Raw genomic sequence first — 41205 nt, 5'->3', positions numbered from 1 at the left:
ACCGGCCCCCCCCCCCCCCCCCCCGGGCCCCGGGGGCCCCCCCCGGGCGCGCCCCGCGGCCAGCGGTCCCGGTAGCGCCGGGCCATGCCCGGCGGGCCCTTCGGCCCGGTAGGTGCCGACCGTTGGTCGGCACGCATTTGCGCCCCCCGGCCGGTAGAATGGCCACCGCTGTCCACCGCCCGCTCCCGGAGCCCCCATGCCCGTTGAAGCCCAGCCGGAAGCCGCCGTCGTCGATGCGAACGGTGCGCCCGGCTATCTCTCCATTCGTGACCTGCGCAAGGAATTCGATGGCTTCGTCGCCGTCGACGACGTCAACCTGGACGTGCGCAAGGGCGAGATCTTCGCCCTGCTCGGTGGCTCGGGCAGCGGCAAATCGACCCTGCTGCGCTGCCTGGGCGGCTTCGAGACGCCCACCAAGGGCAGCATCACCCTCGATGGCCAGCGCCTGGACGCGCTGCCGCCGTACCAGCGGCCGGTCAACATGATGTTCCAGTCCTACGCCCTGTTCCCGCACATGACGGTCGAGCAGAACATCGCCTTCGGCTTGAAGCAGGACGGCCTGGCCAAGGACGCGATCAGCCGGCGCGTGGGCGAGATGCTCGACCTGGTGCAGATGGCCCACCTGGGCAAGCGCAAGCCGCACCAGCTCTCCGGCGGCCAGCAGCAGCGCGTGGCGCTGGCGCGGTCGCTGGCCAAGGGGCCCAAGCTGCTGCTGCTGGACGAACCGATGGGCGCGCTGGACAAGAAGCTGCGCTCGCAGATGCAGCTGGAACTGGTCAGCATCATCGAATCGTCGGGCGTGACCTGCGTGATGGTCACCCACGACCAGGAAGAGGCCATGACCATGGCCACCCGCATCGCGGTGATGGATGCCGGCTGGATCCAGCAGGTCGGCAAGCCGGATGAGGTCTACGAGCAGCCGGCCAACCGCTTCGTCGCCGGCTTCATCGGCTCGGTCAACCTGTTTGAAGGTGTCATCGACGAGGACCTGCCGGAGTACGTGACCGTGCGCTCGCCGCTGTTCCCCGCACCGGTCTACATCGCCCACGGCATCACCTGCTACGAAGGGCAGCCGGTCGCGTTCGCGCTGCGCCCGGAAAAGGTGATGATCGGCAAGGACGAACCGGAAGCGCCGACCAACAAGGCGCAGGGCGTGATCGAGGACATCGCCTACTTTGGCAGCCATTCGGTCTACCACGTGCGCCTGCCCAGCGGCGCCAAGGTGCTGGCCAACTTCGCCAACTCGCAGCGCTGGGCCAGCGATGGCCTGACCTGGGGCGACCAGGTGTGGGTGCACTGGCGCGACAACGACGGCGTGGTGCTGACCTCATGAGCGCGGCAGGCCTGAAGCGCTGGCTGCCGGGCGCGCGCGCCACGGTCATCGGCATTCCGTACCTGTGGCTGCTGCTGTTCTTCGCGGTGCCGTTCCTGATCGTGCTGATGATCAGCTTCTCGCACAGCCGGGTCGGCTCGCCGCCGTACACCTGGCTGCTGCAGTACGTCGATGGCGCGTTCTCGCTCAAGCTCAACCTCGAGAATTACCTGGCGCTGTTCCGCGATTCGATCTACGCCCAGGCCTTCCTGAGCTCGATCAAGATCGCGGCCATCTCCACCTTCCTCACCCTGCTGATCGCCTACCCGATGGCCTATGCCATCGCGCGCCTGTCGCCGGCCGCGCGCAACGTGGCGATGATGCTGGTGGTGCTGCCGTCATGGACCTCGTTCCTGATCCGCGTCTATGCGTGGAAGGCGATCCTGGACCGCAACGGCCTGCTCGACCAGTTCCTGCAGTTCACCGGCCTGCAGTCGCTGATGACCAGCATGGGCCTGCCCAAGCTGCAGCTGATCGACACTCCCACGGCGGCCTACATCGGCATCGTCTACTGCTACCTGCCGTTCATGGTGCTGCCGCTGTACGCCAACCTGGTCAAGCATGACAACCGCCTGCTGGAAGCGGCCTACGACCTCGGCGCCAAGCCGTGGCAGGCGTTCCTGCGCATCACCCTGCCGTTGTCCAAGGCCGGCATCGTCGCCGGCTGCATGCTGGTGATGATCCCGGCGGTGGGTGAATTCGTGATCCCGGAAATGCTCGGCGGCTCGGAAACACTGATGGTCGGCCGCCAGCTGTGGAACGAGTTCTTCAACAACCGCAACTGGCCGGGTGCCTCGGCGATGGCGGTGGCGATGATCCTGCTGCTGCTGGTGCCCATCCTGTGGTTCAACCGGTCCCAGCAGCGCCTGCTGGAAGGGAAGCAGGCATGAGCCCGCGTAGCGCAAAGGGCCTGGGCCTGGGCGTGCTGCTGCTCGGCTTCGCCTTCCTGTACCTGCCGATCCTGCTGCTGATGTTCTATTCGTTCAACAGCTCGCGGCTGGCGATGGTCTGGGCCGGGTTCTCCACCCGCGCCTACAGCGACCTGTTCGCCGACCGCGCGCTGATGGATGCGATGTGGACCAGCCTGGTGGTGGCGTTCTGGACCGCCTGCACCGCCACCGTGCTGGGTACGCTGGCGGCGATGGTGATGACCCGCTTCCGCCGCTTCCGCGGCAAGCAGGTGTTCGGTGCGCTGGTCACCGCGCCGCTGGTGATGCCCGATGTGATCCTCGGCTTCTCGCTGATGGCGCTGCTGGCCTCGATGGGCGCCATTCCCGGCTTCCCGGCGCGCGGCCTGGCCACCATCTGGATCGCCCATGTCACCTTCACCCTGTGCTTCGTCACCGTGGTGGTGTCCTCGCGCCTGCAGGAAATGGATCTCTCGCTGGAAGAAGCTGCGATGGATCTCGGCGCCAGCCGGCTGACCGTGTTCGGCCGCATCACCCTGCCGATCATCGCTCCGGCGCTGGTGGCGGGCTGGCTGCTGGCCTTCACCCTGTCGCTGGATGACGTGGTGGTGGCCAGCTTCGTTGCCACGCCGGGCTCGACCACGCTGCCGATGAAGGTGTTCGCCTCGGTGCGCATGGGCATCAGCCCGAAGATCAACGCGCTGGCGACCCTGCTGGTGTCGGCGGTATCGGTGGCCGCGGTGATCGGCTGGTACATCAACGCGCGTGCCGAGAAGCGGCGCCAGCGCGACCTGCAGCTGGCCCGCCAGGACAACGGCTGACGCCCGCACGCCGCCGCCATGCGGCGGCAACACCCGGCTCACGGGTGCCGGCGCAGAATGCGGATCTGCCTGATGGAGATCCCCCATGACCGTCGAAATCGTCAACCCGGCCACCGGCCAGGTCACCTACCGCCATGAACTGCTCGGCGCGGCCGGCATCGAACAGCGCCTGCAGGCCGCCGCCGAGGCGTTCCCCGTGTGGGCCGAGCGATCCCTGCAGGATCGCGGCGCCATCCTCAAGAGCATCGCCGCCCAGCTGCGCGCACGCCGCGATGACCTGCAGCAGGCAATGACCGGCGAGATGGGCAAACTGAAGGCCGAGGCCTTGGCCGAGGTCGAAAAATGCGCGGCCGCCTGCGAGTTCTACGCCGACCACGCCGCGGATTACCTGAAGCCGCAGATCATCGACACCGAGGCGCAGCGCAGCTACGTTCGCTACGAGCCGATCGGCTGCGTGTTCGCGGTGATGCCGTGGAATTTCCCGATCTGGCAGGTGTTCCGTTTCCTCGCCCCGGCCTTCATGGCCGGCAACGTGGCCCTGCTCAAGCACGCCAGCAACGTGCCGCAGTGCGCCGACCTGATCCTGGCGGTGTGTCGTGACGGTGGCCTGCCGGCGGGTGTGTTCGACGTGCTGCACATCGACAACGACCAGGCCGCCGAGGTGCTGCGCGACGCGCGGGTAAAGGCGGTGACCCTGACCGGCAGCGAGCGGGCAGGGCGCTCGATTGCCTCCAATGCCGGCAGCCAGCTGAAGAAATCGGTGATGGAGCTGGGCGGCAGCGATGCCTTCGTGGTGCTCGACGATGCCGACCTGGACAAGACCGTCGCCGCGGCGGTGAAGTCGCGCTTCGACAACAGCGGGCAGACCTGTATCGCGGCCAAGCGCTTCATCGTGGTCGAGGCGGTGGCCGATGCATTCACCCAGCGCTTCGTCGACGCCGCCGGCCAGCGCCAGTACGGTGATCCCAACGACGGTGCCACCACGCTGGCACCGATGGCCCGTGCCGACCTGCGCGACGAGCTGCACAAGCAGGTGCAGGCCAGCGTGGCCAAGGGCGCACAGGTCCTGGCAGGCGGCGAGCCGATTGCGGGAACCCACGCGGGCTATCCGGCCACCGTGCTCGACCAGGTGGGCCCGGGCATGCCGGCCTACGACGAGGAACTGTTCGGGCCGGTCGCGGCGGTGATCCGGGTCAAGGACGAAGCCGAGGCGCTGCGCGTGGCCAATGACACCCGCTTCGGGCTGGGCGGCAGCGTGTGGACCGGCGACGTGGTGCGCGGCGAGCGCTTCGCCCAGCGCATGGAATGCGGCGCGGCCTTCGTCAACGCCATCGTCAAGAGCGATGCGCGGCTGCCGTTCGGTGGCAGCAAGGAGTCGGGCTTCGGCCGCGAACTGGCCGACCACGGCATCCATGAGTTCATGAACATCAAGACCGTCTACGTGGCCTGATCTCCGCTTCTGTAGAGTCGAGCCATGCTCGACTGCTCTGCGCTCTCGTAGAGTCGAGCTTGCTCGACTGCTTTGGCAGCCATCAGTCGAGCAAGCTCGACTCTACGCAACGCCTCGTACAGCAGTCGAGCATGGCTCGACGCTACAAAAAACGCCCTACAGCCACTTCGCGCGCTTGAACAAGCGGTACAGCCCCACGCACACCGCGGCCACGCCGACGATCATCAACGGGTAGGACCACGGCTGGTTGAGCTCGGGCATGTGGCTGAAATTCATGCCGTACCAGCTGGTGATCAGGGTCGGCGCGGCCAGCAGCGCCGCCCACGCACCCAGGCGCTTCACCGTCTCACCCTGCGCCAGCGTCACCAGCGACAGGTTCACGCTCAGCGCCGTGCCCAGCATCTCGCGCAGGGTGTCGATCACATCGCTGATGCGCGCGGCATGGTCGTGCACGTCGCGCACGTACAGCTTCACTTCGTCGGGAATCAGGTCGCCCTGGTAGCGGCGCAGCTGCGCCAGCACATCCTGCAGCGGCGCCACCGCCATGCGCATCTTGTTCAGTTCGCGCTTGAGCTCGTACAGGCGCGTCACCGTGCTGCGCTTGTAGGTCTCGGCGAAGATGTCCTTCTCCAGCAGGTCCAGCGTGTCGCGGAAGCGGGTAGTGATCGGCAGGTAGTTGTCCACCACGAAATCGGCCACCGCGTACAGGCAGTACGACGCCCCCATCTTCAGCAGCTGCGGCTCGCGTTCCACCCGCGCGCGTACCGGCGCGTAGGACAGCGATGCGCCGTGGCGCACGGTCACCAGGAAACGCGGGCCGAGGAAGGCGTGGGTTTCACCGTACTGGATGCGCTCGTCGACCATCTGCGCGGTGGTCATCACCACGAACAGCGAATTGCCGTAGGCCTCGGCCTTCGGGCGCTGGTGCGCGTTGCGCGCATCCTCGATGGCCAGGTCGTGCAGGCAGAACTCTTCCTGCAGTTTCAGCAGCACGTCGTCGTTGGGGTCGAACAGGCCCACCCAGACGAAGCCGTTGCCACTGGCGATCACATCGCTGATGGCGTCCAGGCTGATGTCGTGGCGCTTGCCCTGGTCATCGTAGTGGACGCAGTTGATGACGCAGGCGGGGTTGTTCGACGCGGGTGCGGAAGCGGAGGCGGGCAATGACATGCCCGCCATCCTGCGTCAGCGGGGTGTTTCGGACAAGTGAGGACGACGGGCCAGCACCCAGGCCAGCGCGACGTGCACCGGCAGCAGCAGCACGATCCACTGCACGTTGTACTGCGCCTGCAGGCTCAGCCAGTGCAGCACCAGCGCCGCCACGGACTGTGCGGCCAGCAGCCACAGCACGATGCTGAACATGCGTCCCGGCACGCGCCGGCGCAGCAGCGCGATGGCGCCCGGCAGCAGCAGCACCGCCAGCGGCGAGAGCAGCAGCAGGTTGCGGTTGGCCCACGCGGCGTAGTGGATGCTGAAGCCCCACAGGAACACCAGCACGCCACCGAACAGGGCGCACAGCAGCCAGAACGGCAGGGCGATGCCGGCCAGCAGGCGCGGGCGGCTGCGCAGGGCCAGCACGCCGGCGGCGATCACCAGGCCGCACAGCAGCCACGGCCACCAGCGCCGCGCGAATTCCTTCGGCTCGGGGTCGATGCGGTGCGGCAGCAGTTCCTGCTCGCTCTGCACCAGCGGCCGGCCATCGCTGTTGCGCACCTGGCGCAGCGCATCGGCCAGGCGCATCGGCACGAAGGCTTCCTGCCAGCGCGACAGCGGCTGGTCGGCGAACGGACCGAGGCCGACGTCGAAGCCCAGCCACATCCACGGTGCCGGTGATGCCAGGCGCACCGATTCGCTGCGGTAGGTGTTGCCACGCGAACGTCCGGACAGCTGCGCATGCAGGCCGCCATCCAGTGCCTTGTCGAGGGTGTCGCGCACCATCGTGGCGCAGTTGGCGGTGTAGTAGTCGTAGTGGTAGCGCGCGTTCTCAGGTTTGGCCCGTTCGGCCAGGCCGGCGGCCAGGGCACGCGCCTGGTCCGGGCGCAGGTCCAGCCACTGCACGCTGGCACCGCGGCCGGTCTCGTCGTAGTACGACAGGTCCTGCTGCAGCGGCAGCGCTACCAGGTAATACATCATGTCGCCGCGTGCGAAGCGGCTGATGAAGTCATCCTCGGACGGATCGAAGTAACCGAAGTTGTACGAGATCGCCTCGCCGCTGACCGGGTCGAGCACCACGATGGCGTCGTGGCCGAAGCGTTCGAAGAACACCTTGCCCGGCTGCATGGTCACCACGCCGATGCGCGGCGCCGGCGCTTCCTGCGGGGCGGCGGCATCGGTGGCCGGCGCGGCGGCCATCGCCTGCGCGAAGGCCGCCTGCGGCAGGGCCATGGCCAGCACGCACAGTGCCAGCCACACACTCAGGATCAGGCCCCGGCGCTTCAAGCGTCGTCCTGCTCGTCCGGCGGCAGCACCGTCACATGGAAGGCCTGCACCCGGCGCGCATCGGCGCGTGCGACGCGGAACATGAAGCGGTCCAGCGCCAGCTCGTCACCGACCTCGGGCAGATGGCCGATCGCCTCGGTCACCAGGCCGCCGATGGTGTCGTAGTCCTCGTCGGAGAACGTGGCGCCGAAGCGCTCGTTGAAATCGCCGATCGCGGTCAGCGCGTCGACCACGTAGCGGCCGTCGGCCTGGATCGCGATCTGCGCCGACTGGTCCTCGGCCTCGTCGTGCTCGTCGTCGATCTCGCCGACGATCTGCTCCAGCACGTCCTCGATGGTGACCAGGCCGGCGACACCGCCGTACTCGTCCACCACCATGGCCATGTGGTTGCGCGACAGGCGGAATTCCTTCAGCAGCACGTTGAGCTTCTTCGCCTCGGGGATCAGCACCGCCGGGCGCAGCAGTTCGCGCACGTTGGCCGGCCCGTTGTCGGCGACCACGCCGCGCAGCAGGTCCTTGGCCAGCAGGATGCCAAGGATGTCGTCCTTGTTCTCGCCGTGCACCGGGAAGCGTGAGTGGCCCGATTCGACGACCTGTTTCATCAGGTCCAGGAAGGGCGCCTCGACCGGCAGCGAAACCATCTGCGAGCGCGAGATCATCACGTCGCCCACGGTCAGCTCGGCCACCGAAATGGCGCCTTCCATCATCTTCAGGGTATCGGCGGCGATCAGACCCTCTTCCTGCGCGGTGTGCAGGACAGCGACCAGCTCGTCGCGGGTATGGGGTTCGCCGGAGAAGGCGGAGGTCAGGCGTTCAAGCCAGCCGCGCTTCTTTTCATTGGGCTCCAAGGAGGAGCTACTACTGTCGTCTTCTGACATCTCTGGAAAAAGGGCACCCGGCAAGCCGGGCGTTGTCCCAAGTCTAGCAGGATGTTGGGGCCTTTCAGTGACCGCCGGCGGCCGCGGCCGGAACCTCGTCCTCGGCCGGCAGATCCAGGCTGTAGGTACAGCCGGCCAGGGTCTTGCCGGGGTGGCTGGCCACCGTGGACACGCTGAGGATGATCGATTCGATCTGGGCCTCGCCGGTCCTGGGGTCGGTCACGTCGCGGCTGACCACCTCGCGGCCGGCCATGAACTTGCCGTCCTGGTCGTAGCCGGTTTCCAGTTCCAGGCGCTTGGCCAGCGGGTGCGGGTCGGCCTGGTCCAGCACGGCCATCACGCTGGCGCCGGCCACGGCCACCCGCTCGGTCTGCTGGCCGAACACGGTGATCGGCTTGGCCAGGCGGAATTCGCTCATGAACTGGTTGCCCTGCGGCAGCGGTTGCAGGCCCTGGGCCACGGCCTTCAGCGGGTCGGCCAGCAGCGGTGCCAGCGCGGCATGCTCGGCCACGCCCTGGCGGCATTCGATCAGCGCCGGCAGGTCCAGCGGGGCGGCCGAAGCGGGGGCGGCGAGGGAGGCGAGCAGCAGGGGCAGGGCAGTACGCAGCAGCACAGGCAGGAGATCCGCGATGAAGGATGCCCGGACATGGTAGCGGCGGTGGACGGCGACCGCGACCGGTCGGCGGCTACGCCCTCAGCCCTACCGTGCCGAGCGCCGGCGCGTCCAGGCAGCCCGCACCCCGCCGCTGGCCAGCGCCCACAGCGCCATCACCGGCAGCGTCAGGAACACCACGGTCAGGACCACGTGGATCAGACCCATCACGATGCCGGCTGCCAACGTCAGGTAGTTCGGCTGCAGCGGCATCGGCAATCCGACCGGGCCTGTATGGCCGCGTACCAGCATGTAGGCGGCGGCAAGCGCGAACAGGGCGAGCAGCTGCACCCGGGGCGCCCGGAAGAAAGGCAGGCTGCCGCTGCCGCGGTGCAGGCGGCGCAGCACGAAAACGCGCCAGCTGAGCGGGGCGGTGCACACGCCGACCAGCGGCAGCAGCAGTGCGATCACCGATAGGGCGTTGAACATCTGCGGAGGGATCAGGCCGTGCGGCAGGCGCGACTGGACAAGGCCAATGAGGAACGCTGCCAGCAGGCTGACCGGCGACACCAGCGCAAGCGTGAGCAGCAGCCAGTGCCGGCCATCGGGGTGGCGCGCGATGTTTCGACGCGCCACGTACAACCCCACGACCGTGACAAGAATGCAGATCGCAGGTATGGCCAGCGCGGCCATGAGTTGACCCTTCATCGTCCATGTCTCCCGGGAATGTCTGCCCGAGAGTAGCGCGGTCCGGGCCTCAGCGCTCGCCGGCGTAAGGATCCTCGATGCCCAGCTCGGCCAGGATCTCGCGCTCAAGCTGCTCCATCGCCTCGGCTTCCTTGTCGTCCTCGTGGTCCCAGCCCAGCAGGTGCAGCACGCCGTGCACGGTCAGGTGCGCGTAATGGGCGTTCAGCGCCTTGCCCTGCTCGTCGGCTTCGCGGGCCACCACCGGCGCGCAGATCACCAGGTCGCCCAGCAGCGGGAATTTCACCCCCTTGGGCAGGCCTTCGGGCACGTCGGCCGGGAAGCTGAGCACGTTGGTGGCGTAATCCTTGCCACGGTAATGCCGGTTCAGCGACTGCCCTTCCTTCGCATCGACCACGCGGATGGCCAGGTCGGCCTCGCGGATGCGTCCCTTCAGGGCCGCCGCCACCCATTTGCGGAAGCTCACCGCCGCTGGAAGGCCGGTGCGGGGCAGGGCGTAGCTGATGGCGACATCAAGTCGCACGGGGCCTTTGGTCATGGGGTAGCTCCAGGTTGAATCTGATGCAGGTCGCGGCGATCGTAGGCATTGACGATGCGGGCCACCAGCGGGTGGCGGACCACGTCGCGCGCTTCGAAGAACGTGAACGTCACGCCCTCCACATCGCGCAGCACGTCGATGGCATCGCGCAGGCCCGACTTCACGTGCTTGGGCAGGTCGGTCTGGGTCAGGTCGCCGGTGACCACCGCGGTGGAGCCGTAGCCCAGGCGGGTCAGGAACATCTTCATCTGTTCGATGGTGGTGTTCTGCGCTTCGTCCAGGATCACGAACGCATCGTTGAGCGTGCGCCCGCGCATGTAGGCCAGCGGCGCGATCTCGATGACGTTCTTTTCCAGCAGCTTGACCACCTTCTCCACGCCCATCATTTCGTACAGGGCGTCGTACAGCGGGCGCAGGTAGGGGTCGACCTTCTGGCTCAGGTCGCCGGGCAGGAAGCCCAGCTTCTCGCCGGCTTCCACCGCCGGGCGCACCAGGATCAGCCGCTGCACGCGCGATTCGTTCAGTGCTTCTACCGCGCTGGCCACGGCCAGGAAGGTCTTGCCGGTACCGGCAGGGCCGATGCCGAAGTTGATGTCATGCGTGGCGATCTGGTGCAGGTAGCGGCCCTGGTTGGCGCCGCGGCCGCGCACGGTGCCGCGCTTGACCTTGATCGCCACGTCCTGCGCTTCGTAGGAGCGCTCGGCGATCTGCTCGACATTGGCCTGCGCCAGGCGCAGGTGGATGGCGTGGCTGTCGAAGGTGGTCTCGGCGGCTTCGACGTACAGCGCCTCGATCAGCTTCTGCGCCTCGACGATGGCCTCGTCCGGCCCGCTGATGCGGAACACGAAGCCGCGGTTGGCGATCTCCACGCCGAGCTTCAGCTCGATCTGGCGCAGGTGCCCGTCGAAGGGACCGCACAGGTTGGCCAGCCGCTCGTTGTCTTCCGGCGACAGGGTGAAATCTCGATGCTCGATGCTTTTCATTGCGTGGGGTGGGGCGGGTTCGCCGTCCACCGCGATGGACCCAGGGAAGACAAGATTAGCGCGCGGACGGGCGGGGCGACAGTTCTCCACACCGGGTGTGGATCGGCGCCGAAGAAAGCTGTGGACAAGTACTTGCGGAGCCTGCGCGGCAAGGGAGGTGAAGCGCTGGTGAAAAATGTGCCAGGAGGACCGGCCCTTGGTAGGTGCCGACCGTTGGTCGGCACACCTTCCTTACTCCGCCACCACCCGCGCACGCAGCGAATTGGTCAGCGCCTCGGTGATCACCACGTCGACGAACTGGCCGATCAGGCGCGCCGGCGCCGGGAAGTTCACCGAACGCATGTTCTCGGTCTTGCCGGTCAACTCGTTCGGGTTCTTGCGCGAGGGGCCTTCCACCAGCACGGTCTGCACAGTGCCGACCATCCTTTCGGAAATGCCGGCGGCGTGCGCATTGATGCGTTCCTGCAGGCGCGACAGCCGCGCATGCTTTTCCGCATCGCTGATCGTGTCCTCCAGATCAGCCGCCGGGGTGCCCGGGCGGCGCGAATAGATGAAGGAGAAGCTGTGGTCGAAGCCGATGTCCTCGATCAGCTTCATGGTCTTCTCGAAATCGGCATCGGTCTCGCCGGGGAAGCCGACGATGAAATCCGAGCTGATCGAGATGTCCGGGCGCACCGCGCGCAGCTTGCGGATCTTCGACTTGAATTCCAGCGCCGTGTAGCCGCGCTTCATCGCCGACAGCACGCGGTCGCTGCCGGCCTGGACCGGCAGGTGCAGGAAGTTGGCCAGCTGCGGCACGTCGCGGAACGCGTCGATCAGCGAGTCGCTGAACTCCAGCGGGTGCGAGGTGGTGAAGCGGATGCGGCCGACGCCGTCGATCTCGGCGATGGTGCGGATCAGCAGGCCCAGGTCGGCGAATTCACCGTCACCGTAGGGGCCACGGTAAGCATTGACGTTCTGCCCGAGCAGGTTGATCTCGCGCACGCCCTGTGCGGCCAGCTGCGCCACTTCCACCACCACGTCCTCGAACGGGCGGCTGACTTCGGTGCCGCGGGTGTAGGGCACCACGCAGAATGAGCAGTACTTGGAGCAGCCTTCCATGATCGACACGAATGCCGACGCGCCGTCGGCACGCGGTTCCGGCAGGCGGTCGAACTTTTCGATTTCCGGGAAGCTGATGTCCACCTGCGGGCGCTTCTGCTCGCGGCGGGCGCGGATCAGTTCCGGCAGCCGGTGCAGGGTCTGCGGCCCGAACACCAGGTCCACGAACGGCGCGCGCTTGATGATCGCTTCGCCTTCCTGCGAGGCCACGCAGCCGCCCACGCCGATGATGACTTCGCGGCCCTTGTTCTTCAGGCCCTTCCACACGCCCAGCTGGCTGAAGACCTTCTCCTGCGCCTTCTCGCGGATGGAGCAGGTATTGACCAGGATGACGTCGGCGTCGTCCGGGGTATCGGTCAGTTCCAGGCCATCGCTGGCGGCAAGCACGTCGGCCATCTTGGCCGAGTCGTACTCGTTCATCTGGCAACCGTGGGTCTTGATGTAGAGCTTGCCTTTGACCTGGTCGGGCTTGCGCGGACCAGTGGGCAGGGCAACGAGCGGGGTACCGCCCGGGGCGGGCGGAAAGACGTCTGGCGTCCCGGTCATGGCGCTTAATCCATTCGGGTGGCGGGAAAGCGGGCAATTCTACCCGCATCCCACGCCGCCCGCCGCGCTGCGCGCTCGCGGGGCATGGCCCCGCGCTACCGTACACGTCGCCGCCCGTCGGCCAATCATCGTCCGCCATCCGGTAGCGCCGGGCCGTGCCCGGCGGCCCTTACGCCGCCACCAGCTCCGCGTCGATCTGCCGCGAGCGGTCGAACGCGGCCAGCGTGCCCATCCGGTCGATATAGGCCGCGGTGGCCGGGGCCGGCTGCACCAGCCCGAATTCGCGCATCCAGCCCAGCGCATTGCCCCACAGGATGTCCGCCGCGCTCAGGGCCTCGCCCAGCAGGTACGGGCCCTGCGCCAGCTGCGCCTCGATCACCTGCAGCACGGTCTCGGCATCGTTGTAGGGCGACATCATCCGCGGCGGCGGCTCGCGGTGCAGGGCCTTGTCGGTCATCGCCGGCTCGAAACAGGCGCCGTAGAAGGCCATCCAGCGCAGGTAGGGGCCGCGCTGCGCATCGCCGATCGGCGGCGCCAGCCCGGCTTCCGGGTACAGGTCGGCCAGGTACAGGTAGATGGCCACCTGTTCGGTCACCAGCGCACCGTTGTGGATGATGGCCGGCACCTTGCCCATCGGGTTGATGGCCAGGTAGGTCGGGGCCAGGTTGGCACCGGCCTTCAGGTCCAGCACCTGCAGCCGGTAGTCGGCGCCGAGTGCCTCGAGCAGGGCGACGGCGCCGCTCGAGCGGGAACGGGCGGCGTGGTAGAGGGTGATCTGGCGTGCAGACATGGCAGGGCTACTTGCGGTGGGTGGTGAAGCGGGAGGCCATGCTGGGGCACAATCGCGGACGACTTCTGTCCTCGATTCTTCATGCGCCATACCGCCCATCGACTGCTGCGCCTGATCTCGCTCCTGCAGGCCCGCCGGCACTGGTCCGGCGCCGAGCTGGCCGAGCGCATGGGCGTGGAGCGGCGCAGCATCCGCCGCGACATCGAACGCCTGCGCGAGCTTGGCTACCCGGTGCAGGCCTCGGCCGGGGTCGGTGGTGGCTACCGGCTCGGTACCGGCGCGCCGGTGCTGCCGATGCTGCTGGACGAGGAGGAGGCGACCACCCTGGCCATTGCGCTGCGGGCCGCCTCGGCCACCCTGTCCGGTATCGACGAGACCGCCCGCGGCCTGCTGTCCAAGCTCGACCCGCTGGTGCCGACCCGGCGCCGGCAGCAGGCCGGCGAGGTGCATGCGGCCACCGCCACCCTGTCCGACCTGCCGGCCACCGATGCGCGCCTGCTCGGCCGCCTGGCCCAGCACTGCCGGCAGGCCGCACGGCTGACCTTTGAGTACCGGAGCGCGCAGGACGTGCTGACCCAGCGCCAGGTCGAGGCCCAGCACCTGGTCAACTACGGCCGTCGCTGGTACCTGCTGGCCTGGGATCTGATCCGCGAGGACTGGCGCACCCTGCGCGTGGACCGGATGGGCGCGGTGCAGCAGCAGCCCGGGCCCGGCCTGCACCGGCGCACCCCGGCGCCGCCCGACGTGATGGTGCGGCAGGCCGTGAGCCAGGCGCCTTTCACCCTGCAGGCCACCCTGCGCCTCGCCGGCAGCCTGGCCGAGCTGGAGGGTCGCATTCCGCCCTGGTGCGGGGTCCTTGAGCCCAAGGGCCCCGATCACTGCCTGCTGCGCATGGGCGCCGAGAGCCGCGGCATGATGCTGGCCCAGATCCTCAGCCTGGACCGGCTGCCGATGGCGCTGTGGACCTCGCCGCCGGAACTGCGCGACGAACTGGCCCAGCGCCTGGCCGGGCTGGGCCAGCTGCTGGCTGTGCCGGCGGTCACGGACTGAGCGGGGCGGCTTGGCAAGGCCCGGCGAAGCTGGGACACTCGCCGCCATGAAGGGGATACTGGGGACAACGGCGATCATCATCGCTGCGCTGACCGCTGCGCCGGCCAGCGCCGGCACCCTGTTCAAATGCCAGGGTGCCGACGGCGTCACCAGCTATGTCAGCAAGCGCGTGCCCGGCGCGCGCTGCAGCAGCATCAGCTACAGCCGCGATACCCGTCGCCCCGCGACCCCGCGCGCCGTACCGGCGGCTGCACCGGTGCAGACCGCCAGCACGACCCCGGCCGCCACCCAGGTGGCCAGCGCCGAGCGCAACCCGGTGGCCGTGGCCGCCAGTGCCGCCAGCCCGGCCGTCTCCGCCACCCCTGCAGCCAAGCCGGCGACCACGCCGCGCGGTGGCCGCATGGTCAGTGGCCAGGTCTATTCGTACATGCAGGACGGCGTGCGCCACTACACCAGTGCGCGCCCGACCCAGGTCGCCAACCTCGGCCCGGTGCGCACCATCCGCTACAGCTTCATGGAGCGCTGCTACGCCTGCGGGGTCAACCCGCGCGTGGACTTCGGCAGCGTGCGCCTCAACACCACCTCGTTCCAGACCGAGATCGCCTCGGCCGCACGTGAGTTCGGCGTGGAAGAAGCCATCGTGCGCGCGATCATCCATGCCGAGTCGGCCTACAACCCGACCGCGCTCAGCCGCGCCGGTGCGCAGGGCCTGATGCAGCTGATGCCGCCGACCGCCGCACGCTTCGGGGTCAGCGATTCCTACGACGCCAGCCAGAACATCCGTGGCGGCGTGCAGTATCTTGCGTGGTTGTTGAAGCGCTTCAATGGCGATCTGACCCTGGCCGCAGCGGGCTACAACGCCGGCGAAGGCGCGGTCGACCGCCACGGTGGCGTCCCGCCGTACAGTGAAACCCAGTACTACGTGCGCCGCGTCGGCCAGCTGGCCGACCGCTACCGCACCGCATTGACCAAGCAGTAGCGCCAGGCCATGCCTGGCGAGCGAAGCGGCAAGCAGGTAGGTGCCGACTGTTGGTAGGTGCCGACTGTTAGTCGGCACGCCTTCAAAAGATTGTTGCAATGCGTTGTGTGGCGCGCGACGGTTCCGCTACACTCGCCCATGATTCAATGCGGCTCTGGCCCCCACCGGATCCGCTGGCAGCCTTAAAGCTACCTAATCAATATCGGAGTGCCGGATGGCCAACGATGGGGTACACGATCCAGTCAACACCGGACGTCGGCGTTTTCTTTCTGCCACCACAGCCGTGGTGGGCGCCGTCGGCGTCGGATTCACCGCAGTTCCTTTCATCAAATCCTGGAACCCCAGTGCCCGCGCCAAGCTTGCCGGCGCACCGGTGGTGGCCGACATCAGCGCCCTGCAGGAAGGCCAACGCCTGATCGTGGAATGGCGTGGCCAGCCGATCTGGATCGTCAAACGGTCCAAGGCGATCCTCGACGCGCTGCATGGGCTGGATGGCCGTCTCAAGGACCCAGAGTCCGGCGAGAAGGACCAGCAGCCGGACTACGTGCTCAAGCAGAACCCCGAGCTGCGTTCGATCAAGCCGGATGTCTCCGTGCTGGTCGGGCTGTGCACGCACCTGGGCTGTTCGCCTGAAATGGTGGCCGAGATCCGGCCCGAGCCGTACGACCCGCAGTGGAAGGGCGGCTACTTCTGCCCCTGCCACAAGTCGCGCTTCGACATGTCCGGCCGCGTCTTCAAGGACGTGCCGGCGCCGATCAACCTGAAGGTGCCCGCGCACCATTACCAGGACGACAACACCATCATCATCGGTGTCGATCCGCAGGGGGCAGCCTGATGGCCAATATCCTCGCCCGTACCGCCAGCGGCGTGGCCGACTGGGTCAACGCGCGCGCGCCCGGCCTGATGCCGGTCTACCGCAAGCACGTCAGCGAGTACTACGCGCCGAAGAACTTCAACCTCTGGTACTACTTCGGCTCGCTGGCGCTGCTGGTGCTGGTCAACCAGATCGTCACCGGCATCTTCCTGACGATGCACTACAAGACCAACGCCGCCGAGGCGTTCGGTTCCATCGAATACATCATGCGGGACGTGGAGTGGGGCTGGCTGATCCGCTACATGCACTCCACCGGGGCCTCGCTGTTCTTCATCGTGGTCTACCTGCACATGTTCCGCGGCCTGATGTACGGCAGTTACCAGAAGCCGCGCGAGCTGGTGTGGATCCTTGGCATGCTGATCTACCTGGTGCTGATGGCCGAAGCCTTCATGGGCTACGTGCTGCCGTGGGGCCAGATGTCGTTCTGGGGCGCGAAGGTCATCATTTCGCTGTTCGGCGCGATACCGGTCATCGGCAACGGCCTGACCGAATGGATCATGGGCGACTACCTGCCCAGTGATGCCACGCTCAACCGCTTCTTCGCCCTGCACGTCATCGCCCTGCCGCTGGTGCTGCTGCTGCTGGTGGTGCTGCACCTGGGCGCGCTGCATGAAGTGGGTTCCAACAACCCCGACGGTGTCGAGATCAAAAAGGGGCCCAAGGGCAACCGCTGGTCGCCGAACGCGCCGGCCGATGGCATTCCGTTCCATCCGTACTACACGCTCAAGGATGGCGTCGGCGCCGGCTTCCTGCTGATCATCGCCGCCTTCATCATCTTCTTTGCACCGGCCTTCGGTGGCCTGTTCCTGGAGCACGACAACTTCACCGAGGCCAACCGCCTGGTGACGCCCGAGCACATCAAGCCGGTCTGGTACTACACGCCGTACTACGCGATGTTGCGCGTGGTGCCCAACAAGCTGGGCGGCGTGCTGGTGATGTTCTCGGCCATTGCGATCCTGTTCCTGGTGCCGTGGCTGGACCGTGCGAAGGTCAAGTCCTACCGCTATCGCGGCGTGCTTTCGAAGGTGCTGCTGGGCGTGTTCGCCGTGTGCTTCGTCTGGCTGGGCGTGATCGGTTCCGGCCCCGGTACCGATGCGCATGAAACCTACGTCGGGCGGGTGCTGACCTTCCTGTACTTCGCGTTCTTCATCACCATGCCGGTATGGACAAGGTTGGACAGGACCAAACCGGTACCGGAGAGGGTGACCACCCATGACTGATCGCTGGATGGTCCGGCTGGCCCTGACGGCCACCCTGATGCTGGGCAGTTTCCTGGCCTCCGCCGCCGAAGGTGGCACCAAGCTGCTGCAGGCCGGCAACGACCTCGGTGACCGCGCATCGCTGCAGCGCGGCGCGCAGCTGTACATGAACTACTGCTCCGGCTGCCACGCGCTGAAGTACCTGCGCTATTCGCGCATGGCGCAGGACCTGGGCCTGAGCGAGGAAGAGGTGATGGCCAACCTCAACTTCACCGGCTCGGCGATCGGCGACCCGATCCCGGTGGCGATGCCCAAGGAACAGGCGGAGAAGTGGTTCGGCAAGATGCCGCCGGACCTCAGCCTGATCTCGCGGGTGCGCGGCAGCGACTGGGTCTACACCTACCTCAAGTCGTTCTACCTGGACAGCAGCCGGCCGCTGGGCTGGAACAACGCCCTGTTCGCCAACGCATCCATGCCCAATCCGCTGTGGGAGATGCAGGGCCTGCAGCACGCGGTGCATGGCAAGGCCGAGGCGCCGGGCATGGATCCGCCGGTCACCGGTCTGCGCCTGGAAACGCCGGGCAACGTCGATGCCGGGCAGTACGACCAGGCCGTGCGGGACATCACCAACTTCCTTCAGTACGCCGGTGAACCGGCCGCCTTGAAGCGCCAGCAGCTGGGCGTGTGGGTGATCCTGTTCCTGGCCCTGCTGACCTTCCTGCTGTACCTGCTGAAGAAGGAATACTGGAAGGACGTGCACTGATTCTGCTGCCGGCACGACGCAAAGCCTATTGGCTTTTGTGATGCTCGGTTGCACACTCGGGGAGGAGTCGACCGCCAGCACGGTGCTGGCGGCGCCGATGCGGCAGGCGGTCTCCTGTCGTGGGAGAGCCTTTGATGGCGGCGAGCGTACGCATGCGCAATACACTGACGCTGTTTTCCTCGAACGATGATGTCCTGTGCCACCGGGTCCGCCTGGTCCTGGCGGCCAAAGGGGTCAGCTATGACTCCGTTGCTGTCGATCCGCAGAACCCGCCTGAAGATCTGATCGACCTCAATCCCTACCACTCGGTGCCGACCCTGGTCGAGCGCGAGCTGGTGCTGTACGCCGCCTCGGTGGTCAGCGAGTACCTCGACGAGCGCTACCCGCATCCGCCGCTGATGCCGGTCGATCCGCTCTCGCGTGCGCGCATCCGCCTGGCCATGCTGCGCATCGAGCACGACTGGGTGCCGCAGGTGCAGGCCATCCAGCTGGGCAACAAGACCCAGGCCGAAGCCGGTCGTAAGCGCCTGAAGGAACTGCTGACCGCCTCGCTGCCGCTGTTCAAGGCCAGCAAGTTCTTCCTCAACCCGGAAATGAGCCTGGCTGACTGCGCGATGGCGCCGATCATCTGGCGCCTGCAGTCGCTGGACGTGCCGCTGCCCAAGGATGGCAAGGCCATCGAGGATTACGGCAACCGCATCTTCCGCCACCCCGGTTTCGTCCGCAGCCTGACCGACCAGGAAAAGAAGCTGCGCGACCTGCCGGGCTGATCCCGGCGGGCGCATTCCGTCTGCATGCCCACCGGTGTGCAGGCGATCCGCCCCGGCAGGGGCGTCGGGCGCGTACACTTCACGCATGACCGACGACTTCTTCCACATGACCAGCCACCGCCCGTACCTGCTGCGGGCGCTGGTGGAATGGATCAACGACAACCAGCTGACCCCGCACATCCTGGTCGATGCCGGCGTCCCCGGCGTCCAGGTCCCGCCTTCGGCGGTGAAGGATGGCCGCGTGGTGCTCAACATCGCCGAACGCGCGGTGGTGCAGCTGATGATCAACAACGAGATGGTGAGCTTCTCGGCGCGCTTCTCCGGCACCAGCTATCCGGTGCAGGTGCCGATCAGCGCCGTGCTGGCCGTATACGCGCGCGAGACCGGGCAGGGCATGGCGCTGCCGGACGATATCCCGGGCACCGAACCGGCGCCGACCAGCGACGAGCTGCTGCACGAGGGCGAGACCCCGTCGGATGACACGCCGCCGGACGATCGGCCGCCGACCACGCCGCCGCCGAAGGGCCGCCCGACGCTGCGCGTTGTCAAATAACGGGTAGGTGCCGACCGTTGGTCGGCACTCCATAAAGCAATGGTGGGTGCCGACCGTTGGTCGGCACGCTTCTACCGCTGCGCTCGCCGGGCATGGCCCGGCGCTACCGGGTTCAGACGTCCTCTGCGTCTTCCACATCCGCGCGGATCTGGCTGATCCGCGCCGCACCCGGGCCGGTGAACGACACCAGCTGATCGCCGCGCAGCACCATGCGGCCGACGTGGCGATCGATGCCGTCGTAGGAATACTCGAACTTGAAGGTGCGCTCGAAGCCGAGCCGGCCATCCTCGCCGCGCGACAGGCGCATGCCGGTGGCGTGCACCGCCTGGTCCAGCCACTGCACGTCGGCGGCGCGGCAGGCATTGCGGCCAAGTTCGATGGCACGTTCGGCGGCGGAACGCGCGGCATTCCAGAAGAAGTAGACGATGCCGCCGGCAATCAGCAGCAACAACAGGGTAGGCATGGCGTCACGCGTGCAGGGTCGATCCCGGAAAGATGGCGGCGAACGCGCAGCGGATCAAGCCATCCTGCTCATTGTCCATTCGTTGGCGGTGCGACCGGCGGCGGTGCCACCCGCGATGCGGGGGCCGTCAGCTGCAGCAGTGCCGCCCAGTCCTGACGGTTGAAGCTGCATTCGTCCTCGCGGCCGGGCGTGCAGCTGGGGTCGATGCCGGTGCTGCTGCGATCGCGCGCGGGCGGCAGCTGGATCAGGCCCGTGCGGTCCAGCTGCAGCAGGCGCATGGCCACGGTGTTCATCACGTTGCCGCCCACCAGGTACAGGGTCTGGTCACCGCCGAGGTTGGCCGCCACCACGACTTCGCAATGCGATTTCCAGTGACCGACCGAGCCGTTGCCCAGCGCCTTCACCAGCCCGCTGTAGCTCAGCGTGCTGCTGCGGTCGCGCAGGAAGCACAGCAGGTCGCCCGGTGCCGGCTTGGCCGTGGCCGGATCCACCAGCCGGTACGGCACGCCGGTCGGCCCCGCCTGGTAGGCGGCGCGGATGTAGTCGATATGCCGCGGCGAAGTGGTGAAGCCCGGCACGCCGGCGCGGGTCATCACCCAGGAAATGAACGCGGCCGACCACGGGTTGTCGACCAGGAAGGCGCGGCAGTCGCTGTCGGTGTAGCGCGTGCCCAGCGGCGCCAGGCAGCTGCTGGCGCCGGGAATGCTGCCCATCGCGTTGAGCGTGCCGCTGTCGCGCCAGTAGCTGGCCACGCGCTGCCAGGCGATCAGGCCGTTGTCGGCCAGGTTCTCGTTCTCCGCTTCGGTGACGCTGAGGCTGGCCGCGCGCCCCTCGCGGTCGATGAAGGGGCGGTACCAGAGCCGATGTTCATTGCAGGCAGCATTGCGGATGGAGATCGCCAGCGGACTGAGGCCGAAGCGGGGTGGCACGTCGCAGGCTTCGGCGGCGGCGGCTGACAGCGGCGCGGCGGCCAGCAGCAGGCAGGCAGGCAACAGCATCCGGCGCATGCGCGGCTCCTGTGGGGGATGGCCGCAGCGTCGCAGAGGCGGGCGTAGCCGAATCGTGAAGGACTCGGAACCGGTAGCGCCGGGCCATGCCCGGCGAGCGAAGCGGTGGCACCCGGAGCCACCCTCAACCCGGCGGCGGCCCCAGCTTCAACGACAGGTCGATCGCCTGCACGTGCTTGGTCAGGCCGCCGATGGAAATGCAGTCCACGCCGTCCTCGGCAATCGCCCGCAATCCCTCCAGGCCCACACTGCCGGAGACTTCCAGTGGAATGCGGCCAGCGGTGATGCGCACGGCCTCGCGGCGCAGCGCGGCATCGAAGTCGTCCAGCAGGATGCGCTCGCAGCCGGCATCCAGTGCCTGCTGCAGCTGCTCCAGGTCTTCCACCTCCACCACCAGCGGCAACGACGGCCACTGCTGGCGCGCGGCAGCCACCGCAGCGGGCAGCGAGCCGGCGGCACGGATGTGGTTTTCCTTCAGCATCACCGTGTCGTACAGGCCGAAGCGGTGGTTGTCGCCGCCGCCGCAGCGCACCGCGTACTTCTGCGCCAGGCGCAGGCCGGGCAGGGTCTTGCGGGTATCGAGGATGCGCGTGCCGGTGCCGGCCACCGCCGCCACGTAGCGGGCGGTGGTGGTGGCGGTGCCGGAGAGGGTCTGCAGGAAATTCAGCGAGGTGCGCTCGGCGCTGACCAGGCTGCGGCTGCGCCCGTGCAGCAGGGCCAGCACGGTGCCGGCGGCGACGCGGTCGCCCTCGGCCACGCGCCATTCGATGCGGACGTCCGGGTCGAGCGCCCGATGGGTGGCGTCGAACCAGGGGCGACCGGCGATCACCGCATCATCCTGCTTGCACAGCAGGTAGGCGCTGTCGGCCTGGTCGGGCAGCAGGGCGGCGGTGACGTCACCGCTGCCCAGGTCCTCGGCCAACGCGCGGGCGACATCGGCCGCGACGTGGGCCGCATCCGGCGTCGGCATGGCGGTCATGCGGCGGGGAAGTCGGCGATCTGCGCGGTCGGGATGGCCTCTTCGGCCAGCAGCACCGGAATGCCGTCGTCGACCCGGAACACCTGCTTGCGGTCGCGGGTGACCAGCGCTTCGCGCAGCGGCTGGGCCAGCGGGTTGCCGTCGGCCTTGTTGACCGCACCGGCGGAAATGGCCTTGTTGAGGGCTTCCAGGCCCTTGCCATCCAGCAGGGACAGGGGCTGGCGGGTGTCCGGCGACACCAGCAGGTCAAGCAGCTTGCGATCCATGGTTCTTCGTCTTGCGTGGAAGACGGCTAGAATACGTCTTTAAGGCAGGTGACGGCCAATGACCCCCAACCCGATCGCGCCGCTTGTCGGCATCGTCATGGGTTCCCGCTCCGACTGGGAAACCATGCAGCACGCCGCCCAGAAGCTTGAAGCCCTGGGTGTTCCGTTCGAAGTGAAGGTGGTCTCCGCCCACCGCACCCCGGACGTATTGTTCAGCTACGCAGAAGAGGCGGGCCCGCGCGGCCTGCGCGCGATCATCGCCGGTGCCGGCGGGGCCGCGCACCTGCCGGGCATGATCGCCGCCAAGACCGCCGTGCCGGTGCTGGGCGTGCCGGTGCAGTCCAAGGCCCTCAACGGCATGGATTCGCTGCTGTCGATCGTGCAGATGCCGGCCGGCATCCCGGTCGCCACCTTCGCCATCGGCAATGCGGGTGCTTCCAACGCGGCGCTGTTTGCCGCGGCGATGCTGGCCAGCGACCAGCCGGCCATCGGCCAGGCGCTGGAAGCCTTCCGCACCCGCCAGACCGAAGATGTCATGGCCCACGACGATCCGCGCCAATGAGCCTGACCGTCGGCATCCTGGGCGGCGGGCAGCTGGCCCGCATGATGGTCCTGGCCGGTGCGCCGCTGGGGCTGCGCTTCGAGCTGTACGACCCGGCGGCCGACGCCTGCAGCGGCCCGCTGGCGCCGCTCACCGTGGCGGCGTTCGATGATCGCAAGGCGCTGGCCGAGTTTGCCGCCAAGGTCGACGTGGTCACCTTCGACTTCGAGAACGTGCCGGCCGACAGTGCGCAGTGGCTGGCCGACCAGGTGCCGGTCTACCCGCCGCCGTCGGCGCTGGCCGTCGCGCAGGATCGGCTGAGCGAGAAGACCCTGTTCCAGCAGCTGGGCATTCCGCTGCCGGCCTTCGCCGATATCCGCAGCCGTGACGAGCTGGCCGCGAAGGCCGCCGAGTTCGGCCTGCCGTGCATCCTCAAGACCCGCCGCCTGGGTTATGACGGCAAGGGCCAGTTCCGCCTGCGCAGCGAGGCGGACATCGACGCCGCATGGGACGCCCTCGGCGCCCAGGTCGAGCGCACCGGCCTGATCCTGGAGGGCTTCGTCGCCTTCCAGCGCGAAGTCAGCGTGGTCGCCGTGCGCGGCCGTGATGGAAGCTTCCAGGCGTGGCCGGTCACCGGCAACTGGCATGTCGATGGCGTGCTGTCGGCCAGCGTGGCCCCGGGCGTGCTGTCCGATGCCGAGCATGAGGCGGCGATTGGTTATGCGCGCCGCGTGGCCGAGCATCTGGGCTACGTGGGCGTGTTCGCGCTGGAGCTGTTCTGCCGCGATGGCGAGCTGCTGGCCAACGAGATGGCACCGCGCGTGCACAACTCCGGCCACTGGACCATCGAGGGCAGCGAGACCTCGCAGTTCGAGAACCACCTGCGCGCCGTGCTGGGCCTGCCGCTGGGCAGCACCCGCATGCTTGGCCATGCCTGCATGCTGAACTGGCTGGGCGCGATGCCCGATGCAGCGCCGGTGCTGGGCCAGGCCAGTGGCCATTGGCATGACTATGGCAAGCAGCCGCGCGACGGCCGCAAAGTTGGCCATGCCACGCTGCGTGACGATGATGCCGATGCGCTGGCCGATGCGCTGGTGCAGGTCGGCCTGGAGCTGGATCGCCAGGACCAGGTGGCGCCAGCGGTGCACGCGCTGCGCAACCGCTGAATCGGGTAGTGCCGGCCGCTGGCCGGCAAGAGCCGCGCGATATTGGTAGCGCCGCGCCATGCCCGGCGGCACGCCATTCCGGTAGTGCCGGCCGCTGGCCGGCAATGCCCACCAAGGTGGGCATCTACCAGAGCCGCGCGATGCCGGTAGCGCCGGGCCATGCCCGGCGGCACGCCATCCCGGCAGTGCCCGCCGCTGGCCGGCAGGCGCCTCAGCGCAGCTGGCTCTCGGCGAATTCCCAGTTGACCAGCTGCCAGAACCCTTCCAGATAGCGCGCGCGCTCATTCTGGTAGTCGGTGTAATACGCGTGTTCCCACACATCGCAGCACAGCAGCGGGGTGCTCTCGCCGGTCAGCGGCGTGCCCGCGTTGCGGGTCGCCTGGATGCCGAGCTGGCCGCCGGGGTGCTGCACCAGCCAGACCCAGCCCGAGCCGAACAGCCCCAGCGCGGCGCGGTTGAATTCCTCGCGCAGGCGCTGGCCATCGCCGAACTGGCGCTTGATGAGCTCACCCAGCCGGCCCTGCGGCTCGCCACCGCCACGCGGGCGCAGGCACTGCCAGTAGAAGCCGTGGTTCCAGGCCTGGGCGGCGGCATCGAACAGCGTGCCCTGGGCCTGGCGGACGATCTCCTCCAGCGGCGCTTCTTCCCATTCGGTGCCGACGATGGCGGCATTGACCGCATCCACGTAGGCGCGATGATGGCGGCCGTGATGCAGTTCCACGCTTTGCGCGGACAGGTGCGGCTGCAGGGAGCCGGAAAGGTAGGGCAGGGCAGGCAATTCGACGGGCATGGACAGGTTCGTGGCCAGGGGACGGCGGCAGCCGGTTCCATCGGCTTACAATGGCGGCTACCGTGGGCAGTCTAGCCGACCACTGCGGTCGGTTTGTCCGGCGAAGCAAGGAGTGAGGTGTGGCGGTAATGCAGCAAATCCAGGCCGAGGTGGATCGTTACCCGCTCGTGTTGTTCATGAAGGGCACCCCGCAATACCCGATGTGCGGCTTTTCCAGCCGTGCCGTGCAGGCGTTGATGGCCGCCGGTGCCGTCGCCCTGCGCACGGTCAACGTGCTGGAGGAACCGGAGATCCGCGCCAACCTGCCGCGCTTCTCCAACCTGCCGACCTTCCCGCAGCTGTTCATCAACGGGGAGTTGATCGGCGGCTGTGACATCGTCATGGAGCTGTTCGAAGCCGGCGAGCTCAAGCGCATCGTCGAAGAGGCCACCCAGGGATGAGTGCCTGGCCATCGACGTCGGCGACCGGTGCGGCGCTCGATGGCCGTCCCCTGCAGGATCGCGTGGTCCTCATCGCGGGTGCCGGTGGTGGGCTGGGCAGTGCTGCGGCCATCGCGGCCGCCGAAGCGGGGGCCACCGTGGTGCTGATGGGCCGCAAGCCGCGGCGGCTGGACCGGGTCTACGCCCAGGTGCAGGCCGTGGGGCCCGAGCCCCTGCTGTATCCGCTGGACCTGGAAGGTGCCGGCCCCGATGACTATGCCGAACTGGCCCAGGCCCTGCAGCGTGAGCTGGGGCGGCTGGACGGCCTGCTGGTCTGCGCCGCGCATTTTCCCGGCCTGACCCCCTTCGAGCTGGCCGACCCGGCCAGTTTCGCCCGCGCCGTGCACGTCACCCTGACTGCTCCGGCGTGGCTGGCCCAGGCCTGCCTGCCGCTGCTCAAGCAGCGCGATGATGCGGCGATGGTGTTCGCCGTCGATGCCCCTGAAAGGGTGGGGCAGGCCTACTGGGGCGGCTATGGCGTGGCCCAGCACGGACTGCGGGGACTGATTGCCAGCCTGCACGATGAATTGGGCCGTACCCCCGTCCGGGTCAGTGGCCTGTATCCGGGCCCATTGCGCACCGCACTGCGGGCCCGCGCCTATTCAGTTGACCAGGATCCGGCCGCCCAAGGGCCGGAAAACGCCGCCGCTGCGGCCGTTGCGCTGCTTTCAGCCGCCGGTGCTCCGTGGCGCGGGCAGGTACTTGACGCCAGTCACACTACTGTCGCCAGTTAGCTGGACGATAAGACGGAATGAAGGTTCCGTCACGATCTCGTTGCGATCCGGTGCCGCTTGTCGCACAACCGTCACAATGATGGCGTAGCGTGTTAATCTAGTGTTAACCGTTGCGGCAGCTGCCGTTCACGGTAGGGAACCCCAGATAAATGTCCAGTCAGCCGCCCGCAAGGCTGGTTGGATGCGCTTTTTTTCCGCCATCGCCAACTCGCATCGAGGCTACCGAAAAATGACCCACCCACTCCGGATGTCCAAGCTTACCCTTGGTCTCGTGGCTGCACTCGCCGCCGCTCCCGCCTTCGCCCAGAGCACCTCTGCCGGTGTCGGCGGCCAGGTGATCTCCCGCGCCGGCCAGCCCGTCGCCGGCGCTGAAGTCACCATCACCCACACCGAGTCGGGCACCGTTTCGCGTGCCACCACTGATGCGGCCGGTCGCTACAACGCCCGCGGCCTGCGCGTGGGTGGTCCGTACTCGATCACCATCACCAAGCCGGGTGAAGGCACCAAGACCGAAGATGGCGTCTACCTGGGCGTGAACCAGACCGGCACCATCAACGCCACCCTGGCCGGTGACCTGGCTGCTGCCACCAACCTGGACACCGTGCAGGTCACCGCCGTCGGCGGCGGCTCGGAAGTGTTCAGCGCCACCAAGATGGGCTCGGGCACCAACCTCAGCCAGCAGCAGATCGAAGTTGCGCCGTCCATCGGCGGCAACATCCAGGATCTGATGCGCCTTGACCCGCGCGTGACCTTCATCGACCGCGCTTCGGGCTCGATCTCGGCCGGTGGCCAGAACCCGCGCTTCAACTCGATCAACATCGACGGCGTCTCGGCCAGCGACACCTTCGGCCTGGAAGGCAACAACATGCCGACCCGCCGCCAGCCGGTCGCGATGGAAGCCATCGAAGCGCTGGACATCAACCTGTCCAACTACGACGTCAGCATCGCTGCCGCCGCTGGTGCCACCGTCAACGCGGTGACCAAGTCCGGTACCAACGAATTCCACGGTTCGGTCTACGGCACCTACCGTGACGGCGACTGGTTCGGTGACAACCCGGAAGGCCAGCCGTTCAAGGGCTTCACCAAGGAAGAAACCTACGGCATGACCGTGGGCGGCCCGATCGTCAAGGACAAGCTGTTCTTCTTCGCCAACTACGAGAAGTTCAAGCAGGCCGCGCCGGGCGCCGACCTGAGCGGCACCGCGCTGGGCAAGGCCAATGCGACGATCACCATGGCTGATGTCACCCGTGCGCAGCAGATCGCGCAGGGCTACGGCATCAACGCCGGTGGCCTGGAAAGCAACGGCGACACCGAGATGGAAGAGTACGCGCTGAAGCTGGACTGGAACATCAGCGACAACCACCGCGCCAACTTCCGCTACAGCAAGATCGACCAGAGCAAGCTGCGCATCAACGGCATGAGCAGCAGCACGGTCTCGCTGAGCTCGTACTGGTACCAGCATGACAAGACCAACGAGAGCTACGTTGCCCAGCTGTTCAGCGACTGGAGCGACAACTTCTCGACCGAGTTGAAGGCTTCGTATCGCGAGTACTCGGCGATCCGCAACGTGTCGACCGACGCACCGAGCATCCGCGTCTTCTTCGGCGGCACCGAGACTGCGCCGACGGGTGACTCGCTGTACCTCGGTACCGAAGTCAACTCGCAGGACAACATCCTGCAGACCAAAGCATGGAACTACTACGCCGCCGCCACCTGGACCCTGGGTGACCACGACGTCAAGTTCGGTGCGTCGTACGACACCAACGACATCTACAACTACTTCGGCTCCAACTCCTGGGGTGCCTACACCTTCTACGGCCTGGACAATTTCGCCGCTGGCCGCTGGAGCAGCTACAACTACAACCCGGAACGCACCCCGGGTTCGATTCCGGCTGACTACAAGTTCAGCAACCTGGCCCTGTTCGTGCAGGACACCTGGTATGTCAACAGCAACCTGACCCTGACCATGGGCGTGCGTGCTGACCGTGCCGACACCAGCCCGGCCCCGGCCTACAACGCCACGGCGTCGGCCTTCTTCGGCAACGACAACAGCAAGGTCCTGAGCAACAAGTTCCTGGTCCAGCCGCGCTTCGGCTTCAACTACACCTTCGACACCGAGCGTCCGACCCAGCTGCGCGGCGGCGTGGGCCTGTTCCAGGGTGATGCCCCGCAGGTGTGGCTGAGCAACAGCTACTCGGCGACCGGCTTCAACAACTCGGTCTATTCCTACACCCGCAACGACCCGACGCTGCAGTTCAGCCCGAACAAGGATGGCCAGCCGGTCCCGACCACCCCCGGCTCGAACCGCCAGAACGTCAACTTCGTCGGCAGTGACTTCAACATGCCGTCGGTCTACAAGGCCAACCTGGCCTTCGACCATGAGCTGCCGTGGAATGGCATCGTGGCCTCGGCCGAACTGCTGGTCACCAAGGTCAAGGACGCGCTGTACTACAAGAACCTGAACCTGGGTCCGGTGCAGCAGGTGGGTCCGGACGGCCGTGATCTGTACTACGCGACCTCGCGCAACAACTTCCTGTGGATCAACGACGACGCACGCGCCGGCCGTAACCGCGCCTACGACTCGGTGTACGAAATTGCCAACACCGACAAGGGCCGCACTTCGCAGTTCACCGCGTCGCTGAGCAAGCCGTGGTCGGAAGGCAGCGACTGGTCCTGGAACCTGGGCTACACCTACACCGACGCGACCGAAGTCGGTTCGCTGACCAGCTCCACCGCCAGCTCGGGCTGGGGCTACCAGTACGCCTTCAACGCCAACAGCGAAACCGAGAACACCTCGCGCTACCAGATCCGTGACCGTGTGTCGGGCTCGCTGAACTGGAAGCACAAGTTCTTCGGCGATTACGAAACCAAGATCGGCCTGGTGTACGAAGGCCGTAGCGGCCGTCCGTACAGCTACGTCTTCGTGAACGATGCCAACGGCGACAGCCGCTCGGCCAACGACCTGTTCTACGTGCCGAAGGCGGGTGAAGTGCTGTTCGGTGACGTCGACAGGGTCACCGGCAAGTTCACCCCGAATGCGGCGATGGAGAAGTCGTTCTACGAATGGCTGGCTGCCAACCCGCAGCTGGCGAAGTACGCAGGCAGCTATGCTCCGGCCAACGGCTTCCGTACCGGCTGGATCAATACCTTCGATATCCGTGTCAGCCAGCAGCTGCCGGGCTTCATGAAGGGCCACAAGTCGGAAGTGTGGATCGACATCCAGAACGTCGGCAACATGCTGAACAAGAAGTGGGGCAACATCTACGACTACGGCTTCTTTGCTGATGCCCGCGTCGCAACCCTGCAGGGCATCCAGGACGGCAAGTACGTGTACAACTTCCGCAATGCGGATGCCCCGGTCGTGGCCAACAACGACGCAGACGGCTTCGACGTCGGCGTGTCGCAGTGGTCGGTGCAGCTGGGCTTCCGCTACCAGTTCTGATGAACTGACGTAGTTGCTGCACACGGAAACGGCCGGGGAAACCCGGCCGTTTTCCGTTCAGGCGAAAGTCCTTGCGGGCATGCGGGCGGGGGCGTAGCATCCCCTCTCGTGCGCGGCGAACTACGCCGCCTGGCGGTCCCGGAACGGCGAATGCGGGCAGCACATATCCAACGGTCGGGTTTCCCGGCCGTTTTGCTTTTTAAGGGGGCGGCAGTACAGTCGGAAACCTTGAAGGAAGCGAAAAGTTGGATATGACGACGAACGAAAAGGCAGCCCGCGCGCTGCCGGTGCAGGATGCGCGGATCTACCCGCGCGGTGGGCTGGATGTGCTGTCGCGGGCCGAGGTCGCGCGCCTGCGCGATGCCTCCGGTGGCGGCATGCACGAGCTGCTGCGCCGCTGCGCGCTGGCGGTGCTGACCAGCGGCAGTGCCTCGGACGATCCGCGCGCGGCGCGTGATCTCTACCCTGATTTCGACATCCAGGTGGCGCAGCAGGATCGCGGCGTGCGCATCGACCTGGTCAACGCCCCGGCGATGGCCTTCGTCGACGGCGAGATCATCCGCGGCGTGGCCGAACTGCTGTTCGCGGTGGTCCGCGACCTGGCCTACATGGCCATCGAGATGGGCCCGGCCTACGCGGCCGAGCTGGAATCCTCGGAAGGCATCACCAACGCGGTGTTCGGCCTGCTGCGCAACGCGCGCATCCTGAACCCGGGCGACCCGAACCTGGTGGTCTGCTGGGGCGGCCACTCGATCGGCCGCGACGAGTACCTGTACACCAAGCAGGTCGGCTACGAGCTGGGCCTGCGCGGCCTGGACATCTGCACCGGCTGCGGCCCGGGCGCGATGAAGGGCCCGATGAAGGGCGCCACGATCGCCCATGCCAAGCAGCGCAAGACGGTCACCCGCTACATCGGCCTGACCGAGCCGGGCATCATCGCCGCCGAGTCGCCGAACCCGATCGTCAACCACCTGGTCATCATGCCGGACATCGAGAAGCGCCTTGAGGCCTTCGTCCGCATCGGCCACGGCATCATCGTGTTCGCCGGTGGCGTCGGCACGGCAGAAGAGATCCTGTACCTGCTCGGCATCCTGCTGCGTGAGGAGAACAAGGACCTGCCGTTCCCGCTGATCCTGACCGGCCCGACCGTGGCCGCGCCGTACTTCGAGCAGATCGACCGCTTCATCCGCCTGACCCTGGGCGATGCCGCGGCCGAGCGCTACGAGATCATCATCGGTGACCCGGTGGCGGTGGCCCGCAAGATGGCCAGCGGCATCAAGCAGGTGCGCGAGCACCGCCTGGCGCAGAAGGATTCGTTCTTCTTCAACTGGTCCATCGAGATCCCGTGGGAGTACCAGCAGCCGTTCGTGCCGACCCACGAGGCGATGGCTGCGCTGGACCTGCACCACGGCCGTGCACCGCATGCGCTGGCGGCCGACCTGCGGCGGGCGTTCTCCGGCATCGTGGCCGGCAACGTGAAGGAAGACGGCATGCGCCGCATCGAGGAGTTCGGGCCGTTCCAGATCCATGGCGACGCCGACATGATGCAGGCCCTGGACGCGCTGCTGCGCGCCTTCGTCGAGCAGCGCCGGATGAAGATCTCCGGCGAATACCAGCCCTGCTACCAGGTGCTGGCCTGACCGGCCGGGGCGGCCTGCCAGGCCGCCCGGGGTCGGACCCCCGAAGGGGCTCCGACCCCATCCAAAGCCTGCGGGAAGGGCAGGGCGTGTCAACGCTTTGACGCCCGTCGCCCAGTTCTGACCGTTCATCCTGCCGCCGCTTGCCCGCGGCACCCGGGTGCGCCATCGTGGCCACCAACACGCTGGGGAGCGTTCCATGTCACTGCGCCGGTCCACGGGCTTCACGCTGGTCGAGTTGATGGTCACGATTGCCGTGGTCGCCATCCTGGGCACCATCGCGCTGCCCAGCTTCCAGAGCACGATCCGCTCCAACCGCATCGCCTCGGCGGGTAACGAGGTCACCGGCCTGCTCTCGATCGCCCGCAGCGAAGGCGTCCGCAACAAGCGTGGCGGCGGCGTCTGCGGCAGCTCCAACGGGACCAGCTGTGACGGCGCATGGGCGTCCGGGATGCTGGCCTGGGCCGACGTGGATGGTGACGGCGCCATGGGCAGTGGTGAAACCGTGCTGCGTTTCGTGGCGATCACGCCCGATTCGGTCACCGTCACCGGTCCTGCTGCCGTCGTCGCCTTCGACAATCGCGGTCGCCGCCGGGCGGCCGCCAGCCAGGCCATCGTCCTGCAGTCGGTCAAGTGTGGCAGCGATGCCCTGCGCCGTACCCTGACCGTCAACGCGGCAGGCCAGATCACCTCGACCAAGGCTGCCTGCCAATGAGCCGTCGCACTCCCTCGTTCCCGCGGGCCCAGACCGGCTTCAGCCTGCTGGAAGTCCTGATCGCCATCCTCGTGCTGGGCTTCGGCCTGCTGGGCTTCGCCATGCTGCAGACGATGAACGTGCGCTTCGTGCAGAGCTCCAATTACCGCACGCAGGCGACCAACCTGGCGTACGACCTGCTGGACCAGATGCGCAGCAACCGCTATCAGGCGGGCTGGTACACGGGCGCGTCGTTCGCAGCCAATTCGATCAAGACCAGTTCCTGCACACGCGTGCTGGGTGCTGACCAGGGCGTGAGCAGCAACATCACCCGCTGGCAGTGCCAGGTCGTGCAGTCGCTCGGCGAAGGCGCCAGCGCCACGGTGTTGAACGCCAACGGGCAGGTGACCGTCGGCATCGCCTGGGGCGACCAGCGCTGGGATCCCCAGAATCCCGATGCACGGACCACCTTCACCCTGGTGTCGCAGCTATGAGCCCCCGCATGCCGTCGCGCCGCAATGCTGCGGGCCTGTCGCTGATCGAAATGATGGTCGCCATGGTCATCGGCCTGGTCCTGATGCTGGGCGTCGTGCAGGTGTTTCTCGCCTCGCGCACTGCGTCCCGCCTTGCGGAAGGCAATGCACGGGCCCAGGAAAACGGCCGCTTCGCCCTGGAATTCCTGCAGCGGGACATCCGCATGGCGGGCCATTTCGGCTGCGTGAACGACCAGGCGCACTTCATCAAGGGCGAAGGTGACCCGACCATCGAGACCGGTGCAGCCACCGGCTCGGGTCATCCGCTCGATTTCAGCGTCAGCATCCAGGGCTATGAGGCCGGTGGCACGGGCCCGGGCACCAACTTGACCCTGGGCGGTTCCTGGTCGGCGCCCACGGGCCTGCCGACGGCCATCTCCGGGCTCAATCCACGCCCCGGCAGCGACATCCTCGTGCTGCGCTACCTGGCACCCGAGGGCGTGCCGGTCACCACCCTGGCGCCCAGCTCCAACAGCGTGGTCGGTTTCGATGCCGCGGCAGGCGCGAGGTTGGCCGAGGGTGGCGTGGCTGCGCCGAACCTGTTCGGCGTGGCCGACTGCAGCCACGTGAATGTATTCAAGGGGACCTACGCGGCCGGCAAGGTCACGGCGAGCGGGTCCAACCTGAGCCGCTACACCGTGCAGCCCACGGGCCAGACCATGATCTACCGGGCAGAGTCGGTGGTGTACTTCGTCGGCACTTCGGGGGCGACGGGCGAGCCGGCGCTCATGCGCGCACGCTCTGATGGCGGCAATGGCTACACCGCTGCGGAAGAACTGGTGGAAGGCATCGAGAACATGCAGCTGCTGTTCGGCCTTGACAGCACCAGCATCATCAGTGCGACCGCGCCGCCCACCGGCAACATCACCACGGTGGCCACCGCCAGCGGCGTCACCACCGATGCCAACGCGGCCGCCGCCAACCAGTGGCGCCGGGTCGGCCAGGTACAGGTAGGCATCCTGGCGCGCAGTCCACTGTCTTCGCAGGCCGAGGCGCCGACTTTGGCTGCGAATTACCCGCGCATGCTGGGCGTTGGCTTCGCACCTGCCACCGCCGGCGATGGCCGTTATCGCGCCGCGTACGAATCCACGATTGCCCTGCGCAACCGCCTCTTCGGGAATTGATGCCATGAACGCTCGAACCCGCATCCGTCCAATGCCCCGCAGGCAGCGCGGTGCCGTGTTGTACGTGGCGCTGATCATGCTGATCCTGCTTGCGTTGATCGGCATCGCCGGCATGCAGGTGGCGGGCATGCAGGAAAAGATGGCCTCCAATTACTTCGCGACCAACGTTGCCTTCCAGAACGCCGAGGGCGTGACGCGGCGCAGCGAGCGCGCGGTCGAGGCGGTTGCCAACCGCACCACGCTCGCCAGCGATGCACCGCTGGTCGGCACCGATATCCAGGACAACTGTGACATTGCGTTCGATCCCGTGGCCTGGACCCGCGCCCGCCCGCTGACCACGCGTGAAGCGGTGAACGTGCGCCGCATCGACACCTGCGTCATCGGTGGTGGCTCGCTGTCCATGGGCAAGCCGCTGGATCCGGTCACGCCGATCTACCAGATCACAACGTTCGCCACCGATACCCCGACGGACTCCTCGTCCACGGCATCGGTCGACTCCATCTTCAAGCTCTGAGGCCGCCGGCATGTCCCGTCGCACTTCCCGGATAATCGCCGCATCCGCGTTCGCCGTGCTCGGCCTGGGTGGCTATTTTGCCTACAGCCTGCTGGCCGCCCAGGCGCAGGGTGACCTCGCGCAGGCGCCGCTGAACAACACCACGTCCATCCAGCCGGCTTTCATCATGGCGGTGGACGATTCCAACTCGATGACCTTCGAGCGGATCTTCAAGGGCGGCGACGGCCGCATGCAGTGGAACGGCAGCAGCTTCTTCAGCTCGGCGGGCGTGTTCTACAACGTCGGCGATGCATGCGGCAACAATTCCACCGACTGCTACCTGTACCTGTTCCCGCATTCGAACTTCAATACGTCCTACTCGCCGGGTCGCGCCATTCCGCCGATCGATGCGTTCGGTTTTGCCCGCTCGCCGACCTACAACGCGGGCTACTACAACCCGGACGTGACGTACGAGCCCTGGAGCCTGTCGCAGCGCGATTCGGCCAACAACATCCTGTGGCCCAATGCATCGTTCACTGCGGCGCGAACCGATCCGCGTGATCCCACCATCTACGGCAGCGACTTCAACACCGGCTATACGACGGTCTACGATCTGTCCTTCCGCCAGGTCAACGGCGAGGCATTCCAGTTTCTCAACGGCATGACCATTCCGGCCGGCACCCGTTACCGTTCCAATGGACGCAGCTGCAACAGCAACCAGTCCAACGGCCTGGGCAGTTCGCTCAACCTGTGGGTCACCCTGCTGGCCGACGTGGCCGTGCGCGCGGACTGCACCGTGCAGATCGCCTATGTGCCGGCGACGTTCTACCTGCCGGCCGACCAGGCTGCGCCGGCGGGCTACCTGACGAGCGATCTGAACCGGCCGGTGATCAACAACGCGTGTGGCCCGAACTGCAACATGCGCCGGTACCAGATCCTGCCGGAGAACTACGGCACGAACACCGCGCAGCTGGCTGCCGCCCAGCGCAACTTCGCGAACTGGTTCCAGTATCACCGCAACCGCATCCTGTCGATGGTGGGTTCTTCCTCGCATGCCATGGTGGGCGTGGAGAACATGCGCGTGGGCTACTTCACCATCAACAACCGAAGCGACGTGACGATGTACGACGTTGCTACCCAGCGCGCGGATCTGTTCGGGCAGATCTACAGGCTCAAGCCCAACGGTGGTACGCCCAATCGCCAGGCAGTCGCGTTCATGGGTGAGCAGTTCCGCCGCACCGACAGCGGCGCGCCCGTCATCCGTGCGTGCCAGAAGAACGGCGGCATGCTGTTCACCGACGGCTACACCAACGTGAACAACTCGGCCGGCAACTATGGCAACGTCGATGGGGGAGGGGGCGCCTCCTTCCCCACCCTGCCGTTCGCCGACAGCTACAGCAACACCATCGCCGACATCGCCGCGTCCTACTACGCAGGTTCGTCGACGCCGTTGCGTACCGGCGGCAGCTTCCCGGCCGGGCTGGTGCCCGTGCCCGACCAGTGCAGCACGCTCGACGCCTCGACGCCCAACTGGAAGCGGCTGGACTGCCAGACCAACCTGCACATGAACTTCTACGGTGTGACCCTGGGTGCGCAGGGCCTGATCTACGAAGTGAACCAGGCGGCGACGGCTGATCCCTATGCCAACGCGCCCAACTGGAACGCCAACGGCGATCCGCTGAGCGACGATGACGGTCGAGTGATCGACGAACTGTGGCACGCGGCCATCAACAGCCGTGGCGAGTTCATCAACGCCAAGACGCCCTCCGACGTGACCGAGGCGATGCGGCGCGTGCTGTCGGCCGTCGGTGCCGGCCAGTCACCGTCGGGTACCTTCGCCCTCAGTGGTGCCCGTATCGGTACCGGCTCGCTGACCGTCACGCCCGTCTACGACGTGCAGAACAACGGCACGGACTGGTACAGCAGGCTCACCGCCAGCAGCGTGTCGGTGAATACAACGACGCGCGAGGCCCAGTACAGCACGATGTGGGAAGCCAGTGGACAGATGCCGACGCCATCGGCGCGCAACGTGTTCTTCAATGATGGCAGCAGCGTCCGCAAGTTCGGCGGCAACACCATCACCCTGGCTGGGCTGTGCAACCTGTCAAGCAGTCTGTACCCGGCCCTGTCGATCTGCACCGAATCCAGCCTGACCGCGCTGGGTGCCGATGCAACCAGCGCGGCGAACTACCTGCTGGGCGAGGTTACCGGCGAGGTGCGCAACAACGGTCGGCTGCGTGACCGCACCACGGTGCTCGGCGATATCGTCAATTCGACGCCGGTGATCAGTGCGCCGGTGGATGACTTCGGTTATCGCGCGCTGGGCAGCCCGCTGGGTACCAGCTACACCGCCTACCTGACGACCAAGCGCAACAACAACCGCTACGTCGTGTATGCCGGCGCCAACGACGGCATGCTGCATGCCTTCGACGGTGGCATGAATGCCGCAGGCGACATCGGCGGCAACGGTGGCCGCGAGCTGTTCGGCTACATCCCGGCGACGTCGTACGGGCACATGGGCAACCTGCTGCTGCCGTACGACCCGACCAAGAAAAATGCACAGCCGTTCGTGCACAAGTACTTCGTCGATGGCCCGTTGACCGTCGGCGACACGTATTACGGCACTTCCTGGCACACGACGCTGGTCGGCTCCACGGGTGCGGGTGGTCGCGGTGTCTTCGCCCTGGATGTCACCACGCCGGGCAGCTTTGCTGCGACCAGTCGCCTGTGGGAGATCAACGATCTTTCCGGCGATGCCACCGTGCGCGCCAACATCGGCCATGTGCTCGGCAAGCCGGTCATCGTGCCGGTGCGTGCTGCGGACGGCACCGTCAGCTGGAAGGCCATCTTCGGCAATGGCTATTCGAGCAGCAGTGGCAAGGCCGTACTGTTTGTCGTCGACATCGGTACGGGCACGCCCACCATCCGCATGATCGAAGCGGGCGAGACCAATTCGACGATTGCCGGCCGCAACGGCCTGGGCAACATCGTGGTCGTGGACCGGGTCAACAACCTGACCCTGGACCCGACGACCAACCAGCCCCTGCGCGTGCGCGACGGCTACGCCGATACCGTCTATGCAGCGGACCTCAAGGGCGCCGTGTGGAAGTTCGATCTCACCTCCACCGCGACGTCGGTGAGCGTCCCGGTCTTCACGACGGGCACGTTCGTGCAGAGCGGGCAGACCTATCGTCAGCCGATCACCGGTGGCCTGCAGGTCGCTTCGGGTGAGAGCGGTGGTGTTCTGGTGATGTTCGGCACCGGCAGCTTCTCCTTCAACGATGACACGCTGCCGATTTCCGCGACCCAGATCCAGAGCATTTACGGCATCAACGACACGGTCAATGGTGTCGTCACAGCGACGCTGACCCGTGCAAACCTGAGGCCGAACTCGGTCGTGACGTCCAGCGGTTCCCGCACCCTGTTGCCCGGCACCGCACCGACCATTTCGTCGGGCTGGTACATCGACCTGCCTGCAGGCGAGCGCGCTGTCGGTTATCCGGAACTGGCGTCGGGCATTCTCTTCATGCCGACCTACGCGCCGGTGGAGGTCACCAGCGGCTGCAGCACGTCCGGTGCGAACTGGCTGTTCGGCCTCAACCCCCGTACCGGAGCGGGTGCCTTGGCAGGTGTGCGTGTCGGCTCGCCGACGGGTGCTTCCGCCGCGAGTGGCACGGCGGCCATGGCGCTCAACTCCCCCGGCACCGCTCCGATCAAGGACGTCGGCGTTTCGGTGGTGCCGCGACTGCAGCCGCCGATCAATCCGAATGACGGCACGGGTGTGCCCACCGTTCCCCCGGGTGCGGGTTGTACGATGGTGGTGAACGTCTCGGGCGCGCAGCCGCTGTATGTGCCTTATCCCTGCGGCCGCCAGTCCTGGCGTCAGATCCAGTAACGGAGATTCCTGCGATGTCACTGAAAGCAATCCGGGCGATGGGCAAGATGCGCGGCTTTACCCTGATCGAGCTGATGATCGTCGTTGCGGTGGTTGCCATCCTGGCGGCCGTGGCGTACCCGTCATATGCCGAACAGATCCGCAAGTCGCGCCGGGCACAGGCGAAGGCGGATCTGGTGGAGTACGCGCAGATGGCAGAGCGCTCGCACACGACCAACAATACGTACGGCAATTTCCGTTTCAGCAACGGCACGACCACCATCCAGTCGCCGCGCGAAGGTGGCACGGCGAATTACTCGATCGCCATCGTGGCCGCGCAGGGGACGTTCACCCTCACCGCGACGCCGCAGGGTTCGCAGACCAAGGACAAGTGCGGCACGCTGACCGTCAACCAGGCCAATGTGAAGACGCCCAACGCCAGTACGGTCGCAGGCTGCTGGTGATGTCGAAGCGGGGTGTTGCATCCGCGTGCTGCACCTACTAGAATGCGCCTCCCCGCCCGAATAGCTCAGCCGGTTAGAGCACTTGACTGTTAATCAGGGGGTCGTTGGTTCGAGTCCAACTTCGGGCGCCAGATCCTGCAGAAGCCGCGAGAAATCGCGGCTTCTGCTTTTCTGCGTCTGCTGCCATGGCAATTCAGCAGGGGGCTGGTTGTGCGTTGCGAAGCGACCGTACGCGACCGGTATTGCTGACGATGACTTCAGCCCGCTGCTCGATGCGCACGCAGATGCTGATCCGTGCATTGCTTCCCGCGCTGCGTCCGGTCTGGCGGAAGACGATCTGGGGCCGCCCGTGGGTACTGAATGCCTTCAGCGAAGGATGGCTGTCCAGGTCGCGGTACGTCAGCACGGCTGCTGAGTCTGGATCGCCCGGTCGCGGCTGCTCCAGGCGCAGGAGCCATCCGCGGCTCCAGTCCTGTCCGCACTGGTATCCATCCTCGCTGGGGCAGGCAATGACTGCCCGCCGACGGCTCAGTGCTGTGCTGCGTGCCTCGTTCAGCGCTGCGTGCAGCTGCATGCGGAGCATGTCCGCACGAAGCGCGTCGAACAGGCGTGTGTGCGGTGCCAGCACCAGGCCGGCCAGGAGGGCCAGTACGGCGATCGCAACCATCAGTTCGATGAGGCTGTAGCCGGGGGCGCGGCAGGCGTTCATGGCAGATCCCTGGGGACGATACCTTCAGGCTCCGCCCGGACGCAGGCTGGCGCCATCGGACTTTTTCCCTCTCTGGATCAGAACCTGCTTCAACCGGCCGTCACCAAACCGGCCGCTATAATCATCATTCCCGGGACCTGGCAATACCATGAGCGACAGTTTTCAACTCGTCTCGCCGTATTCACCGGCGGGCGACCAGCCCAACGCGATCGCGAAGCTGACCGATAATTTCGAAGCGGGCATCGCCAAGCAGACCCTGCTGGGCGTGACCGGTTCGGGCAAGACCTACACCATCGCCAACGTCATCCAGAACGTGCAGAAGCCGACGCTGATCATGGCGCCGAACAAGACGCTGGCCGCGCAGCTGTATGGTGAATTCAAGGCGTTCTTCCCGCACAACGCGGTGGAGTACTTCGTCAGCTACTACGATTACTACCAGCCCGAAGCCTACGTGCCGTCGTCGGACACCTTCATCGAGAAGGACAGTTCGATCAACGAGCACATCGAGCAGATGCGGCTGGCGGCGACCAAGACGCTGCTGTCGCGCCCGGATGCGATCGTGGTGGCCACCGTGTCGGCCATCTACGGCCTGGGTGCGCCGGAAGACTATCTGTCGCTGCGCCTGATCCTGTCCAAGGGCGAGCGCATCGAGCAGCGCGACCTGATCAACCACCTGACCCAGCTGCAGTACACGCGTAACGAGTACGAGCTGCAGCGCGGTACGTTCCGCGTGCGTGGCGAAGTGATCGACGTGTTCCCGGCTGAATCGGACAGCGAGGCCCTGCGCATCGAACTGTTCGATGGCGAGGTCGAGAAGATCACCATGTTCGATCCGCTCACCGGCGAGACGATCCGCAACATGCAGCGCTTCACCGTCTACCCGAAGACCCACTACGCGACCACGCGCGAACGCGTGCTGGCCGCCGTGGAGACCATCAAGGTGGAGCTGAAGGAGCGCCTGGAGCAGCTGTACGCGGAGAACAAGCTGGTCGAGGCGCAGCGCCTGGCCCAGCGCACCCAGTTCGACATCGAGATGATGGCCGAGGTTGGTTTCTGCAACGGCATCGAGAACTACTCGCGGCACCTGACCGGCAAGAATGCCGGCGAGCCGCCACCGACCCTGTTCGACTACCTGCCGCCGGACGCGCTGCTGGTCATCGACGAATCGCACGTGACCATTCCGCAGATCGGCGCGATGTTCAAGGGCGACCGCTCGCGCAAGGAAACCCTGGTCGAGTTCGGCTTCCGCCTGCCGTCGGCGCTGGACAACCGTCCGCTGCGTTTCGAGGAATGGGAGGCGCGCTGCCCGCGTGCGATCTACGTGTCCGCCACGCCGGGCCCGTATGAGTACCGCGAGACCGGTGATGACATCACCGAGCTGGTGGTGCGCCCGACCGGCCTGATCGATCCGGTGGTGGAAATCCGCCCGGTCGGCACCCAGGTCGACGACCTGATGAGCGAGGCCAACGAACGCATCAAGGCCGGTGACCGCGTGCTGGTCACCACGCTGACCAAGCGCATGGCCGAGAACCTCACCGAGTACCTGACCGAACACGGCATCCGCGTGCGCTACCTGCATTCGGACGTGGACACGGTGGAGCGCGTGGAGATCATCCGCGACCTGCGCCTGGGCAAGTTCGACGTGCTGGTGGGCATCAACCTGCTGCGCGAAGGCCTGGACATGCCGGAGGTGTCGCTGGTGGCGATCCTGGATGCGGACAAGGAAGGTTTCCTGCGTTCGACCGGTTCGCTGATCCAGACCATCGGCCGCGCCGCCCGCAACGTGCGCGGCAAGGCCATCCTGTATGCGGACAAGATCACCCGCTCGATGCAGGCGGCGATCGACGAGACCGACCGCCGCCGCGCCAAGCAGGTCGAGTACAACCAGGAGCACGGCATCGTGCCGCGTTCGGTGGCCCGGCCGATCGTGGACGTGCTGGAAGGCGCGCGCTCGGATGCTGCGGAGAAGGAGTCCCGCAAGGGCAAAGGCAAGGGCAGGGCGGTGGCCGAGGATGCGGCCGATTACCGGTCGATGTCGCCGGCCCAGCTGGCCACCCGGCTCAAGGCGCTGGAGCAGCAGATGTACCAGCACGCCAAGGATCTGGAGTTCGAAGATGCCGCCCGCGTGCGTGACCAGATCCGGCAGCTGAAGGAGGCCAGCCTCGGCTGAACACGGTAGCGCGGCAATCTTCACAAAAGTGTTGCGCTTACCTGTCGGCATCCGTAATATACGCGGCCTGCACCGACGCAATCGCGGAGATGCAGAAGCAAAACGGGCGGTTAGCTCAGCGGTAGAGCACTACCTTGACATGGTAGGGGTCACAGGTTCGAACCCTGTACCGCCCACCACGAAGTCCCTTCCAGAGGGGCTGTCGTGACCTGAAAAGCCCGGCCCTGGCGCCGGGTTTTTACGTAGCAAGGCCAGCCTTCGGGCGGCACGAACAAGATGGGCGGTTAGCTCAGCGGTAGAGCACTACCTTGACATGGTAGGGGTCACAG

General features: G+C 66.8%; 39 protein-coding genes and 2 tRNA genes. 26 read left to right on the top strand and 15 right to left on the bottom strand.

What is annotated here, in order from left to right; genetic code table 11:
- The first annotated feature begins 196 nt into the window (after window positions 1–196).
- From potA to IAE56_RS08895, 4 genes are all read left to right on the top strand, one after another.
- The gene (gene potA, locus IAE56_RS08910; RefSeq protein ID WP_200752280.1) at window positions 197–1333 is read left to right on the top strand and encodes a polyamine ABC transporter ATP-binding protein; all 1137 of its coding nucleotides are present in this window, start codon (window positions 197–199) and stop codon (window positions 1331–1333) included.
- Window positions 1330–2262, top strand: a complete 933-nt coding sequence (locus tag IAE56_RS08905) for an ABC transporter permease subunit (RefSeq protein ID WP_200752279.1) — start codon at window positions 1330–1332, stop codon at window positions 2260–2262. Before potA ends, IAE56_RS08905 begins: the two co-directional genes overlap by 4 nt.
- Window positions 2259–3101 (top strand): ABC transporter permease subunit, encoded by an 843-nt coding sequence (locus IAE56_RS08900; protein ID WP_108768374.1) that lies wholly within the window; start codon window positions 2259–2261, stop codon window positions 3099–3101. Before IAE56_RS08905 ends, IAE56_RS08900 begins: the two co-directional genes overlap by 4 nt.
- A gap of 85 nt (window positions 3102–3186) precedes the next feature.
- A complete protein-coding gene (locus IAE56_RS08895) occupies window positions 3187–4551 on the top strand; it encodes an NAD-dependent succinate-semialdehyde dehydrogenase (protein ID WP_200752278.1) in 1365 nt (454 codons plus the stop codon).
- A 156-nt stretch (window positions 4552–4707) separates the two neighbouring features.
- On the opposite strand, the gene IAE56_RS08890 is transcribed toward IAE56_RS08895, so the two are convergent.
- The 9 genes from IAE56_RS08890 to IAE56_RS08850 all read right to left on the bottom strand — a co-directional run bounded on the left by IAE56_RS08890 (window position 4708) and on the right by IAE56_RS08850 (window position 13123).
- A complete protein-coding gene (locus IAE56_RS08890) occupies window positions 4708–5730 on the bottom strand; it encodes a magnesium and cobalt transport protein CorA (protein WP_200752277.1) in 1023 nt (340 codons plus the stop codon).
- A gap of 6 nt (window positions 5731–5736) precedes the next feature.
- Complete coding sequence (locus IAE56_RS08885; protein WP_200752276.1) at window positions 5737–6990, bottom strand: DUF4105 domain-containing protein; 1254 nt, start codon at window positions 6988–6990, stop codon at window positions 5737–5739.
- A complete protein-coding gene (locus tag IAE56_RS08880; RefSeq protein ID WP_108768378.1) occupies window positions 6987–7868 on the bottom strand; it encodes a transporter associated domain-containing protein in 882 nt (293 codons plus the stop codon). Before IAE56_RS08880 ends, IAE56_RS08885 begins: the two co-directional genes overlap by 4 nt.
- 64 nt (window positions 7869–7932) lie before the next feature.
- On the bottom strand, window positions 7933–8478 hold the full coding sequence (locus tag IAE56_RS08875) for a hypothetical protein (RefSeq protein ID WP_200752282.1): 546 nt from the start codon (window positions 8476–8478) through the stop codon (window positions 7933–7935).
- Between the two features lie 90 nt (window positions 8479–8568).
- On the bottom strand, window positions 8569–9153 hold the full coding sequence (locus tag IAE56_RS08870) for a hypothetical protein (protein WP_200752275.1): 585 nt from the start codon (window positions 9151–9153) through the stop codon (window positions 8569–8571).
- Between the two features lie 64 nt (window positions 9154–9217).
- Window positions 9218–9703, bottom strand: coding sequence for an rRNA maturation RNase YbeY (gene ybeY, locus IAE56_RS08865; RefSeq protein WP_108764644.1), 486 nt, complete (start codon window positions 9701–9703; stop codon window positions 9218–9220).
- On the bottom strand, window positions 9700–10686 hold the full coding sequence (locus IAE56_RS08860; protein WP_108768380.1) for a PhoH family protein: 987 nt from the start codon (window positions 10684–10686) through the stop codon (window positions 9700–9702). The genes ybeY and IAE56_RS08860 overlap by 4 nt, the downstream gene beginning before the upstream one ends.
- Window positions 10687–10917: 231 nt before the next feature.
- The gene (gene miaB / locus IAE56_RS08855) at window positions 10918–12333 is read right to left on the bottom strand and encodes a tRNA (N6-isopentenyl adenosine(37)-C2)-methylthiotransferase MiaB (RefSeq protein WP_200752274.1); all 1416 of its coding nucleotides are present in this window, start codon (window positions 12331–12333) and stop codon (window positions 10918–10920) included.
- A 169-nt stretch (window positions 12334–12502) separates the two neighbouring features.
- Entirely contained in the window at window positions 12503–13123 is a 621-nt protein-coding gene (locus tag IAE56_RS08850) for a glutathione S-transferase family protein (protein WP_200752273.1), read from the bottom strand.
- An 81-nt stretch (window positions 13124–13204) separates the two neighbouring features.
- Between IAE56_RS08850 and IAE56_RS08845 the strand changes: the two genes are divergently transcribed.
- The 7 genes from IAE56_RS08845 (at window position 13205) to IAE56_RS08815 (ending at window position 19311) form a co-directional block, all read left to right on the top strand.
- Entirely contained in the window at window positions 13205–14173 is a 969-nt protein-coding gene (locus IAE56_RS08845; RefSeq protein WP_200752272.1) for a WYL domain-containing protein, read from the top strand.
- 46 nt (window positions 14174–14219) lie between these two features.
- On the top strand, window positions 14220–15152 hold the full coding sequence (locus tag IAE56_RS08840) for a lytic transglycosylase domain-containing protein (protein ID WP_200752271.1): 933 nt from the start codon (window positions 14220–14222) through the stop codon (window positions 15150–15152).
- A gap of 214 nt (window positions 15153–15366) precedes the next feature.
- Entirely contained in the window at window positions 15367–15987 is a 621-nt protein-coding gene (gene petA / locus IAE56_RS08835; protein WP_108764653.1) for a ubiquinol-cytochrome c reductase iron-sulfur subunit, read from the top strand.
- A complete protein-coding gene (locus tag IAE56_RS08830) occupies window positions 15987–17246 on the top strand; it encodes a cytochrome bc complex cytochrome b subunit (protein WP_108768385.1) in 1260 nt (419 codons plus the stop codon). Before petA ends, IAE56_RS08830 begins: the two co-directional genes overlap by 1 nt.
- Entirely contained in the window at window positions 17239–17988 is a 750-nt protein-coding gene (locus IAE56_RS08825) for a cytochrome c1 (protein WP_200752270.1), read from the top strand. Before IAE56_RS08830 ends, IAE56_RS08825 begins: the two co-directional genes overlap by 8 nt.
- A gap of 134 nt (window positions 17989–18122) precedes the next feature.
- Window positions 18123–18758 (top strand): glutathione S-transferase N-terminal domain-containing protein, encoded by a 636-nt coding sequence (locus tag IAE56_RS08820; protein ID WP_108768387.1) that lies wholly within the window; start codon window positions 18123–18125, stop codon window positions 18756–18758.
- Window positions 18759–18843: 85 nt separating this feature from the next.
- Window positions 18844–19311: a ClpXP protease specificity-enhancing factor gene (locus IAE56_RS08815; protein ID WP_108768388.1), complete on the top strand. Its 468-nt coding sequence runs from the start codon at window positions 18844–18846 to the stop codon at window positions 19309–19311.
- Window positions 19312–19423: 112 nt separating this feature from the next.
- On the opposite strand, the gene IAE56_RS08810 is transcribed toward IAE56_RS08815, so the two are convergent.
- From IAE56_RS08810 to IAE56_RS08795, 4 genes are all read right to left on the bottom strand, one after another.
- A complete protein-coding gene (locus IAE56_RS08810; protein ID WP_108768389.1) occupies window positions 19424–19774 on the bottom strand; it encodes a DUF3301 domain-containing protein in 351 nt (116 codons plus the stop codon).
- A 68-nt stretch (window positions 19775–19842) separates the two neighbouring features.
- Entirely contained in the window at window positions 19843–20781 is a 939-nt protein-coding gene (locus IAE56_RS08805; RefSeq protein ID WP_200752269.1) for a DUF2272 domain-containing protein, read from the bottom strand.
- Window positions 20782–20905: 124 nt separating this feature from the next.
- Window positions 20906–21760: a carboxylating nicotinate-nucleotide diphosphorylase gene (gene nadC, locus IAE56_RS08800; RefSeq protein ID WP_200752268.1), complete on the bottom strand. Its 855-nt coding sequence runs from the start codon at window positions 21758–21760 to the stop codon at window positions 20906–20908.
- On the bottom strand, window positions 21757–22026 hold the full coding sequence (locus IAE56_RS08795; protein ID WP_005408847.1) for a Trm112 family protein: 270 nt from the start codon (window positions 22024–22026) through the stop codon (window positions 21757–21759). The genes nadC and IAE56_RS08795 overlap by 4 nt, the downstream gene beginning before the upstream one ends.
- 58 nt (window positions 22027–22084) lie before the next feature.
- Between IAE56_RS08795 and purE the strand changes: the two genes are divergently transcribed.
- Complete coding sequence (gene purE, locus IAE56_RS08790) at window positions 22085–22588, top strand: 5-(carboxyamino)imidazole ribonucleotide mutase (protein WP_079221357.1); 504 nt, start codon at window positions 22085–22087, stop codon at window positions 22586–22588.
- The gene (locus IAE56_RS08785; protein WP_200752267.1) at window positions 22585–23733 is read left to right on the top strand and encodes a 5-(carboxyamino)imidazole ribonucleotide synthase; all 1149 of its coding nucleotides are present in this window, start codon (window positions 22585–22587) and stop codon (window positions 23731–23733) included. Before purE ends, IAE56_RS08785 begins: the two co-directional genes overlap by 4 nt.
- A gap of 211 nt (window positions 23734–23944) precedes the next feature.
- Here IAE56_RS08785 and IAE56_RS08780 read toward each other — a convergent pair whose 3' ends face one another.
- Window positions 23945–24523, bottom strand: coding sequence for a Fe-Mn family superoxide dismutase (locus IAE56_RS08780; protein ID WP_200752266.1), 579 nt, complete (start codon window positions 24521–24523; stop codon window positions 23945–23947).
- A gap of 119 nt (window positions 24524–24642) precedes the next feature.
- Here IAE56_RS08780 and grxD point away from each other — a divergent pair, with 119 nt between their 5' ends.
- The 11 genes from grxD (at window position 24643) to IAE56_RS08725 (ending at window position 38128) form a co-directional block, all read left to right on the top strand.
- Window positions 24643–24963 carry a Grx4 family monothiol glutaredoxin gene (gene grxD / locus IAE56_RS08775; RefSeq protein WP_079221360.1) on the top strand — a complete coding sequence of 107 codons (321 nt, stop codon included), beginning with the start codon at window positions 24643–24645 and terminating at the stop codon, window positions 24961–24963.
- Window positions 24960–25736 carry an SDR family NAD(P)-dependent oxidoreductase gene (locus tag IAE56_RS08770; protein ID WP_200752265.1) on the top strand — a complete coding sequence of 259 codons (777 nt, stop codon included), beginning with the start codon at window positions 24960–24962 and terminating at the stop codon, window positions 25734–25736. The genes grxD and IAE56_RS08770 overlap by 4 nt, the downstream gene beginning before the upstream one ends.
- A gap of 247 nt (window positions 25737–25983) precedes the next feature.
- A complete protein-coding gene (locus tag IAE56_RS08765; protein ID WP_200752264.1) occupies window positions 25984–29178 on the top strand; it encodes a carboxypeptidase regulatory-like domain-containing protein in 3195 nt (1064 codons plus the stop codon).
- A gap of 251 nt (window positions 29179–29429) precedes the next feature.
- The gene (gene ppnN / locus IAE56_RS08760; protein WP_079221363.1) at window positions 29430–30818 is read left to right on the top strand and encodes a nucleotide 5'-monophosphate nucleosidase PpnN; all 1389 of its coding nucleotides are present in this window, start codon (window positions 29430–29432) and stop codon (window positions 30816–30818) included.
- A 196-nt stretch (window positions 30819–31014) separates the two neighbouring features.
- Entirely contained in the window at window positions 31015–31530 is a 516-nt protein-coding gene (locus tag IAE56_RS08755; protein WP_200752263.1) for a GspH/FimT family pseudopilin, read from the top strand.
- On the top strand, window positions 31527–32003 hold the full coding sequence (pilV, locus tag IAE56_RS08750) for a type IV pilus modification protein PilV (RefSeq protein WP_200752262.1): 477 nt from the start codon (window positions 31527–31529) through the stop codon (window positions 32001–32003). The genes IAE56_RS08755 and pilV overlap by 4 nt, the downstream gene beginning before the upstream one ends.
- Window positions 32000–33166, top strand: a complete 1167-nt coding sequence (locus tag IAE56_RS08745) for a PilW family protein (protein WP_200752261.1) — start codon at window positions 32000–32002, stop codon at window positions 33164–33166. Before pilV ends, IAE56_RS08745 begins: the two co-directional genes overlap by 4 nt.
- 4 nt (window positions 33167–33170) lie before the next feature.
- Window positions 33171–33680 carry a PilX N-terminal domain-containing pilus assembly protein gene (locus tag IAE56_RS08740; RefSeq protein ID WP_200752260.1) on the top strand — a complete coding sequence of 170 codons (510 nt, stop codon included), beginning with the start codon at window positions 33171–33173 and terminating at the stop codon, window positions 33678–33680.
- Window positions 33681–33690: 10 nt separating this feature from the next.
- Window positions 33691–37554, top strand: coding sequence for a PilC/PilY family type IV pilus protein (locus IAE56_RS08735; protein ID WP_200752259.1), 3864 nt, complete (start codon window positions 33691–33693; stop codon window positions 37552–37554).
- 14 nt (window positions 37555–37568) lie between these two features.
- Entirely contained in the window at window positions 37569–37997 is a 429-nt protein-coding gene (locus tag IAE56_RS08730) for a type IV pilin protein (RefSeq protein WP_325167183.1), read from the top strand.
- 54 nt (window positions 37998–38051) lie between these two features.
- Window positions 38052–38128: transfer RNA gene (locus IAE56_RS08725), tRNA-Asn, on the top strand.
- Between the two features lie 62 nt (window positions 38129–38190).
- On the opposite strand, the gene IAE56_RS08720 is transcribed toward IAE56_RS08725, so the two are convergent.
- On the bottom strand, window positions 38191–38706 hold the full coding sequence (locus IAE56_RS08720) for a GspH/FimT family protein (RefSeq protein WP_200752258.1): 516 nt from the start codon (window positions 38704–38706) through the stop codon (window positions 38191–38193).
- A 148-nt stretch (window positions 38707–38854) separates the two neighbouring features.
- Here IAE56_RS08720 and uvrB point away from each other — a divergent pair, with 148 nt between their 5' ends.
- Together uvrB and IAE56_RS08710 are read left to right on the top strand one after the other, a co-directional pair.
- Window positions 38855–40876 carry an excinuclease ABC subunit UvrB gene (gene uvrB / locus IAE56_RS08715; RefSeq protein ID WP_200752257.1) on the top strand — a complete coding sequence of 674 codons (2022 nt, stop codon included), beginning with the start codon at window positions 38855–38857 and terminating at the stop codon, window positions 40874–40876.
- 104 nt (window positions 40877–40980) lie between these two features.
- A tRNA-Val gene (locus IAE56_RS08710) sits at window positions 40981–41055 on the top strand.
- Window positions 41056–41205: the final 150 nt, after the last annotated feature.

This window comes from Stenotrophomonas sp. S41 (assembly GCF_016624625.1).
GTDB lineage: Bacteria > Pseudomonadota > Gammaproteobacteria > Xanthomonadales > Xanthomonadaceae > Stenotrophomonas.
Note: the sequence above shows the minus strand (reverse complement) of the source record. Positions and strands in the feature narration are given on the sequence as shown.

Coding starts and splice junctions, on each gene's coding strand:
- IAE56_RS08850 (WP_200752273.1), bottom strand. CDS start 13,123: ATGTCTGCACGCCAGATCACCCTCTACCACGCCGCCCGTTCCCGCTCG.
- IAE56_RS08780 (WP_200752266.1), bottom strand. CDS start 24,523: ATGCCCGTCGAATTGCCTGCCCTGCCCTACCTTTCCGGCTCCCTGCAG.
- ybeY (WP_108764644.1), bottom strand. CDS start 9,703: ATGACCAAAGGCCCCGTGCGACTTGATGTCGCCATCAGCTACGCCCTG.
- IAE56_RS08890 (WP_200752277.1), bottom strand. CDS start 5,730: ATGGCGGGCATGTCATTGCCCGCCTCCGCTTCCGCACCCGCGTCGAAC.
- IAE56_RS08895 (WP_200752278.1), top strand. CDS start 3,187: ATGACCGTCGAAATCGTCAACCCGGCCACCGGCCAGGTCACCTACCGC.
- IAE56_RS08805 (WP_200752269.1), bottom strand. CDS start 20,781: ATGCGCCGGATGCTGTTGCCTGCCTGCCTGCTGCTGGCCGCCGCGCCG.
- IAE56_RS08845 (WP_200752272.1), top strand. CDS start 13,205: ATGCGCCATACCGCCCATCGACTGCTGCGCCTGATCTCGCTCCTGCAG.
- IAE56_RS08830 (WP_108768385.1), top strand. CDS start 15,987: ATGGCCAATATCCTCGCCCGTACCGCCAGCGGCGTGGCCGACTGGGTC.
- petA (WP_108764653.1), top strand. CDS start 15,367: ATGGCCAACGATGGGGTACACGATCCAGTCAACACCGGACGTCGGCGT.
- IAE56_RS08745 (WP_200752261.1), top strand. CDS start 32,000: ATGAGCCCCCGCATGCCGTCGCGCCGCAATGCTGCGGGCCTGTCGCTG.
- IAE56_RS08815 (WP_108768388.1), top strand. CDS start 18,844: ATGACCGACGACTTCTTCCACATGACCAGCCACCGCCCGTACCTGCTG.
- miaB (WP_200752274.1), bottom strand. CDS start 12,333: ATGACCGGGACGCCAGACGTCTTTCCGCCCGCCCCGGGCGGTACCCCG.
- IAE56_RS08785 (WP_200752267.1), top strand. CDS start 22,585: ATGAGCCTGACCGTCGGCATCCTGGGCGGCGGGCAGCTGGCCCGCATG.
- ppnN (WP_079221363.1), top strand. CDS start 29,430: ATGACGACGAACGAAAAGGCAGCCCGCGCGCTGCCGGTGCAGGATGCG.
- nadC (WP_200752268.1), bottom strand. CDS start 21,760: ATGACCGCCATGCCGACGCCGGATGCGGCCCACGTCGCGGCCGATGTC.
- IAE56_RS08735 (WP_200752259.1), top strand. CDS start 33,691: ATGTCCCGTCGCACTTCCCGGATAATCGCCGCATCCGCGTTCGCCGTG.
- IAE56_RS08730 (WP_325167183.1), top strand. CDS start 37,569: ATGTCACTGAAAGCAATCCGGGCGATGGGCAAGATGCGCGGCTTTACC.
- IAE56_RS08770 (WP_200752265.1), top strand. CDS start 24,960: ATGAGTGCCTGGCCATCGACGTCGGCGACCGGTGCGGCGCTCGATGGC.
- IAE56_RS08870 (WP_200752275.1), bottom strand. CDS start 9,153: ATGGCCGCGCTGGCCATACCTGCGATCTGCATTCTTGTCACGGTCGTG.
- IAE56_RS08900 (WP_108768374.1), top strand. CDS start 2,259: ATGAGCCCGCGTAGCGCAAAGGGCCTGGGCCTGGGCGTGCTGCTGCTC.
- IAE56_RS08795 (WP_005408847.1), bottom strand. CDS start 22,026: ATGGATCGCAAGCTGCTTGACCTGCTGGTGTCGCCGGACACCCGCCAG.
- IAE56_RS08825 (WP_200752270.1), top strand. CDS start 17,239: ATGACTGATCGCTGGATGGTCCGGCTGGCCCTGACGGCCACCCTGATG.
- IAE56_RS08740 (WP_200752260.1), top strand. CDS start 33,171: ATGAACGCTCGAACCCGCATCCGTCCAATGCCCCGCAGGCAGCGCGGT.
- IAE56_RS08810 (WP_108768389.1), bottom strand. CDS start 19,774: ATGCCTACCCTGTTGTTGCTGCTGATTGCCGGCGGCATCGTCTACTTC.
- IAE56_RS08905 (WP_200752279.1), top strand. CDS start 1,330: ATGAGCGCGGCAGGCCTGAAGCGCTGGCTGCCGGGCGCGCGCGCCACG.
- purE (WP_079221357.1), top strand. CDS start 22,085: ATGACCCCCAACCCGATCGCGCCGCTTGTCGGCATCGTCATGGGTTCC.
- IAE56_RS08840 (WP_200752271.1), top strand. CDS start 14,220: ATGAAGGGGATACTGGGGACAACGGCGATCATCATCGCTGCGCTGACC.
- IAE56_RS08820 (WP_108768387.1), top strand. CDS start 18,123: ATGGCGGCGAGCGTACGCATGCGCAATACACTGACGCTGTTTTCCTCG.
- IAE56_RS08860 (WP_108768380.1), bottom strand. CDS start 10,686: ATGAAAAGCATCGAGCATCGAGATTTCACCCTGTCGCCGGAAGACAAC.
- potA (WP_200752280.1), top strand. CDS start 197: ATGCCCGTTGAAGCCCAGCCGGAAGCCGCCGTCGTCGATGCGAACGGT.
- uvrB (WP_200752257.1), top strand. CDS start 38,855: ATGAGCGACAGTTTTCAACTCGTCTCGCCGTATTCACCGGCGGGCGAC.
- IAE56_RS08880 (WP_108768378.1), bottom strand. CDS start 7,868: ATGTCAGAAGACGACAGTAGTAGCTCCTCCTTGGAGCCCAATGAAAAG.
- IAE56_RS08765 (WP_200752264.1), top strand. CDS start 25,984: ATGTCCAAGCTTACCCTTGGTCTCGTGGCTGCACTCGCCGCCGCTCCC.
- IAE56_RS08755 (WP_200752263.1), top strand. CDS start 31,015: ATGTCACTGCGCCGGTCCACGGGCTTCACGCTGGTCGAGTTGATGGTC.
- pilV (WP_200752262.1), top strand. CDS start 31,527: ATGAGCCGTCGCACTCCCTCGTTCCCGCGGGCCCAGACCGGCTTCAGC.
- IAE56_RS08720 (WP_200752258.1), bottom strand. CDS start 38,706: ATGAACGCCTGCCGCGCCCCCGGCTACAGCCTCATCGAACTGATGGTT.